Source organism: Agrobacterium cavarae, from assembly GCF_004310285.1.
Taxonomy (GTDB): Bacteria; Pseudomonadota; Alphaproteobacteria; order Rhizobiales; family Rhizobiaceae; genus Agrobacterium; species Agrobacterium cavarae.
Window position 1 is genome coordinate 77,890 of record NZ_SISF01000034.1, and the last position, 53,601, is coordinate 131,490.

Genomic DNA, 53,601 nt, shown 5'->3' on the forward strand with positions numbered 1-53,601 from the left:
ACCTGCCGAACGTCCGTCAGCGTCGCCCGCCCGAGCGCTTGGTCGCAAGCTTGCAACCGCCTTCAGCGGCAATGCAGCCGTCAAGCAGGACTGGGAAGAGTTCTAAGAACACCGAAACGACAAGTTGAAATGATGAAGCCGGGCGTCGAGAACGTCCGGCTTTTTTGTTTTGCCTTATGTTGTGAGCCTCAGAAAATGAATCCGAAAACGGCGCTAAACCAATGAAATGGAATCACAACATCGCCAGTGACGTCTTTCTGGTCGGCGGCGGAAAAGCAGCATCGAGCGATGCCCAGTCCTCATCGCTGATATCGAGATCGGTCGCGCCGCGATTTTCCTCGACCCGTTCCGGCTTGGCGCTTTTGGGGATGGCAAGCACGCCGTCACGTTCCAAAAGGAAGGCGAGTGCCACCTGTGCCGGCGTCGCCTGGTAGGCCTTGGCGATGCGGATCAGTTCATGATTGTTGAGAATGCGCCCCTGTTCGATGGGGGAATAGGCCATGAGTGGCACGCCCTTCTCCTGGCACCAGGGCAGGAGGTCATATTCCACGCCGCGCCTGGACAGGTTGTAAAGGACTTGGTTGACCGCGCAGTTGCGACCGTTCTCGACCTCGAACAACTCCTCCATGTCGTCCGTGTCGAAATTCGACACGCCCCAGTCCCGGATCTTGCCGGACTGCTTAAGCTTTTCAAATGCCGCGACCGTTTCCTCCAGTGGATGGGAGCCACGCCAGTGGAGAAGGTAGAGATCCAGGTGATCGACACCGAGACGTTTCAGGCTGCGTTCGCAAGCCTCGATCGTTCCCGTCGCGCTGGCGTTGAAGGGATAGACCTTGCTGACGAGGAACACCTCGTCGCGCAGATCCGCAATTGCCTTCCCAACGATCTCTTCCGATCGCCCGTCGGCATACATTTCCGCCGTATCGACAACCGTCATGCCGAGCTCGACCGCTTTGCGGATGCTTGCCACCTCCTGTGCCTCTTCGGCGTTGCTCTCGCCCATGTTCCAGGTGCCGATGCCGAGAGCGGGAATGTCTCTCCCCGAGGGTAGGGTCAGCGTTGGGATATCGTCATACATGAAGGCCTCCTCCTGTGTTTCTCTGACAATAAACCAGAAGCAATCCCTCTCGATCCATCAAAACTTGTGCGACATGCCATTCGTGCCGATTACTGGTTTTCGCCCTGGCCGGTGAATAGGATAGCGCTTCAAGGGGATATTCATGACGATCGAGACTTTCATCGCGCTTTTGGTGTTTGCGTTCACCACATCGATCACGCCAGGGCCGAACAATATGATGCTGTTTGCGTCCGGCGTGAATTTCGGCTTTCGCCGGACTATCCCGCACATGCTTGGTATTGGCGTGGGTTTCCTGTCGTTGCTGATCGGGGTGGGTCTTGGACTAGGCGCGCTGCTGCACTCGATCCCGGTGCTCTACATCGCCTTGAAATTTGCCGGCGGCGCCTATCTCGTCTGGATTGCCTGGAAGATTGGAACGTCTCGCAGCCTCGGTGACGGAAAGGTCGGTGCAAAACCCATGACATTTTTCGGTGCGGCTGCGTTTCAGTGGGTCAACCCAAAAGCGTGGGTGATGGCAGTCGCTGCCATGGCGACCTACACGGATGAGAGCCAGTATATGCTGACGGTCCTGCTTGTCGGTCTTGCCTTTGCGGCAGTGAACCTTCCGAGCGTTTCGACATGGGCAGGGTTCGGCTCTGTGCTGCGCGAATGGCTCTCCGTTCCGGCGCGGCTGAAATGGTTCAACATCACCATGGCGGTGCTGTTGGTGCTCAGCCTCTGGCCGATGTTGAAGTGAAGCTCAAGGGCCGGCTAAGCCTCTCGCTTTATCCAATTCCGAAAGGAAGATCGGGCTTCGTCAGCATCAGCCAAACGATCGCGATGACAGCGAAGAAGGCCGGGAAGCCGCAGGCAAACCAGATTCTGTACAGTTTGAACCACTGAGGCGGTAGAGCCGAACCGGCATCTGCCGAGGCCGTGGCAATATCGCGCAGCCTGATCTGAATCCAGACAACCGGAAGCCAGAAAAGGCCGACGAAGACGTAGAGTAGGAGCGAGAGCCAGATCCACCCTTGCGTCAGCGGCCAGCCTATCAGGCGTGCCAGAAGATAGCCGGTGATCGGTTGAAGGATGGCAGCCGTTGCCGTGAAGATCGTATCGGCAATCACCACCGTTTCTGCAACATGGGCAATCAGAGTCGGGTTCTCGCTCCGACGCGCCATGACCATGAAGAAGGCGATGCCCGCCCCGGTTCCGAGCAGCACCGTGGCGCCGATGACATGAGCGAGGCGGAGCATGTCTTCCAGCGTCATGCGGCTTACCGTTCTTCCAGCGTCGCCAGCGCCGTAAGAGTGAGAACCATCGATGGCAGCACCTTCACAAGTGGCCCGAGCGGATCGAGCCAGAGCGACGGCTCAAGGACCGTTGCACCAAGAAGATAGAATGCCGTCAGCAACAGCATTCCCTGCATGGCTCTTCTGGAAAAGCGCTTGATGAGGACGGCAACGCCCAGGCCGATGTCGAGTACACAGGTGGCAAGTGTGAGGGCGGTGGCTGCAGAGGGTGGCAGGAGGGTTAGGAAGTGGCTTGCAGCACCCTCGAGATTTGCCAGCGGAACGAGGCCGGACAGCAGCCAGAAGAGCGACAGGCAAAGAATGACGATCGGTTTCAGCAGATAGAGGCGAGCGAACCAGAGGTCCTGCACGGCGGATGGATGGCGGGCCAGCGTTTCGGCGGCCGTTGCGACGGAGAGCGTGTTCGTCTGCGCCTGGGTCGACACGCCTTCGGACATCACTGCCATGGCCGTGGATCGAAGCGGCGAGCGCCAGCCGAGATAACCTGCGAGATCCGCCAACATGCTGACAGGCCTAGCTATGGCGGGTGAGAGGGAGAGAAACTTTGCAGGTGGAAGGCCGAGCCACTGGCGATGGAGCGCAACGAGGTCTCTCAGTGTTACGGTCTCATCGGCTGCCAGATGCAGGTCGCTTCCCGGCGCAATGTGTCCGCTGACGGCGCGAGATACGGCCGAGGCGACATCGTTGACCGAAACCACGCGAACGGGGCTCTCCGCATGCGCGAGAGGAACGACGCGGGGCAGACCGGCGAGTGCCCGGATGAGTGCTGTGCCGCCATGGGCGTTGCGACCGATGACGAGGGCAGGGCGGAAGATGACGTGCGGCAAACCACTCGCGGCAAGGGCTTCGTCGGCGCCGCGTTTGGTCGCCAGGAACGGCAGGTTTGCAGCGGTGCCGGAGGTTTGCGCCGAAATTTGAACGATGAGCCTGCCGCGTGCCAGAATGCAGGCTTCATAGAGCGCCAGCATCGCGTCCAGCTGCGTGGCAGAGAGATTGTCTGCCAGACCATCTTGAAGTGCACCCGCGCAATTGACGATGACCTCATGGTCGGCCACCAGTTCTGTCCAACTGTCGGCACCCTTCATCCGCGCAAGATCACCATCGATCCAGTTGGCGAGAGGGAATTTCCGGCGGGCCGTGACGGTATTGCGCGCCAGACCGGTGACGACATGGCCGTCATTGTGCAACCTGCGAAGAATGTCCGAGCCGATGAAGCCGCTTGCACCAAGAATCAATATCTTCATGCATCTATCTAATCAAATGTGACGTGGGATGCCATTGCCAGCGTCCGCCAGTTGCGTCTTCCCGTCGCTTCCGGGCGGAACATTCTTCTTTCGTTCTTTTTCTGTTGCGCTTGCGGCTCGAATCCTGCGAAGAGGATGGATGCAATTTTCTCCGCAACAGGATGAAGCCCTCAAGGCTGTTTCGCGCTGGTTGAAGGAAGGCCGTTCGCCGGTGTTCCGTCTCTTCGGCTATGCCGGCACGGGCAAGACCACGCTCGCCAAGCACTTTGCCGAGCATGTCGATGGCGAGGTACTGTTTGCCGCGTTCACCGGCAAGGCCGCGCAGGTTCTGCGTTCGCGTGGCGCTTCCAATGCCCGCACCATCCACTCGCTGATCTACCGGCCGCGTGGTGAAGAAGCCGTCGAGGACGAGGAAACCGGCAAGACATCGATTGCGCCGATGTTCACCATCAATCGCCAAAGCCCGCTTGCCAAGGCCGCGCTCATCATCATCGATGAATGCTCGATGGTGGATGAACAGCTCGGCAAGGACCTGATGAGCTTCGGCACGCCTGTTCTGGTGCTGGGCGATCCCGGGCAGTTGCCGCCGGTTTCAGGCGGTGGTTATTTCACCGAGCAGGAGCCGGATTATCTGCTGTCGGAAATCCATCGTCAGGCGAAGGACAACCCGATTATCCAGCTTGCCATGGATGTGCGAGAGGGACGCGAGATCATGCGCGGCGACTACGGGACCGCGCAGGTGATTTCCAAGTCGGAGGTCACCCAGTCTCTGGTGCTGGACGCGGATCAGGTTCTGGTCGGGACAAACCGGACGCGCAAGCGCTACAATCAGCGGCTTCGCGAGTTGAAGGGCTTTTCGGCGGAATACCCGCAATCCGGCGACAAGTTAGTATGCCTGCGCAACGACCCGGCCAAGGGTCTGCTGAATGGGTCTCTCTGGCAGGTGATGAGTTCGTCTCGGGAGACCGTCAAGCCGGGCATCAATCTGATGATCAGGCCGGAAGACGACGATATGGATCGCGGTGCGGCGAAGATCAAACTGCTCAAAGCGGCCTTCGAGGAGACGGATACGGAAATTCCGTGGTCAACGCGCAAGCGCTATGACGAGTTCGACTACGGCTATGCGCTGACGGTGCACAAGGCGCAGGGTTCGCAGTGGAACAATGTCGTGCTCTTCGATGAGAGCTACGCGTTTCGCGACACGCGCGAACGCTGGCTTTACACCGCAGTGACCCGTGCGGCGGAGACACTGACCATCGTCCGGTAGGTTTCGTGGGGCTTATCAGTGCGTTTCAGTGCTCGATGATGCCCATCGTCAGCGCTTTTGCGACCACCTGAAAGCGGTTATTGACGCCGAACTTTCCAAGAAGGCCTTCTTCCAGTCCGCTCAGTTCATCTGCCGACATGCCGAGGGTGCGGCTGAGGCGGGTCGATGAATAGCCTTCCGCCATCAATTCGAGGCAGTACTTTTCCTTCTCCGTCAGATTGGAAACCGTGTCGTAGACAGGCTCGGGATAGGTCTCGTCAGACACGTCCATCAGGTTGCTGATCTGGTCGATCTGGCGATGAACGGTGGAGATCTCCAGCGTCAATTCGCGCTTGCGGGTTTCAAGCGCAGTCTGGAAAATGTCGTCTGCTGCTTCCTGGGAGGGGGCATGATCAAGCTTGCCCATGATCTCCTGAATGACCGCAACCGCGACGCCGATATCGCGCAGCAGGTTGATGACCGCCATACGGCGAACGTCCTGGTGCGAATAGATGCGCATCAGCCCCATGCGGCGGGAGGAGAGGATCTTCTTCTCTTCATAAAAATGCAGAGTTCTGTGCGTGACCCCGAACAGATTTGCCATGTCTGCGATGACGACGGGCTCGGGCGGGAGGGAAGATGGAACCTTGACGTCCGGTAGAAAGCCCTTTGAGATCTTCGATCCCGGCGCTGCGGTCGTCTCGGTTACCTTTTTCATGGATTTTCTGCTCCATGACCCGGTGGTGAGAACGACCGTATCGCGGCCATCCTGGCCCGGCATGGTCATATCCCGGACATCCAGCTCCGGCATGGCGGCTGCGCCCATATCAGTAGCGAAAGCGGCGTCTAAACTCAAATCGATATGAGAGTCTTCTAATGAAAATGATTGCGTCATGTCGGTCCCCGATCCTTAGGGGCGAAAATGCGCGCGCGCGAAGATGGTTCCACAAAAATCTCGATTTTTTTTGGTGGCTTGCAAAATGATGCGATAAGGGGAGAGATGACGTCCGATCGGGTCGTCATGCAGCGCCCTTCACCATGAACGCCGGGGAATGAAATGCCGACCAAACTGTCCGTTAATTTGAACGCGATTGCCATGCTGCGTAACCGGCGCGACTTGCCCTGGCCGGATGTGGCGTCATTCGGCCGTATCGCGCTGCAGGCGGGGGCCAGCGGACTGACGGTTCATCCACGACCGGACCAGCGCCACATCCGCTTCCTGGACCTGCCACTGCTTCGGGCGTTGATCGATGACGAGTTTCCGCAAGCCGAGTTCAATATGGAAGGCTATCCCACCGAGGATTTCCTTCTGCTCTGCGAAGAAAATGAGCCGGAGCAGGTGACGCTGGTACCCGACGATCCATCGCAGGCGACCTCCGATCATGGTTGGGATTTTCGCAAGCATGGTGATTTTCTAAAGCGTGTCACCTCGCGTCTGAAAGCAGGCGGCATGCGGGTTTCGCTCTTCGCCGATGGCGATGCAGACCGTTCCGTCATGGAACTGGCAGCGGCCACGGGCGCTGCGCGGATCGAGCTTTACACCGGTCCCTATGGCGGCTGTTACGACAACCCGGAAGCGGCTGAACGTTGGATTGAAAAACTCGGACAGACGGCTGATTTTGCGAAGGAATTCGGACTTGACGTCAATGCCGGACACGATCTTACCGTGGACAATCTTCCGGCGCTGGTGAAGCGCATTCCTCATCTCGCTGAGGTATCGATCGGCCACGGCCTGACTGCGGATGCTCTCGAATACGGCATGGCCGAAACGGTTCGGCGTTTTTGCCGGGCCTGCGGTCAGGCTATTTCATAACTCACGTCAATTTTTGCCCCTACAATGAAACCGCGTACAACCTGCGCGGTTTGATTTTCTGATTGTAATGAGGGCAAGTCTTATGCAGGAACATCATGTCGTCGTCGTTGGAGGAGGCTTCGGCGGGCTACAAACTGTCCACGGTCTGAAGGGTGTGCCGACACGGATCACCCTGATCGATCGCCGCAACCATCATCTTTTTCAGCCGCTTCTTTATCAGGTCGCAACGACGGCACTCTCGACATCGGAGATCGCATGGCCCATCCGCCATCTGTTTCGCGACAGGCCCGAAGTTTCGACCTTGCTTGCCGAGGTATCGGGCATTGACCGGACGAACCGCACCGTTCATCTCACCCATGGCGAGACGGTCTCCTTCGATACGCTGGTGCTCGCGACCGGTGCGCGCCACGCCTATTTCGGCAATGACGCCTGGGAAAAACATGCCCCTGGTCTGAAGACCTTGGAGGATGCGACAACCATCCGCAGGCGTCTGCTTCTTGCCTTCGAGCGTGCCGAGCTGGAGAAGACGGAGGAGGTCAAGCAGGCCTATCTTACCTTCGTCGTCATCGGCGCGGGTCCCACTGGCGTCGAAATGGCGGGCATGATCGCCGATTTAGCCAAGAAGGTTTTGCCGCCGGAGTTTCGCAATATCGATACGCGCAAGACGCGCATCATCCTCGTCGAGGCAGGCAAGCGCGTGCTGCCCGCCTTCACCGAAGAGCTATCAGAGTACAGCAAACGCGCGCTGGAAAAACTCGGCGTGGAAGTGATGCTCGGAACGCCCGTTTCTGATTGCACCGAGGAGGGCGTCAAGGTCGGCGATCATTTCATTCCGGCACGGACCATCATCTGGGGTGCTGGCGTACAGGCCTCTCCCGCCGCCCAGTGGCTCGGTGTCAAGGCGGACCGCGCCGGGCGCACCGAGGTCGGTCCTCATCTCCACATTCCAGAGGACCCGAACATCTTCGTCATCGGCGATACGGCATCCGTTCAGCAGGCAGACGGCAAGGCGGTGCCTGGCATCGCGCCTGCGGCCAAGCAACAGGGAGACCATGTCGCAAAGGTCATCAAGGCGCGACTGACGGGGAAGGCGGAGCCCGCGCCATTCAAATATGTGCATAAGGGGAACCTTGCCACCATCGGCAAGCGAGCTGCGGTCATCGATTTCGGCAAGATCAAGCTGAAGGGCGTCATCGCCTGGTGGATATGGGGCCTTGCCCATATCTACTTCCTCATCGGCACACGCTCGAGGCTCGCCGTCGCCTGGAGTTGGTTGTGGATCTACCTCAGCGGCCAGCACAGTGCGCGTTTGATTACCCAGCGTGACACGCTGAAGGATGAGGCGCAGCCTGTGGGAAAGACTCTCTAACGAAAAGAGGCGGGTCCTGATCAGGTCCCGCCTCGGCTTTGTCTACGTGTTGTGACGCTTGGATCAGGCGTCGAGTGTCGCCATGTCGATGACGAAGCGGTAGCGCACGTCGCTCTTCAGCACGCGCTCATAGGCTTCGTTGACGTCCTTGATGTCGATCTTCTCGATCTCGGAGACGATGTTGTGTTCACCGCAGAAATCCAGCATTTCCTGGGTTTCCTTGATCGAACCGATCATCGAGCCGGACAGGCTCTTGCGGCCTGGGATCAACGAGAAGGCGTGGACGGGGATCGCGTTTTCAGGCGCGCCGACCACCACCATGGAGCCATTGACCTTGAGCAGGCCGAGATAGGCGTTCCAGTCGATTTCTGCCGATACGGTGCAGATGATGAGATCGAAGGTGCCGGCAAGCTTTTCGAAGGTCGAGGCATCGCTCGTTGCGTAGTAGTCCTTCGCACCGAGCTTCATGCCGTCTTCCTTCTTGGAAAGCGACTGAGACAGCACAGTGACATCCGCGCCCATGGCAGCACCGATCTTCACGCCCATGTGGCCAAGACCACCCATGCCGACGATCGCGACCTTCTTGCCGGGACCGGCATTCCAGTGCTTGAGCGGCGAATAAAGTGTGATACCGGCGCAGAGAAGCGGCGCAGACGCGTCGAGCGGCAGGTTGTCCGGAATGGACAGGACATAGCCTTCCTTGACTACGATGTGGTCGGAGTAACCGCCCTGGGTCGCCGTCTTGCCATCGCGTTCGACCGAGTTGTAGGTCTGGACGAGGCCCGGCATGTATTGCTCGTTATCGACGTCGCGGCTGGCGCAGCCAACGCAGCTATCGACGAAGCAGCCGACGCCGACATGATCGCCAACCTTGAAGCGGGTCACCTTGGAGCCGACGGCCGTCACGACACCAGCAATCTCGTGGCCTGGGACGATCGGATAGACCGCATTCTTCCATTCGTTGCGAACGGTATGGATGTCCGAATGGCAGATGCCTGCATATTTGATGTCGATGACGACATCGTCCTCGTTCGGCTCGCGGCGTTCGAAGGTGAACGGCGTGAGCGGCTTGGATGCGTCTGTTGCAGCATAACCTCTTGCAGTGGCCATCTGAAGTTCCTTCAACTGTGGAATGGGATGGTCGATCATGCGCCCGGAACACGAAAGAGCGTTAGAGCGATCCTCCGAGCTTCTTGCATAATTCTACAAAATTGCGGTGCGCCCTCTTTGCGAAGAGGGGAAGGCATTTTAGATATGTCTCAACGGAACTGCCGTTTGCCCCAAGGTCTTCGCCCATGACGCTGCCTTTCAGCCCTTACCAGGAAATCGTCTCGATTGCCGCCCGCTACGCCAAGGCCGAGGGGGAAGTGACGACCGACATCGATGCCTTGCGGCTCAGCAAACGCTCAAGCCCGAGCGCGCCTTGCCACGGCAGCTATCATCCCTGTTTTGCCATGGTCATTCAGGGCGCCAAGAGCCTGCAACTCGGCACCGACACCATCAATTACGGGGCAGGGGATTACCTGCTGACCTCCTTCGATCTGCCGGTGGCGTGGCGTGTGGTAGAGGCAAGCCAGGAAGTGCCGCATTTTTGCATTTCGATTGCGATCAACAGTGAGAAGCTTCTCGACGTGATGAGCCGGGCGCAGATCGCCCGCCCGCCAACGGCCGTTCTCAGCCAGCGTGGCATCGTGGTGAATGCCGCAACGCCCGAGCTTCTGGATGCGACGACGCGGCTTTTGCGCTTGCTCGATCGTCCAGCCGATATTCCTGCCATGGCGCCTTTGATAGAGCAGGAGATTCTCTACCGCATTCTGACAGGCCCCGCAGGTGGACAGTTGATGAGCATTCTGGCGGCAGACAGCCATGGCAACCGGATTGCCCGTGCGATCGCGTGGCTTCGTGAGAATTACGCCCGCCCGATCCGTATCGAGGACGTGGCAGAACGGGTCGGCATGAGCGTCTCGTCCTTTCACCAGCATTTCAAGGCGGTGACGGCGATGACGCCTGTGCAGTATCAGAAGCAGTTGCGCCTCCACGAGGCGCGCCGCCTGATGCTGTTGGAACGGCTGGATGCGGGCACTGCCAGTCACCGGGTGGGTTACCAGAGCCCGTCGCAGTTCAGCCGGGAATATGCCCGCGTCTATGGACTGTCGCCAGCGCGCGATGTGGAAGCGTCGCGTGAGAGCATGAGCACTGCTGCAGAGTGACCCGGCTTCCCATACCCCGGCTCTGCGCCGGAGTATGAGTGGCTAAAAGGGTTAGCCGATCAGAGCGGCTTTGTGGGCCTTGAAGAACTCCGCGGAGGTCTGCGGCTTCTTGCTCGTCAGCGTTTCGTAGTCATTGGTCAGGATCTCGAAGTTGCCGGCTGCGATATTGGCATCCGCGGAGGCCAGCATTGCAGCGACAAAACCGGGAAGGCCGGCACCTTCGATGCCCTTCTTCAGATCGTCAGGCGAAACCTTGACCGCTGTCAGCGGCTTGCCGGTTGCCTCGGAGACGAGTGCGGCAATCTGGTCCGCATCGAGCAGTTCCGGTCCTGTCAGCGTGTAGGTCTTGTTTTCCGCCTTGCCCTTGGCGAGAGCAGCTGCGGCTGCGCGAGCGCAGTCATCCCGCGAGATATTGGAGACCTTGCCGTTGCCCGATGCGGTGAACCACTGACCACCTGCCAGATTATGCGGCATGCCGTGAAGGTAATTGTCGAGATACCAGGCGTTTCGGATGATCGTGTAGGGAAGGCCGCTTGCCTTGACAGCCTCTTCCGTTCCCAGATGGTCAGGGGCAAAGGTGACGAGCGATTTGTCCGGGTTCGGCATCGACGTGTAGGCAAGATGCTTGACGCCTGCCTTGGTCGCGGCGGCAACGGCTGCCTTGTGCTGCGTCAGGCGCTGGCCTGGAACGGCCAGAGCGTCGGTGGAAATGATGAGCAGCGTGTCGATCCCCTGGAATGCTTTCTCAAGCGAGGATGCATCGTCGAAATCGGCAGCGCGTGTCTCCACACCCTTTGCTGCGAGACCGGCGAGCTTGCTCGTATCGCGGCTGGCCGCAACGATGTTGGCAGCCGGAACCTCATAGGTTTCCAGGAGATGACGGATGATAGCCTGGCCGAGATGACCAGAGGCGCCGGTCACGAGAATCTTGCTCATAATATCTGTCCTTTGTTGGTCTCAAAAAGAGAGTAGCTCTAAAATAAGAATTGACCCGGTGCTGTAAAGGAGGCATTTCTGACACCCTACGTTACCAGAAGGGAACCACCGCCATGGGCGCGACAGTTTCACGGTTGAAGCCGACAGCAGCGAGTGCTTCCGCGCAGGTCTCAGCGCCTCTCCCAGATTTCGCCAATCTCGATTTCGACAATTGCCCCGTGCGCGATCTGCTCAATCATATCGGCGGTAAATGGTCGACGCTGCTGTTGCAGGCGCTGGCCGAGCGCCCCTATCGCTTCGGTGAGTTGCGCCGCATGGTGCCGGACATCTCGCAACGTATGCTGACCCAGACGCTGCGTGACCTGCAGCGGGATGGATATATTCACCGCGAGGTGTTTCCGACCAAGCCGCCCAGCGTGGAATATAGCATGACGCCGCTCGGGCGGTCGCTTTATCTGCCTTTGTCACAGGTCATCAATTGGGCGCTTGATCATCATGATGCGGTGAAGCAGGCGCGCATGACGTTCGACGCAACTGCGTAACCCTTTGTTCCATCTATAGATTTCAGCGGACCTTATATTGCGGCGCGTCAATTCGCACCATGGATTCAAAAATCCTCTTGACCCTGAGAAGCGCTCCGCTTAAATGTCGCTCGAACCGTACCGTACGGTACATAATCGAGAGTGGAGTGGACAAGGTGGGGACCGATCCGATCACAGCGCAGGAATTTTCGCCGCGACAGAACGCCGTTCTGGAGCAGGCATTGCGTCTTCTGGTCGAGGGTGGAGAAAAAGCGCTGACGACCTCCGGTCTGGCACGCGCTGCCAATTGCTCCAAGGAAAGCCTCTACAAGTGGTTTGGCGACCGCGATGGTCTTCTGGCGGCGATGATCAGCTTCCAGCAGAGCAAGGTCCGCACCTTTGAAAAGGCGGGCGATCGCGTCACCGCGCCGCAGCTTGTCGATCACCTCGAAGTCTTTGCCCATGATCTGCTCGACGTTCTGGCTGGCGACGTGTCGCTGGCGCTCAACCGTCTGGCCATCGGGCAGGCGAGCCGCGATGGCTCGAAGCTCGGCAATCTTCTGCTGGAGCGTGGCCGCCGTCAGATTGACAAGCGTGCCCGTGGTCTGATCGAAGCCGGTCGCCGTTGCGGCTACCTGCGCTTTGACGATCTGGAAGATGCCTATCGCAGTTTTTACGGCCTGATCGTTTCCGACCTGCATGTGCGCATGCTGCTCGGTGAGGCGCAGACCAAGGATTTTTCTGCCCGGGCACGGAAGGCGGTTGCCGCCTTCCTGACGCTTTACGGGACGGAAAAGGTACATTCGGAAAAGGGCGGGAAAACCGCCTGAGCTCCGGTTCAATCATCTGGTTTTGAATAGGGAAGGACCAAGAAATGCGCGTTTATTACGATCGTGATGCCGATCTCAATCTCATCAAGGCGAAGAATGTCGCCATCGTCGGTTACGGTTCGCAGGGCCGCGCGCATGCGCTGAACCTGAAGGACAGCGGCTCCAATAACGTCGTCATCGCTTTGAAGGCCGGTTCGCCGACCATCAAGAAGGCAGAAGCCGACGGCTTCAAGGTCATGACCGTTGCCGAAGCTGCCAAGTGGGCCGACCTGTTGATGATGGCAACGCCTGACGAACTGCAGGCCGACATCTACAAGGCCGAGATTGCCGGCAACATCCGCGATGGCGCTGCGATTGCGTTTGCCCACGGCCTCAACGTTCACTTCGGCCTCATCGAGCCTAAGGCTTCGGTAGACGTCGTCATGATCGCACCGAAGGGCCCAGGCCATACGGTTCGCGGCGAATACCAGAAGGGCGGCGGCGTTCCTTGCCTCGTTGCCGTTCACCAGAACGCGTCCGGCAACGCTCTTGAAGTTGCACTCTCCTACGCCTGTGGCGTTGGCGGCGGCCGCTCCGGCATCATCGAAACCAACTTCAAGGAAGAGTGCGAAACCGACCTCTTCGGCGAACAGGTCGTTCTGTGTGGCGGTCTCGTCGAGCTGATCCGCGCCGGTTTCGAAACGCTGGTTGAAGGCGGCTACGCGCCTGAAATGGCCTACTTCGAGTGCTTGCACGAAGTGAAGCTGATCGTCGACCTGATCTATGAAGGCGGTATCGCCAACATGAACTACTCGATCTCCAACACGGCCGAGTGGGGCGAATACGTCACCGGTCCGCGCATCATCACTGCCGAAACCAAGGCTGAAATGAAGCGCGTTCTGCACGACATCCAGACCGGCAAGTTCACCTCCGACTGGATGCAGGAATACCGTTCGGGTGCTGCCCGCTTCAAGGGTATCCGCCGCATGAACGACGTTCACCAGATCGAAGAAGTCGGCGCGAAGCTGCGCGGCATGATGCCCTGGATCGGCAAGAACAAGCTGGTCGACAAGGCTGTCAACTAAGACGGTCTGGAGCCTGCGCTGTCAGGCCAAGCACACGGAAAATGCGAGGGCGCGGAGGGAAACTTCCGCGCCCTTTTTCTTGCTGATATCAGAGAAAGCTGGTTCCATGTGCGGGAATTGGGAAGGGCGATATCATGCATGAACACGACGCATCATTCTCTGTGCCTGATCAGGATGGCACGCGAAAGCTGGAAGGGGGGACGCCTGTTGGCGTCAATCTGGACGACACATCCCACCTGTTGTCCAGTGAAGCCAATCGAAAAAGGCTGCGCGAGTCGATCGCGCAACTTGAGAACGGTGATCTGATTGAGCGAGAACTGCCCCAGGCCTAATGGTTCGCTAAGCCGGAATTTTCAGTTCACGCTGCGCTCGCGGTCAAATCATGCCGCTGGATAAATCACGCCCTTGGTCAGAATGAAGCAGCCGTAGAAGCGAAGCTCACCCGTGGTGATGACGCAATAGGCCTCCTTGGCCTTTTCGTAGAAAGCAAAGCGCTCAATGCCGTACATTGGTGCCGATTTGCCTTCGGCAGCGTCGATCTCAGCCTGGACTTCGCGTTGGACCGGCTCGATCTGATCCGGTGCGCCCATGACTTCCATACGGCCAACGGAGGGCTGCAGCGGTGTGTCGAGAGGGAAGACCGAGAGGATTGCCTTGATAGCGTGGGCGGAGGTGAGGTTTTCCATACGCAGCACCTGGCCGACGGCGGTGTGCTGGGCAATGCTGTCGGATGGGAAGTTGGTGTCGGTCACGACGAGCGTGTCGGCGTGGCCCATGGCGCGCAGCGCGTGCAGCACATCGGCGTTCAGCGCAGGGTGGATATTCTTGAGCATTTCGTCTCCTCCGGACAGCAAATCAATCGGTGCGCAATCCATCCTTAAATTTGCCGCCCGTCAATCCATTGCCGAGCAGATTGTGAAGTCGTTGAAGAGATTGTATGGGAAGTCCGCAACTTGGGAGAGGACGCAAAAAATCTCGAAAACCGTACCGAAAACTGATAAGTCAGTATTGCTGACCTATCGATGTTTTTGTACATGTTTGCGTCATAAAACGAAATATGAGGAAACAGACCCATGCTCGATTGGGAACAAATCTTCGCCACCCGCTCGTCGCGGATGAAAGCGTCCGAAATCCGGGAGCTTCTCAAGCTTCTGGACCAACCGGACATCATTTCCTTTGCGGGCGGTATTCCCGATCCGGCGCTGTTTCCCGATGCGGAATTCAAGGAAGCCTATGCGGACATCTTCTCCGGCCCCCAGGTCAATTCAGCGCTGCAGTATTCGGTGAGCGAAGGCTACAAGCCGCTGCGCGAATGGATCGTCAAGGACATGGCGAAGATCGGCATTGAATGCTCGGTCGATAACGTCTTCATCACGTCCGGTTCGCAGCAGGCGCTGGATTATCTCGGCAAGCTGTTCCTGTCGCCGAACGATACGGCACTTGTCACATGGCCGACCTATCTCGGCGCGCTGTCTGCCTTCAACGCCTATGAGCCGAACTACGACCAGCTCAACCCGGGCGGCAATCGCACGCCTGAGACCTATCGCGACAACGCGACCAAGGCGGGTGGTTCGGTCAAGTTCGCCTATCTATCTGCCGATTTCTCCAACCCGACGGGTGAGACGGTCGATCTGGCAGGTCGCAAGAAACTGCTGGAACTCGCCGATGAGCTCGATATCGCCGTCATCGAAGATGGTGCCTATCAGAACCTGCGTTTCGACGGTCAGCCTGTCACGCCGATCATGGCGCTGGACATCGAGCGCAATGGCGGTATCGAAAAGACCCGTACCATCTATTCCGGCAGCTTCTCCAAGACCTTGGCGCCTGGCCTTCGCGTCGGCTTCGTCGTCGCTGCCATGCCTGTCATCCGCAAGCTGGTTCTGATGAAGCAGGCTGCCGATCTGCATTCCTCCACCATCAACCAGATGGCGATCGAGCATGTCGCGTCCCGCGGTTTCGACGGTCAGGTCGCCAAGATCAAGGCTGCCTATAGCGCACGCCGCGATGCCATGCTGACGGCGCTCGACAAATACATGCCGAAGACGGCACGCTGGACGAAGCCGGAAGGCGGCATGTTCGTCTGGGTGACGCTGCCGGAAGGTCTCGATGGTGCGGAGCTTCTGGCGCAATCGCTCTCCAGTGAGCGCGTGGCCTTCGTTCCAGGCAAGGCCTTCTTTGCCGATGGTTCGGGCAGCAACACGCTGCGCATCAGCTTCTCCTGCGCCAATGAGCAGATGATCGATGAGGGGATCAAGCGCCTCGGCCGCCTGATCGCCAATGCCGAGACCACGACCAGAGCGACGATGCCGATCGTGTGAGGTCAGGGAAGGGCGCTGTCCCTTCTCACATGACAGACTGATGCTGGCCGACTTTGAGAGCGGCCAGTGTTCGAAGCGAGCCTTCGCTCCATCATCTAAAGGATCTTTGCGTTGGTGCCACGCATCATGCAACACGTCCGCTTTCCATTTGAAGGATATGCGCCATGGCCAGAACCTACCCCTTCCATCAGGTCGATGTCTTTTCCGCCAAGCCCCTGAAGGGCAATCCGCTTGCCGTGGTCTGCGATGCCGATGACTGGTCGGATGGGGAGATGGCGGCTTTTGCCAACTGGACCAATCTCAGCGAGACGACCTTTCTGATGAAGCCGACGGTTGAGGGTGCGGACTACCGTGTGCGGATTTTTACGCCGGTGGGCGAGTTGCCCTTTGCCGGTCATCCCACACTCGGCACCTGCCGTGTCTATCGCTCGCATTCCGGGCAGACCGGCAAAGACGAGATCGTGCAGCAATGCGAGGCAGGTCTGATCAAGATTAGGATCACCGGCGAAAGGCTTGCTTTTGCGGCTCCGCCGTTGCGGAAGTTCGGCGCGGTCGATCCAACATCTATTTCGCAGGTCGCAGCGGCACTGGGGCTCACGCCTGAGGTGATCCTGGATGCAAGCTGGACGGATAATGGTCCGGGTTGGGTGTCGCTGCTTCTCAGGAGTCGCGCCGATGTGCTTGCCATCAAGCCGAATTTCTCTGCAATCGGTGGCTTCAAAGTCGGTGTCGTCGCGCGCTGCAAAGCGGAAGACGGGATCGATGCGGACTTCGAAGTGCGAGCCTTCTTTGAAGGTGGCGAAGATCCGGTGACCGGTAGCCTCAATGCCGGCCTTGCGCAGTGGCTGATCGGCGCCGGTGTGGCGCCTGCTCGCTATATCGCCAGCCAAGGGACTGCTCTTGGTCGGGCAGGGCGCGTCAGCGTCGACAAGATCGGCGACGACATCTGGGTCGGCGGGCAGGTGACGACTTTGATCGAAGGAAAGGTTACGCTTTAACCGCGAATGTGACAGTCAAATCCTGTCTGTCACATACACGTTATGCAGGTGTGTTTTAGCGGTCCCAGCTTCAAACAGGGACCGCACTCATGAAAACGCTTCTTTCAGCCTTCACTGCCATCGTGTCGCTCGGTCTTCTCATGGGCAGCGCCAATGCTGCCGATCTGGTGCTCTATACCAGCCAGCCGAATGAGGATGCACAAGCGACCGTCGATGGCTTCAAGGCCGCCAATCCCGGTATCGATGTCGAGTGGGTGCGCGACGGAACGCCAAAGATCATGGCGAAGCTTATGGCCGAGATCGAGGCGGGCAATCCGGTTGCCGACGTTCTGCTGATCGCCGATACCGTGACGCTCGAGCGCATGAAGCAGGCCGGACAGCTGATGGCCTACAAGTCGCCTGAAGCCGTGCATTATGACGCCACGCTGTTCGATGCGGATGGCTATTATTACTCCACCAAGCTCATCACCACCGGCATCATGTATAACACGCAAGCCGCTATGAAGCCGACGAGCTGGAAGGATCTTGAGAAGCCGGAAGCCAAGGGCCTCGTGACCATGCCGAGCCCGCTGACCTCTGGTGCTGCCCTGATCCATGCACAGACGCTGGCGGCCGTGCCCGGCCTTGGCTGGGATTACTACAAGGCGCTGAAGGACAATGGCGCGATTGCTGCTGGTGGCAACGGCGCGGTTCTGAAATCCGTCGCTTCCGGCGAGAAGGCTTATGGCGTCGTCGTCGACTACATGCCGATCCGTGAAAAGGCCAAGGGCGCGCCGATCGAGTTCGTCTTTCCGAGCGAAGGCGTGTCTGCCGTGACCGAGCCGGTCGGCATCCTTGCCCACACCAAGCATGCGGATGCGGCCAAGACGTTCGTGGATTATGTGCTGTCGACCAAGGGACAGGAAGGCTTCGTCAAGCTCGGCTATATTCCTGCGCGCAACGATGTTGCCCTGCCAGCCGGCTTCCCCGCTCGCGACCAGATCAAGGTGCTGCCGCTGAACCCGGCAGAAGCGCTGAAGAATTCCGAAAAGGACCTCAAGACCTTCTCCGATATCTTCGGCGGCTCCAAGGGCTGATCCTTCTCTATGCCAGCCTTTTCAACTCATGGAAGCAGCCAGCCACGCTGGCTGTTTCCTTTTGTCGTCACAGTCGTCTTTATGCTCAGCGCCTTGCCGCTGGGGCGACTGGCCTATACCGGCATCATCTCGTCACTCAAAGGTGACATGTGGCCGTTGCTGAGCGATCCGGCTTTGTGGCAGGCCGTGGTCAACACGCTCTCCACCTCATTCTTTGGCATGCTGATCTCGCTTGCGATTGGTGGCGGTTTTGCGCTGGCGCTGACGCTTTGCAATATTCGCGGCAAGTCTCTGCTGAGCTTCCTCTTCATGCTGCCGATGATGATCCCGCCGCAGGTGACGGCGCTCTCCTGGATCGGCATGACCGGGCCTTCCAGCACGCTGTTGAAGGCAATCGGTCTGGCGCCGCCGCTCGGCTCTGCCCAGCCGCTCTATTCGATCTTCGGCATTTCGCTGCTGCTTGGCGTCCAGCACGCGCCGCTCGTCTATCTCTCGTTGCGGTCCGGATTGCTGGCGCTGCCGCAGGATGGGATCGAGGCGGCGAAGCTCTCGGGCGCTTCCTCCTGGCGGGTGCTCAAGGATATCATCCTGCCGCTCTCCATGCCGGGGCTGATTGCCGGTGCCGCGATCGCCTTTGTCTCGGGGGTAGGCAACTTCGGCATATCCGCCATTCTCGGCATACCGGCCTCGATCTTCACCCTGCCAACGCTGATCTACAGCCGCTTCTCCAGTTTCGGCAGCAGCACCTTTGGCGATATCGCCATGCTGTCCGGTATGATCGCGATCATCTCGGTTCTGGGCCTCGCGATCCAGGAACGGGCTATGAAGGGGCGCGATTATCGCATCATCGGGCTTTCCGGCAAGGCGGCCACCTTCCAGCTTGGGACATGGCGTCTGATCGTCGAGACGCTTCTGTGGCTCTCCATGCTCATCATCCTTGTCGCGCCTCTGACGGCGCTGGTCGCAAGTTCGCTCGCTCCGGCCTATGGTGTGCCGTTGACGCTGAAGACCGCGACGATCCATGCTTACGAGGAAATCCTGTTGCGGCAGGCCGTGACCCGCACGGCCTTCATCAATTCGCTGTTTCTGGCGACAGTCACCTCCCTGTGTCTCCTGCTGGTGACTGTGCTGACGGCCTATTTCCTTGTGCGTGGCCAAAGCCGGTTCATGTTCCTGCTGTCGGCGCTTGTGGATATTCCCTATGCGCTGCCGGGCGTGGTCATTTCCGTGTCCTACGTGCTGCTGTTCGCGGCCCCGATCCCACTTGTCGGCATCACGCTCTACGGCACGCTGTGGATCATTCTGCTGGCCTATTTCTCCTCCTTCTTCGCCGTGAGCCTGAAGCCGATGGTCAGCGCTTTCACCCAGTTCGACCCGGTGCTGGAGGAGGCGGCGAGGCTTTCGGGGGCCGGTTTCTGGAGACGGATGAAGGATATCATCCTGCCGCTCGTCGGCCCCGCCGCTGGCGCCTCCGTCATTCTGGTCTTTCTGATTGCCTGCAACGAATTGACCGTCTCCGCGCTGCTCTGGTCGGCGGGAACGCAGACCCTTGGTGTGGTGATCTATAATCTCGACGATAGCGGCAGTTTCGATCTCGCCTCGGCACTCTCCGTGCTGGTGGTGGCGATGGTGATTGTACTGATGCTGCTGCTCGAAGTGCTCGGCCGCAAGCTGCCGAAGGGAGTTGTGCCTTGGCGAAACTGATCCTCAACCGCCTGTCGAAAAGCTTTGGTGGTGGCAAGCCTGCGGTCAATGATGTGTCGATGACGATCCGCGAAGGCGGCTTTCTGGCGCTGCTTGGTCCTTCCGGCTGCGGCAAAACGACGGTGCTGCGGATGATTGCAGGCTTCGAGCAGCCGAGCGACGGGGCGATCCTTCTGGGTGAGCGGGTGCTGGCGGATGCCGGCAGCATGGTGCCGCCGGAGCGCCGCAACATGGCGATGGTCTTCCAGTCCTACGCATTATGGCCGCATATGACGGTGGCGGAAAATACCGGCTATCCGCTGAAGGTGCGTGGCATTTCCGGTGAGCGTTACCGCCGCAAGGTGATGGACGCGCTGGCAACCGTGCGGCTCGACGCTTACGCCGAGCGTCGCCCATCGGAGCTTTCGGGCGGGCAGCGTCAGCGCGTCGCGCTTGCGCGCTGCCTCGTCACGGAGCCGGATGTGGTGCTTCTGGACGAGCCGCTTGCCAATCTCGACCGGCATCTGCGCCAGGAGATGGAAGAAACGTTTCGTGAGTTCCACGCCACCTCCGGCGCGACGATGGTCTATGTGACGCATGATCAGGCCGAAGCCATGGCGCTTGCGACAGATGTCGCAGTGATGTCGGAAGGCAGGCTGTTGCAGATGGCGCCACCGGCGGAGCTCTATGCACGACCTGAGGGACGTCTCGTCGGCTCGCTGGTCGGGCAGGGCGCCATTGTCTCGCTTAAGCTCCCGGAAGCTGCGCCGCGGGCGCTGGATTGGGAGATGCTGAAAACAGTTATGCAGGCTGAAGAGGGAATATCTCCGCCAAGTGACATTCTAGTCCGCCCGCAGGATGTGCTCCAAGACGCCGAGGGTATCGCCTGCCGGGTGAGCAGCATTCTGTATGAGGGCGAGCGTTACGCGCTGCGCCTCACGTTACCGGATGGGCAGGCACTGCGTGCCTATTCCCGGGAGCCCGCGGCACTCGGGGCGATCTATCCCGTCGCCATCCGCTCGGCCTGGCGATTATAATCTGGGTCACTTGGCTTCCAGTCAGAAGCGACTAAGTTGGGCATTCATTCGGGAATGATTCATGTCGCTGCGGCTTGCCACCTTCAATATCGAGAACCTGATGACCCGGTTCGATTTCACCGGGTTTCGCAACCAGACCCGTCGGGATCGCGCCATGCAGCTCTTCGATGTGCGCGACGAGGCGACCTATAATGCGCTGGAAAGTGCGCGCATGCTGGCTTCTACCGATGACACGCGCCAGCTTTCGGCACTCGCCATTGCCGATGCCGACGCGGACATTCTTTGCCTGCAGGAAGTCGATAACATGGCGGCCTTGCAGGCCTTCGAATATGGCTATCTCTACCGCATGGTCGGCAATGGCTATCGCCACAAATATCTCGTGGAAGGCAATGACAGCCGTGGCATCGATGTAGCGGTGGTCATGCGTGACGAGACGCTGGATGGCGAGAAGATCGAGCTTGTCGATGTTCGCAGCCATGCAGCACTCACCTATCGCAATCTCGACCTGTTCAACGACGAACTGGCGCTGACCAATGCCATTGATGACAAGATCTTCAAGCGCGACTGCCTGGAGCTTGAGCTTAAGATCGGCGGCAAGCCTTTCTCTCTCTTCGTCACCCACCTGAAATCCATGAGCAATGCCCGCGAGTCCACCGATGCGCGGCTTGGCACCATGCCCATCCGCGAGGCGGAAGTGCGCGCCATCCGTCGCATCATCGAGAACCGTTTTGGTCTGGATCAGGTGCGCCACAGAGATTTCGCCATCTGCGGCGACATGAACGATTATCAGGAGCGGGTCGTCATCGCCGGCAACCGCCGGACAGGCTACAGCTTTACGCCGGTGACGGAAGAGCGCAGCGCGCTCGATCTCCTGACCATGGATGGCTTTGCCATCAACCCCATGCAGCGCCGCGATGTGATGGATCGCTGGACGCTGTATCACTCCAGAGGCCCGCAGGAGCAGCATCTTTGCCAGCTGGACTACATCCTGCTGTCGCAAGGCCTTGCCGAGCGCAATGCGGCACGCGTGCCGGAAATCATTCGCGGCGGGCAGCCTTACCGCACCGTCTTCCCACCAGGGCAGGAGGTGGAGCGCTATCCACGCACCGGCTGGGATCGGCCGAAGGCATCGGACCATTGCCCGGTGGTGATGACGCTGGATTTGGGGTGAGGCGATCCGCAGGCGTTCGCCTTTGGATATTCAGCGATCGGTAAAGGTCTAGTCGTCTGAAACACAATTGCCTGGGCCGAAGCCTAAGCGAGCCAGTTTCTCGCGAAGCGCATCGTCCGTTGCAGTTTCAAGAGACAACAGCCCTGTATAGGGATCGCCGGATTGTTTCATGGCCGACCAGAAAGCCGGCTCAGTCTTCATACCCTGTTGCCGAAAAAGCTTGATCGCATCTTTGAAACCCTGACCGCCGATGGCAAGAAGCCGCCTTTCGATCTCGAAGTGACGCCAGCCATTTTGGAGCGCAACCGGCTGAGGGCTTGCGAAGATCTCGAAGTCCCAGCCATGCGCATGAAAGGTTACGATGATTGGTCGGTCCTTGGATATCCACTGCCATATCCGCACGTCGCTCATCGTGCCGTATGCGTTCTGAACATCCGTCAAAAACGCGTTGGGGTCCGGCGCATGGCAGAGAATGTCGATATCGCTCTTCTCTGTCTCGACGCCAAGAGGCGGCGTCCCGGCGACCCTGGGGTCATAGGCTCTCAGGGCTTTCAGGACGCCAAGTTGCTGGACGGCGATTTCGAAATGAGGTCGCGTGATCTGCATCATCCCCGCATCGAACATAACGGCTTATGGATGTCCGGGCCGAAACCGATCATCGAGATCGTCGAGGTTTCAGCCCGAAAGGAGCGAGCCTAAGGCGCTTTACACGCCTTCGAACTTCACCGTCACGCCGCGCTGGCGGAAGTAGGCCTGCATCAACTTCCGCCCGGAGCGGTTGTTGTGCGAAAGCTTGGACGCGTCGAAGGTCGCTTCCTTCAAGCCCGCGTGCTTCAGCGCCGCCTTCAGGTTGGCGATGTGCAGATCGATATCGGCATTGTCTGCGCGCAGCGATTCGTAAATGCGATCTGTCGCGTCCGCTACCGTCAATTCGCTCATCGTCATGCTCCTGTTCGTTCCGGCTGATGCTCAGCCTCAGTGCGGTTGTCAGAGCCACACTTTTTCCAGCAGCGCAAGCTTTTTGCCTGGAGAACCGGTGGAGGCTGTCTGGGTGAAAAGGTTTGTCCGGCCCCATCAATCAAACAGAGCGCTTCCCTTTTTGACTGGACGAACAAATTTCTTCTTTACATAGAGGGGGAATCTGATAATTCGGCGGCACTGGTTTGCCCTTGTAGCTCAGTTGGTAGAGCACCTGATTTGTAATCAGGGGGTCGCGGGTTCGAACCCTGCCGGGGGCACCAGTAAAATCAACGGCTTGAAGCCGTTTCCTCCCTAAAACATGTCGCATTGTGTTGCAAAGCAGGTCTCTACGTTTGCGGGGCTTGTCCGTCTGCCCACGGCTGTCGCACGCAACATGGACTGCGACATGCAACACGAAAATGGATCACCCTGCATTCATTTGCTGTCGTGCGCGCTCGGCGTAGACACGCTGCAACGCCTTCATTACGGCACCAGTTAAGAGCAGCGCTTGCTTCGACGCTTCGACCTAGCTCACGCCCATCGCCCAGGCGAGGGATCCTTTCATTGTCTCTTCGTATGCCCTATCGTCACTCATCTCATGAGGGCTGAGTGATGGGCGAATTTCTGGTTTTTCTTGCGGGTTTGCCAAGCATTGCATTGAGCGCGATTTTCGGCGGCCTCTTTGGACTGGTTGGTGGTCTGCTCGGTGTCATTCTGAAGCGATGGGGGTTTACGAATGCGTGGAGGTACGCGGCTGGGATTGCGGTTGCGGTTTCTGTCCCCCTGACAAGCAATCTGATCAAACCCGCGATCCAGGACGCCGCTTTAAACGATGGCCTGCCGCGAAAGCTTGATGATTTCACCATCCACGAGGCGACGAAAATCATACCCAGTGGTGTCGAGTACCGCTTCAGATTGGTGGGTGCCATCCCGCCCGACTTCAAAGTTTCCGCGGTGAAGCAAAAGAACCTGCAAGGGCTTTGCCAGATTTGGAAGCCGGATTTAGACGCGGGTCGAGCAACCAAGATTATATATTCTTACACATGGGACGGTGGCGCCGATGCCTATTCCGTTGTGCCAGGGGATTGCAAATAAGCGACAGAACCCGAGCCAGAAAGCCATATCTGGCTGACTCGGCATTTTCTCGCAGTGGCGGTCTGGCGTGGTTTGTTTCCATGCTGCACGTCGTCATCGAGTTAACGCAAGAGACGCTGAACTCTGCAATATCTCGCACGCCTCTGGCCGGATGTTTCAATCGCAGGCATAGAATAGGCCTCGCTGTCGTCGCCTGGAGGAAGAGAATGTTCGAAGCCGCTTTCGTGATCGTTTGGGGGCTGATTTACCTGGCCTGCTGGCTGCTGCCTTTTCAGCTTTCAAAGCGTATCGCTATGCACCGCTATGCGGGATGGCTCCGTTTCCTCGTGATTCTCCTATGTTCGGTTCTGGCGATCGCCATTTGTTTTGTCAGCACCATCACCGTATTCGCGTACCATATTGCGCCCGCCGGGACCTTTATGGAAACGCTGTTCGTCGGGATCGGGCTTTCTATCTGGGCGACCATGCGAGGCAAAAAGCGCGTGCCTGTTGCTGTTTTCGAATGAGCGTCTGCAATTTGGTCCGTCAGACTTCGTCCTTGCGTTGCCGTTCCCATTGCTCCTGATTTCTTTATTGCCGGGCTTTCCACAATTTTGTCCCTCCTTCGCCTATCATGGTCACGCGCCGGACAAATTTGCGGGTGATGGGCTTCGGCGCGCCGTTTCAGTTGCTGCGCGCTCTTCCGTGGTTTGGCGTTTTACGTTCAAAACCGCAGGCGAGGGGTGCCGTGGCTGATGAAAATTGCGTATGATCCCGCCAGCCCTTGTGCGTGGTATCACCCGCAGAGGCGGATTTCGGTAATGCGAGTACAGGTGTTTCGGTGATCGATCCTTATGTTTTGCTGGGTGTTGAGCGCGAGGCCGATGAGGCTGCGATCAAGGCTGCCTATCGCAAGGCGGCGAAGAATGCCCATCCGGACAGCGGCGGGGATGCCGACCAGTTCGCCAAGCTGCAACTGGCCTATGATCTGTTGAAGGACCCGGTGCGCCGCAAGGTGTTCGACGATACCGGCTATGATCCGCAACTGGCCGATCCGAAGGATTTGAAGGGCCTGTTGATGCTGGAAACGCTGGTGAACGAGTTCATTCTCGATGAGCGCGAGCCGGGGAGTTTCGATCCTGTCGCCGCCATGCGGCGCAAGCTGACCGACGATATTCTCAAGAGCCGCTTTCATATTCTCGAGCTAGAACGCCATCGCACCCGCGTGCGCAAGCATATGGACCGGCTTGGCATGAAGCCGGAAACGGATGTGCTGGGCTCCATGCTGCGCGCGCGCAGCCAGTCACTTGCCGAAGCGATCCGCAATGCCGAGCATCAGATCGAGGTCATCGAACAGGCCTATACGATGCTGGAAGGCTATTCCTATGAACTGGAACGGGCAATCTTGGCCGAGCCTGTGCTGAAAGGCGAGGCGGCGGAGTAACGTCGTTCGCCCAAGCGCAGCGGTGCCATGCCCGGCCATGTGGATGCCTGCGGTCTGCGATTCATGTTCAGATTTGAACCACGACGGCCTCCGCCGGACGTTCCTCAGGGACCGTTGACCAGTGCGAGAATGAGCTGATGCACCGCACCGCCATTGGTGAGTTCGACCTTGTCGAAATCCCGCCCGCGCTGGCGCTGCTCGTCTGAAAGCTCCTTCAGCCGTTGCTGTAAGACGGCGCGCACCTTCTGACACTTCGGATCGTCTTCCGCCCGCAGGCCGACGCTATAGGCCTCGATCTTCTTCACCATGTCGAGAATATGCTCGCCATGCACGCGTTCGTGCTTTTCCACGCCGGCAATGAAGCGCTGCCAGCTGGCCGCAACATCCGCCGGAAGTTTCGCCGGCGCCTTCGGCCATGTGTAGATGATCGTCAGGTTGGGTCGCGCGGTCGCCAGGATGCAGGCGCCATCCGGTTGCGGGCGGTAATCGCGCCGCCAGGTCAGCTTGAAGGTGGTGTGGGCAACGGCCTGGACACCGGCCTGTGGCCCACGTTCGCCGATGGATCGATAGAGCTCGATGCCGGAACTGCCGGATATGGCATAGGTCTTGATCTGTTCGGAGGGTTGCCAGTTCGCGGTTTGGGCTTGCGCCGCCATGGGTATCAGAGATGCCAGGAAAAAGCCCGCAAGGGCGGCGAGGGGGCGGAAACTGGGCAAGCGGAAAGTCCTATTGATCATTCACGGGACGATAAGCGAAGTGATGGTCAGCGGGCAAGCGGCTTGCGGATGCGCTTGGTGCTAAAGTGCCGTGCGTCCTATTGGAGGCACAAAGAACGCGTTTCTTTTGAATCGACGCATCGTGCTTTCTGAAAATCGAGTCCGATTTTCGGGGCCGATGCTGTACGTGGTTTGCCCTCGCACACCGCATGTGGCTCTCGGGATGATCTCCCTCCACGGAAGCCCGAAACAACCGGTACGCCGCAATGCATGGGACGCGATCATGACTCCACACTCGAGGTCTCAATCGCGCATGAAAAAGGCCCCTGCGCGTAGAGCGCAGGGGCCGTTGATCGATCGCCCGAGGGCGCGTGCGATCAATCAATCGTCGAGCTTGTCGTAGTCCAGCTTCGGCGCGTTCTGCAGCGCTTCCTTGGTGGTGTCGACGTGAGCCTTCCACGTGCCATTGTCGTTGTTGATGGCAACGGAGGTCGGGTCAAGAACGACATAGCTCTCGTTGATGCCGAGGAAGCCGCCGACGCTGGCAACGATACCGATGACAGCCTTGCCATCGCCGATCACGACGTCTTCGATTTCGCCGATTTCTTCGTTCTGGGCATTGTAGATGTTCATGCCTTCAAGCTGATCAGCGGTCAGGTCGGTCTTCTGCACGTTGACAAACTTCAGCGGGCCAGCTGGCTTCGTACCCATGGTAAAGCCTGGACCAGACATCATCGCATCAGCGCCGGCAGCGGCTGGTGCAGTGGCAGCCGGAGCGGCAGGTGCAGCAGTCTGGGCGAAAGCGACGGAGGAGGTCAGAGCTGCAACGGCAGCGAGTGCGAAAACCTTGTTTTTCATGAATGTTTCTTCCCTTTTGTATGCTGAACATTTTGTTCGGGGGAAGAACGGGTGGGGGCGATTTTGGTTCCACACTGTAATGGACGATTAGATCGTCTTAAGGTAGCGTTGAACTGTATGAAGTTGTGCTGGTCGAGTCGGCTGTCGTGTTCGGCTCAGCCTGTGTTGGAAACGATATGAGGGTTTTATGGAGAAGAGGCGAACGAGGGCTAGCGTAGGTTTACCACTTACAGAGGAGCAGAAGGTCGTCTTTGACACCGCCAAAAAAGCTGGGCCACATGCCGTCTGTTTCTTCAACAACAAAGGTGGGGTTGGCAAAACGACTTTGGTCGCAAATCTGGGAGCCGAGCTTGCATTGAATTTCGGAGCGCGCGTTCTTCTTGTTGATTGTGATCCCCAATGTAATCTGACGCAGTACGCACTGGGAGATGAAGAATCCCTGAAGCTTTACTCAGATGCGGATCCCCAGTCGGTTTACAGCGTGATACGGCCTCTAGCGTTGGGGAAGGGCTACAGTTCCAATCTCCCGATCATAAAGCCCGAGAAGTTTGGATTCGATTTAGTTGTTGGTGATCCTAGGCTTGCTCTGCAAGAAGACCTTCTTGCTCAAGACTGGAGAGACGCCAAGGCCGGCGGAATGCGAGGTATTCAGACTACATTTGTTTTCTTTGACCTGCTTAAGAAGGCTAAAGACCTAAATTATGATTTCGTACTGTTTGATATGGGTCCCTCGTTGGGCGCTATTAATCGTTCTATACTGCTAGCTGTCGACTACTTTGTGGTTCCTATGGCGATCGATATTTTTTCGATATGGGCGATTAGGAATATTGGTCAGACCGTCTCAGTTTGGCGTCGTGAGCTACAGTCCGGCATCAGCATTGCGGAAGACCCCAGCGAGTTGCCAGAGTTTGAACGCGATCATAGTCTAAAATTCATCGGCTATGTCACTCAGCAGCACAAAGAGCGTGGTTTTACTAAGTCTGATGACGATAAAGATGGTGGTCAAACGAAGAGAATTGTTCAAGCTTATCAAGAGATCAACAAAAATATCCCTGCAGAGATCGAGAAAAGCCTTTCGCCATTCTATACTAAGGGAAATATAAATCCTCACTTAGGGGAAGTTCGCCACCTAGGTAGCCTTGCCCCTATGTCACAAAGTCAAAATACACCATTGCTTAACGTCGCCGCCGGTGGAGGGTATATACAGCTGAGAAAACAAGCTCGGGAAATATACCGAGATATCGCTGAGAAATTTCTGAGTAACATAGTGTCGGCGTGAACTCATGAACTTTAATAACGACCTCGTCGATGATCTTGCTAGACAAAAAGTTGTGCTGTTCTTGGGAGCGGGCGTATCCTCTAGCGCGCCCACCAATAGCGGCCAGAAGATGAGAGGTTGGCCTGCATTTCTAGAATTTGCATCTACTATGCTGGATGTTGATTCGTCTCAGGAGGTAAAAAACCTCGTAGCTGGGAAGGACTATCTTATTGCTTCTGAGATTCTTCAGGAGTCCTTGGGCGACAAATGGAACGAGCTGATTGTTGATGAATACGGTCAAAGCGCTAAACCCTCAAAACTACATGAGGGCCTTGTATTACTCGATCAAAGAATAATTATTACGACAAACTTCGATAAGTTGCTCGAAACTGCTTGGGACAATAAGTTTGGTGACTCAACACACTATCCTATTGTAATATCAGGGGTTCAAGATAAAGTATTCTCCATACTAAAGGAAAATTCTCGGCGCTATATAGTAAAGATACATGGTAGCATTGATGACTCGGATAATATTGTTTTTTCTCGGTCTCAGTATGTGAGGTCCGCTTTCGAGAATCCTGCGTATAATAATTTTATGGACTGTCTTCTTCTAAATTATACCTTTCTCTTTGTCGGCTTTTCCATGGACGATCCAGCCATAGTAGGTCTGATGGAAGGTTACGCGTTTCGATATCCAAAAGCACGGCCTCATTATATTTTTGCTGCTGAAGGTGGCTCGCAAAGAATAACGGATATCAACCAGAAACTAAGAAAATTAATATCGTTAAAATATGATGCGCGTGATGATCATTTACTGTTGCCTACTCACCTAAGAGAGTTGGCACAGCTGATGCACAAGCGACGCAATGAAATCTACACAGAAATGAAAAATCAGCTTTCTCGGGTGCAGAGCCAGTCCTGAGTAGTTCAAAAATAATCATCCACAAACTTCAAAGCATCGATAATCGACACCCTCCACAACGACCAAACATGGTCCCCATCGGTAATGCGCAATTCCGATTTGCGGTTGTCGGCCTGTAGGGTCTCGTGAAGGGCGACTGCGCCGCGCCAGAGGTAGAAGCCGTCGTCGTCTCCGACGGTCAGGTAGGTGGCCGGGAGGTCCTGGGATTCGGCGATGTGCTGGGCGACGAGGGTGAAGACGTTTTTTTCGTTGAAGAGCCTTGCATCGAAGGGCGTGCCGAAGGCGCCGGAGAAGTGGTCGCCGGTGGAGGGCAGCACGATGCCGCTGGTGATGGTGGCGCGATCGACGCGGTGGAAGAAGGCGCTGTCCTGGATGAGTTTCAACTCGGCGGGGGTCTTGTCGAGATCGGAGGCGGGGACGTTCTGCCAGATGGCCCCCGACAGGCTGGCGACGGCGGCGTAAAGATCTTCATGCGCATAGGCCAGATGCAGCGCGCCGAAGCCGCCCATGGAGAGGCCTGCAATGGCGCGGCCTTGCCTGTCCTTGCGCACCGGCAGCGTCTTTTCGACATGGACACGCAGATCGCCGGTGATGGCGGTCTCATAATCGCCGGGGCCATCGACGGCAGCGGAATTCACATACCAGCTGTTCTTCACGCCCGGCATGACGACGACCAGCGGGCGGATGGTACCAGCGGCGATCATGCCGTCCAGCGTCTTTTCGATATTGCCGAGGTCGCGCCAGCTGTTTTGGTCGCCATCATGGCCGTGCAGCAGATAGAGCACCGGCCAGCCATTTTCCGGCGGTTCGCCATCCGGGCGATAGATGTTCACCAGGAGATCGGCGTTCAGCGCGTTGCTGTGAAAGGTGGCGTCAGCCAGCGTGCCGGCGAAGGCAGGCGAGGCGAAGCAGGCGAAGGCCAGGGCCGAAAGAGCAAGGTGGTGCAGCCGCATGTCGCTTCTCCCCCCGTTTCATTGCGCGCAACGGGAATGCCGTCGCGCGCTTGAAAGTTCCCGCGTTCTGTCTGTGCGTGGGCTATTGCCCCGGTCTGCCTGTCTTGCCCTTGGTGCGGCCCTTGCGCTTTTGTTCGCCGGGGTCTTCATAGGAGCCGACGCCGACTTTGCCGCGCTTGAGCGGGCGTGGATCGTCCTTGTCGCCGGTGGCGCGTTCCGGCTGACCTTCCAGAAGCGGCGAAAAGCGCTTGCCGGATTCTATTGCTGGTTTTTCCGGTGTCGCGCCGCGGACGGGTTTTTCCGTGCGGCCGACGGTCATTTCATCCAGCGTGTTCTTGCGGAACAGCGGCTTCACCATGTCTGTGCCAGGGCCCATGTCGTCCAGCGAGGGTTTGGCGAAGAGGGATTTTTCCGGTGTACTCGGGCTACCCCCTTCTGTACTGCCGGACATCTGGCCCTCAACAGGGGAGATCGACCCGCGGCTGGCACTCGATCCAGTTTTTCTGGACCTGCTTCCGCCCTCTTGTGATCGTGCTTCGTCTTTCGCGATCGGATCATCCATGGCGGCGAGTTCGGCGGCTTTGAGGCGCTTGATTTCGTCGCGCAGGCGAGCGGCCTTCTCGAAGTCGAGATCGGCTGCGGCATCGCGCATCTGTTTTTCCATGGCGTTGAGATGCGCCTGGAGATTGTTGCCGACGAGGTGGCCGCCATCCGCAAAGCCCTTGCCGGAAACGCCGGAAATATCGGCCCTTACGTGGTCGCGTTCATAAACTGAATCAAGAATATCGGAGATCTTCGCCTTGACCGATTCCGGCGTGATGCCGTGTTCTTCATTATAGGCCATCTGCTTTTCACGGCGGCGGCTGGTTTCCTCCATCGCCCGCTTCATCGAACCGGTGATGTTGTCCGCATAGAGGATGACCTTGCCATCGACGTTACGCGCGGCGCGGCCGATTGTCTGAACAAGCGAGGTTTCGGAACGCAGGAAGCCTTCCTTGTCCGCATCCAGAATGGCAACGAAGGCGCATTCGGGAATGTCCAGACCTTCGCGCAGCAGGTTGATGCCCACCAGCACGTCGAAGGCGCCGAGACGCAGGTCGCGGATGATTTCGATACGCTCGAGCGTGTCGATGTCGGAGTGCATGTAGCGCACACGCACGCCCTGTTCGTGCAGATATTCGGTCAGGTCTTCCGCCATACGCTTGGTCAGCACGGTGCAGAGCGTGCGGTAGCCTTTGGCGGCGGTCTCGCGGATTTCGCCGAGAACGTCGTCCACCTGCGTGCGTGCGGAGCGCACTTCCACCGGCGGATCGATAAGACCCGTCGGGCGGATGACCTGTTCGGCAAAGACGCCGCCGGATTGCTCCAGCTCCCAGCCGCCGGGCGTGGCGGAGACGGAGACCGTCTGTGGGCGCATTGCGTCCCACTCCTCGAAGCGTAGCGGGCGGTTGTCCATGCAGGAGGGTAGGCGGAAGCCGTATTCGGCCAGCGTCGCCTTGCGGCGGAAGTCGCCCCGATACATGCCGCCGATCTGCGGAATGGTGACGTGGGATTCGTCGATGAAGATCAGGGCATTGTCCGGAATATATTCGAACAGGGTCGGCGGCGGCTCGCCGGGGGTGCGGCCCGTCAGGTAGCGCGAATAGTTTTCGATGCCGTTGCAGGAGCCGGTGGCTTCCAGCATTTCGATATCGTAGCGGGTGCGCTGTTCAAGGCGCTGCGCTTCCAGCAGACGGCCCGCCTTTTCCAACTCGGCCAGACGATGCTTCAACTCTTCCTTGATCGACTTTATTGCGCCGTTCAGCGTCGGACGCGGAGTCACATAGTGCGAGTTGGCGTAGATCTTGACCGATTGCAGATCGCCGGTCTTCTGGCCGGTCAGCGGATCGAATTCGGTGATGCTCTCGATTTCGTCTCCCCACATGGAAATGCGCCAGGCGGCATCTTCCAAGTGGGCGGGGAAAAGCTCGATCGTATCGCCGCGCACGCGGAAGGAGCCGCGCTGGAAATCCATGTCGCGCCGCTTGTATTGCTGCGCCACCAGGTCGGCCAATAGCTGGCGCTGGTCCAGCTTGTCGCCCACCTGCATCTGGAAGGTCATGGCGGTGTAGGTTTCCACCGAGCCGATACCGTAAATGCAGGAGACGGAGGCGACGATGATGCAGTCGTCTCGCTCCAGAATCGCGCGGGTGGCGGCGTGGCGCATCCGGTCGATCTGCTCGTTGATCGAGGATTCCTTCTCGATATAGGTGTCGGAGCGCGGCACATAGGCTTCCGGCTGGTAGTAATCGTAATAGGAAACGAAGTACTCCACCGCGTTGTTGGGGAAGAAGTTCTTGAATTCGGAATAGAGCTGGGCGGCCAGCGTCTTGTTTGGCGCCAGGATGACCGCCGGGCGCTGCGTCGCCTCGATGACCTTGGCCATGGTGAAGGTCTTGCCCGAGCCTGTGACGCCGAGCAGCACCTGGGAACGGTCGCCGGAATTGATGCCTTCCACCAGATCGGCAATCGCGGTGGGCTGGTCACCGGAGGGCTTGTACTCTGTGACCATTTCGATAGCGATGCCGCCTTCGGATTTCGGCGGGCGGACAGGACGGTGCGGCGTCCACAGCTTGCCGTCCTTGAACAGCGGGTTGCCACTTTCAATCAGCTTGGAGAGCGCATCCACGGTGGCCGTAACCGCACCGGGCGCCAGCGACTTGGCGTCTTCCAGCGAGACATCCATGCCGGCCACCGGGTTGAGGCCAGCGGCGGCGCGCGTCTTCGGATCGGACGAGCCACCGATGGAAACGCCGCGCGAGGTTTTGGACGCCGTCGGCGTCTTGCTTGCCTTGGCGGCAGCCTTTTCGGCTTCCTTGCGCGCTTCGATTTCGATCTTCTTGCGATGCTTGCCTGCCTTGGAGGCGACTTCGCGCTGGGTCTCCACGGAGGTCGCTTCGGCTTCCGCCTCAAGCTGCTTCACCCAGTCAGCAACAGAGCCGGAAAGGGGAGCGCCTTCGAAAGACGCCTGGGGCATCTCGTCAAAACCATTGGAGTGGGAGCTTTCGGAGGATTTTTTCGGTGATCTGGCCATGGGCAGAATATGGAGCGCTTAAACCCCAAAAGGAAGAGGTGCGAGTGAAAAAATGAGTACAAAGAGGCAACGTGTTGAGGTCGCTGGTTCTGCGCGATTGAAGGTGGCGAAGGGCTTCGTTCCCTGGCCGGTCAGCGCTGTTGCTGGTCTGCCTTAAGGATGCTTCAGATTGGTTGGTTCACATCCAAACTGCTTGCTCGCGGTCAGCACACCATTGCTCTTTTTGGCACTAGGTGCTTGAAAGACCTGTTGTGGGTGCTATTGTAAGCACTCTCAACAGGTTTGGAGATGTCGTATGGCACATGTTGTTTTGGCTGAAATGACGGCCAGCGTATCGGAGCTGAAAAAAAACCCTATGGGAACGGTCGCAGCTGGCGAGGGTGCCGCCGTCGCCATCTTGAACCGCAACGAGCCGGCTTTCTATTGCGTACCTGCCAAGGTCTACGAGGCCATGATGGAACGGCTTGACGACATTGAGCTCAATAGGCTCGCCGATGCCCGGACGGATGACAAGGTTATCAGGGTCAAGCTCAGTGAGCTATGAACTCGGCTTCGTAGAGGCCGCCTTGAAGGAATGGCAAAAGCTCGACAGCAATACGCGCGAGCATTTCAAGAAGAAGCTGGCCGAACGGTTGGAAAACCCGCGCGTCCCTTCCGCAAAGCTTTCAGGACATCAGGACCGTTACAAGATCAAACTGCGTGGTGCCGGATACAGGCTGGTCTATGAAGTGAGAGACAAAGAGGTTCTGGTTCTTGTCGTTGCTGTCGGGCGGCGGGATCGCGGTCAAGTCTATAAGCTTGCAGAAAAGAGGTAGTGCCATGATCACGCGTCCCGCAACGATAGATGATGCCGAGGGAATGGCGGCGGTGCAGAACGAGATTTTTGCGGCGGGGCTGCGCAAGACGCCGACGGATGTCGAGACTGTCACGAACACCTATATTTCGGACCCCGACCGGATTGCTTGCACTGTTGCGGTGGATGAGAACGGGCGCATTCTCGGCTTCCAGTCGTTGAAGCTCGCCACCGCCGCCGGCAATCCATACGGCGTTGCAGAAGGCTGGGGCATTATCGGCACGCATGTCAGCCCGTTTGCGGCACGAAAGGGTGCCGGTAAGGCGCTGTTCAGGGCAACACTCGAGGCTGCGGAGGCCTTCGGTCTGAAGGATATCGACGCCAGTATTGGCGCCGATAATGATATGGGGCAGGCCTATTACGAAGCCATCGGGTTTCGCACCTATCGCACGACGGACGATCGTGTCTGCAAGGCATATAGACTCGGGTGACGCTTATCTGTCGTCACTCGAGCCAGAATCGGTTCAGGATGTTGCGGCGGTTTTTCTTCGCTGTCCGAGTTTCTGCACCGCGAGATCCAGGAAAAGCATGACGATCAGGCTCGCGCCGACCAGCGGAAAGATGATCCCGCCCACTGCGAGCATAGCGGCAAGCCCGTAAAGCGTGCCTTTGCTTTGCGGCATGGGTGGAACACCGAGCGAGCCCTTCGGGCGGCGCTTCCACCACATGACGCCGCCGGACACGGCGAGCAGGATGATGGCGAGGCAGGCAAGCGCCAGCACGATCTGGTTCGCAAGGCCGAATTGTTGGCCCATATGCACATTGATGCCCCATTCCAGCCCGCGGCCAAGCGGCCCGTAATCGGCGTAGCGCATGTCGATGAGCGGCTTCCCGCTGTATTGATCCAGATGGATGACCCGCTGTTTGGAAAGGTCATCAGGGTAAACCGATCCGCTGTAGACGCCCTCCGGCTTTGTCGGGAGCGCCACTGCATAACCGGCTGCGAGGCCGAGTTCATCTAAGCGCGCGACGGCCTTGTCGATACCGATGGGGGTTGGCATCTGGTCGGCGTGATCGGGGGACATGCCTGTGTGGTCCATGGGCATGGCGGGCGAGGGCTCCATGTGCTGACCATGATCGTGACCTTCGGAGGTCGGTATCTTTGCCTGCTCCAGCGACCATGAGGTTTTCGACACATCGTTGAGCCTGTCGCCCGACATTGGCACATCGACACGCACGCCTGCCGGATAACCGAAATTGTTGCCATTGGCCCATTCATTGACCTTCGCGCCCCAGACGCCGGACCACGGCATGCCGGTGATGGCGAGGAAAACGATGAACGCGCCGACGAAGATGCCGGTAACGGCGTGCATATCCCGCCAGAAGACCCGCTTCTTCGGCGTGCCGCGAACCGACACCACGCCGCCGGTCTGGTTGCGCGGCCACCAGAGATAGATGCCGGTGGCGACCAGCAGGATCGACCAGCCAGCGGCGATCTCGATCAGGTAGCGGGCATAGGTGCCGAAATATTTGAGGCTGTGGAGGGTGCGGATCGTCCACATGACGGTGCCGCGATCCGGCAGGGAGCCGAGGACTTCTCCCGTATAGCCATTCACATAGACGGCGCGCTTGCCATCCGGCGTGCTGACGGTGACTTCCGTTGAGGCGCCGGGATCGGCGGGTTTGGTGAGTTTGACGGCGGTGCCAGTTACAGCCGCCACAGCGTTGGCGATGATGGTGGAGGGTAGGGCAGCGCTTGCGTTCTCCACCATGTCCACCCGCTTCAGGTTGGAGTGGATGGCATTATCCAGCTCATCCTTGAAGAGATAAAGCCCGCCGGTGATGGCGAGCGTGATCAGGAATGGCAGGACGAAGAGACCGGCGTAAAAATGCCAGCGCCAGACGGCGCGATAGAGATTGAGCGATGACGGCGCGCTCACGCGTTCACCCAGGGAGGTGCTGCTGATGGACATTATTGGCTCCGCAAACGGTGCAGGCAGTCGCATCTATCCTGTCGGCGACGTACCCGCTGGAGATTTCAACACAGAGGTCGGATCGCAAAAATCGCCGTGAGCATTTGAGGCAATTTCGGTGCGATACGCCCGTGGCCAGCAAGGAGGCTGATTGTGCTCCGCGCCTTCCCCTGTTCGGGAGAAGGGCGCCGGATCATGCGTGAGACAAAGATGGAGGGCCGCGTGGCTGCTGCTCGCGCGTTGGCGGCGTAGCGATCTTGTTCTCAGTCCAGCGCCACAAGGTGACGTGAACATGCGGAACGATGCGCCCGGCGATCTCTGTCGGGCTTGCGAGCAGGGCGGTAAAGGATGTGGAGGCAAGGCGGCAGAGGGTGCCGCAGCAGCTATTGGCGAGCTTCTCCGCAGGCGATTGCTTCTGCGTACCGGCATCCGGCATATGAGCGGCACAGATGATGTCATCGGCCGCAAGCGCCGTGGCCGCCATGCTGCCATGGGCAACGCCATTCGCAAGGCCCTGCAGCAGAAAAAGCAGCAGGGCCAGCACTGCGACAGCGCCAGCCGAACTGCGATCCTGCATGATCCTGCGAATAAGCTTCATGGCAAATCCAGTGGCACAGTTTCGCCACGATGTCACTGCGACAAAGGCGGCAGGGGAATGCGTGTGGCAGGGGAATACGTGTCTCAGGCCTGTGCGGGCGGGTTAATGTCGGCTGGCCACGCCAAATCCATCAGAAATCAAGCGCCCCTTGGCTTTCTTACGATTATATGTAGGGGCGGAAACATGACACAGGTTCAGTCTGAAGTTCGCGATCGATTGCGCTCGCATATCGATCAGGTGATGGAATGAGATCACTCCGTTTGACTGCTGCGACGCATCTTTGGGTATCACCATTCCGGCAGAGGCGGAGCAGATCACGAGATTTGCCTCTCTCTGACAGACGTTTGTAAGTGATCCGGCCGCTGGTTACATCGATGTAGATGGGATCGGGTTGTGCGGCGAACTCGCGCACTATTATGTCCAGGTTCATCTTAGCGCCGCGGTCGGCAGCGTAGATGGCTAGAACCAGCGCATGAGACTGTTTTTTGGCGGACCTGCCACTGCGTGGGTCGGGTCCAGGTGGATCCAAGAGCCCGATTAAGAACTCGCTTGAGAGTCTTTCTAGCGCGGCAGGGTCACCCTGCTTGGCCTTTCGCCAGGCGTCATTCCAAATCATACCACATGACTCTGCCAGTATTGCCCTATCGGTGCACCCAGCGAGCGGACCTAGCAATAATGGATAAAGAAAAGGGAGCGTGAGGAAAGCGGAACGTCCCCTTTTTGAGTCGTGCCGGACTTTCATTCTGCCACCGTTCCATTATTCGCCGCTTTGCGCCAGCGATGAGCGAGTTCGTAGGCCGCGTCGATATTTTCGCGCCATCGGGGTAGGTCTAAGAGGGAAAATTGCACAGTTAGGCCGAGGTTTTCCATACTCCACCACACGTGACCGAAACAGATAGGGTTTGGCACGCGCTCGGCCTTAGCGCACTGCAAGATTACCGACGGCTCGCTGCCGGAGAAAAAGTGATCAAATGGTGCTTCCTCTGATCCGTCATAGTAATTGAGGTCATATTTCGTGCCAGAGAACTCGGCACCGAGGTTCTTCTTGGTGTTTTCAAGGCGCTCCGCTGGGAGACGGTCTCTCAGTGGAGACGTGGAAAGAGGCAACCATGGGTTTTCGATTGAAGCAATGACGATGAAATCGCCATCCTCCGGCATCTTCCTTCCATTCTCGCAGAAGCGCGAGGACGCTATTGAGAGCGTGTCCCTTTCTGGCCAGCGCAATGTCGGCATCCAGAAGGCGTAGCTGATCCCTGTACCCATACGCTTTTCACTAGCACCCGGCGTTGCAGGCGTGATGTCCTCCAAAGGGGCACCATACCACGGGCTTAGGTGGCCCAGCGGCACTTTGAGCCAAGTTCCTGACGCGTTGAAGAAGTATTCTTTGGATAGCTCGCGACCCCGGTAATCCCTTTGATTGATCGGATTGCTCGGCTTGATTGATGGCGGGCAAGTAACGTTATCCGCGTAGGCGAGGGAAAAAAAAGTTAGTGTTGCCGCTAGGCACAAGAGACCGAACTTCACTGCCATCGCGTTGCGCTTCTTCGCCTTGTTGTTGATCGCGCTGTTTGGACCGCCCTTGCGCCCTCGCTTCAGCGATTCTCCACCTTCGCCGAAGTCTGGTCAAGCCGCATTCAACCTGTGAGCCTCACCCCTGAAACCGCTTCGAGTTCCAACGTCACCGTTGTCGATTCACTGCTCGGCGCAGGTGACAACAGTATCGGCGCGTGGTGTTTCGTCTGCGTAGACGGTGAGGGCAGGTCTCTCAGGCTAAATGCATCGCATTGGCGAGCAATCCTGCGCCAATGCTACTGCCTTGGCACGGATTACAAATTGTCCATGTCGGCAAAATGCCGCCATTCTGCACGTTTTTTGCCCGAATTGACGGGGATTCTGCTGCTCTCGATAGTTGGCAGGAGTGGCAGGCATGGCTCCGTTTTCTCCAACGATGGCGGCGATCCGCTATGGTTACGGTCTTGCGCCGGACCAGATACTCAGCCGAAACACGGACGATCTGCTGGTGCAGCTCGTGGATGCGCCTTTGAAGGAAAGCTTCTTTCCAATTGGCGGTGCTTTTGATGCGCGGCAAAGGGCAGACGACCTCGCCAAGGGGTTTGAGGCGCTGAAGATCGCCAAGAAAGACAATGATGCCGAGACTGATCGCGCGGCGCGCCAGCAATTGCAGCGCAAGGCGGAGCAGAGCTTTCAACGCGATAGTCTTGCCCGGGTGCTTCAGGCGGCCTTCTCATCCTATGGGTTTCACGAGAGGCTTTCGGCCTTCTGGTTCGACCACTTCTCCGTCAATGCGCACAAATCCTTCCCGATGCGGATGATCACGCCGCTCTATGAGGTCGAAGCCATTCGCCCACATCTTGCGGGATCGTTTCGCGATCTGTTGCAGGCATCGGTTCTGCATCCGGCCATGCTGATCTATCTCGATCAGGCGCAATCGACTGGCCCGCAATCGGCAGCGGCGACAAATCGAAAGAAGGGTCTGAATGAAAATCTCGGGCGCGAGTTGATCGAGCTGCACACGATGGGTGCGGGCAGCGGTTATACGCAAACCGATGTGCGCTCTGCGGCGCTGGTGCTGACGGGCATGACCGTGGACGATCATTACGAGATGATGTTTCGCCCCCGCATGGCAGAACCTGGAGAGATCAAGGTGCTCGGCGTCAACTACGGTGGCGACCCGCGATCGGCTGATGACTGTCTCGTCATGCTGGATGATCTGGCAAGCCGCCCGGAAACGGCGCAGCATATCTGCCGCAAACTCGTGGCCCACTTCATCGCCGACAATCCGCCGCCGGATGTGATTGCCGCGATGGTCAAAGAGTGGAAGGCGAGCGACGGCAATCTGGCGAAGGTCTATGCCGCCATGCTCAACCATCCGCGCGCCTGGCAGGAGCCCGGTGCCAAGATGAAGCTGCCTTTCGACTATGTCGTCTCCGGACTTCGCGCTTTTGGCATCACCAGGAAGAATTGGCGCGAGCGCATGTCTCCGGATGGTGATGATAGCTACACGCCCTTCGATACGCCTGTCGCGGCTGCGGCCAAGCAGGCATTGAAGAGCGCAAGCGATGACATGGCGCCCGCCATGCAAGGCGACGGCGCGCAGATGGCGATGGAGAAGCCGACTGCGGAAATGAAAGCAGCGATGCCCTCCGATCCGGCGCAACTGCCGAAGCCGAAGGCCAGTCTTGCCCGGACGTTGACGGTGGCAGCCCTTCGCCGCATGGGCCAGCCGGTGTGGCAGCCCCCGAGCCCCGCGGGCTTCGAGGAGGGCGTTGCCTCGTGGCTTTCGCCCAGCCAGATGAGCGAGCGCATTCTCTGGGCGCGGAAGGCATCCGGCGCGCTCGGCAAGGATATGGAGCCGAAAAAGCTTCTTGAAGTGTCGCTGGCCGATCAGGCGCGCGACGACACGATCCGTGTGGTTGGGCGCCGAACCGGGTCAGTGGTTTGACGCTGGCGCTGTCTTCCCCCGAATTTAACAGGAGATAGGACATGGCCTTCTCTCAGGATATGATGTTGAGCCGCCGCGGCTTCTTGATGACCGCTTGCTGTGCGGCCGCTGTGCCAGCTTTCTCTCCGGTCAGCTTTGCCGCAATGCCGGGCGAGAACCGCTTCGTGACGATCGTTCTGCGTGGTGCGATGGACGGGCTCGATCTGGTGCAGCCCTATGGCGATCCCGCCTTTGCCCAGTTTCGCCCCACATTGGCGCTGAAGCCCGATGACGGTCTGATCGATCTCGACGGGCATTTCGGCCTGAACCCTGCGGCAGAGGCGCTGATGCCGATGTGGCAGGCGAAGGAATTGGCCTTCGTCCATGCGGTCTCAACGCCCTATCGCGACCAGCGCAGCCATTTCGATGGACAGGACATGCTCGAAAGCGGCGCGGAGGCGGTGCATGGCGAACGCACCGGCTGGCTGAACCGGGCGCTGTCTGCCATCCCGCGATCTGAAGATCGCAAGGCAATCGATATCAACACATCGATGGAGCTCATTCTATCGGGGCCGAACGAGGCGGATGTCTGGGCTTCCAGTTCCAACATGACCATGGCGGCCGATGAAGTCGGTTTCTTCAAGCGGCTCTATGCCAATGACGCGGAGTTCAGCCGGGTGCTGGCCGAAGCGCTGCGCACCGATATGGCGGCGGAGCAATTGTTTCAGGATGAGAAGCGCGGGCAGGGCATTCGCGATATTGCCAAGCTTGCTGGCGGCATGCTGCGCGAGGACTATCGTATCGCCAGCTTTTCTGTCGATGGCTGGGACACGCATGCGGGACAGAAGGCGCAGTTTGCCCGCACCGTGAAGGATCTGACCATTGCGTTGACGACGCTGAAAGATGCGCTTGGGCCTGATGTGTGGAAGAAGACAACGATCCTCGCAATGACGGAATTTGGCCGCACCGCGAGGGAGAATGGTACTGGTGGAACCGACCACGGCACGGGCGGCGTCGCCATTCTTGCAGGCGGCGGCATTCAGGGTGGTCGTGTTCTGGGCAAATGGCCGGGCCTGGGTGACGGCAAGTTGCTGGACGATCGCGACCTGATGCCGACGGGCGACGTGCGCGAAGTTGCTGCCGCCATGCTCTATCGTCAATTCGATGTCGGTAGCGAAGCCCTGACCAATGGTATTTTTCCGGGACTGTCTTTCGACAGGTCGTCGGCCTACCTCAAGATATGAGCGGCGTTCGATCGGATCAGGGGTCTCTACTCTTTTTCGAGAAAGCGTTGGAACGCCTTCAGCGTCTTTTCGCTGACATGGTGCTCAATTCCTTCGGCATCGGCCCGTGCCGTGTCCGGATCGACGCCAAGCCGGCATAGGAACGCTTCGACGATCTCGTGGCGCCGTCTCGTCTGCTCGGCCAATTGCTGGCCATCTTCTGTGAGGAAGATGCCGCGATAGCGCCGCTGCGTGATCAGTCCTTCTTCAGCAAGGCGCTTCAGCATCTTGGCGGCGGTTGGCTGCTTGACGCCGAGACGTTGGGCAATATCGATCTGACGTGCCTCACCGGAATGCTCGATCAGGTCAGCGATCAGCTCGACATAGTCTTCCATGAGTTCGCTGCGACGTGCCTCCCGGCTTTTCTGAAAAGCTTCGGCATGCGTTTCCACCTCGGTGGAAGACAGTCGGCTTTCATGGGGGATGGGCTGCTTCATCGGTCGAGACTCTTCACGCTTCCGTTCTTTGTTTTGTCGCGTGTCGTTATCGCAAACCGGTGAGCACTTTTGCGCGACATGCTTTGAAGCGTGTCGCGATCCTTCAGATTCGCGCCTTACGCTTTCGTTCTTTGTTCTGTCGCATCTCGTCATCGCAAAACCGCTGCACACTTTTGCGCGAGATGCTTTATGATCATCTCATATAGCCTGTGAATTTCCAGAGTATTGATGAAATGCTCTCAGCCCAGGCCTGGGACCGGAACGCCGAAGGTCTGAAGCAGCAGCACTGCGTTGAGGCACAGGATGATGACGGTGCCTACGATCGCTGCGATGTCGAGCAACCGCTTGTTGGCGAAGCTGCCCATGATCGCGGGATTGCGGGTGAACATGACGAGCGCGATCATTGGAATCGGTAGGGCGAAGGACAGCACGACCTGGCTGTAGACCAGCGCATCGGTGGTGTTGACGCCCATCAGCACGACGACAAATGCCGGCAGCATGGTAACAAGGCGGCGCAGCCAGATCGGGATATGGAAACCGACGAAACCTTGCATGATCATCTGCCCCGCCATGGTGCCGACGGCGGAAGACGACATGCCCGAGGCCATCAGTGAAATGAGGAATACCATGGCCGCGGCTCCGCCCAGCAACGGCGTAAGCGTGTGATAGGCGGTTTCGATCTCGGCGACATCCGTATGGCCGGCATGGAAAGCCGCCGCCGCCATGATCACCATCGCCATGTTGACCATCCCTGCGACGGCAAGGGCGATGACGCATTCCCAGTTGGAAAAGCGCAGGAGTGTCTTTCGCTCGGCGTCGTTGCGGGCCGTGGCACGATGCTGTGTGAGGCCCGAATGGAGATAGAGCGCGTGGGGCATGACCGTCGCTCCGATAATGCCGACCGAGATCGTCAGCGCCGCTGCATCCGGCATGGAGGGGGTGATCACGCCAAGACCGGCTGCGGCCCAGTCAACCGGTGCGATGAACATCTCGATGACATAGCAAATGCCGATAACGGAGACCAAAGCCCCGATGATCAGCTCCATGGGGCGGAAACCGCGCCCATCGAAGAGAAGAATACCATAGGTGACGACGGCCGTGACCGCCATGCCGGCAAGCAGCGGCATGCCGAAGAGCAATGACAGACCGATCGCACCGCCAAGGAACTCCGCCAGATCGGTCGCCATGGCTGCGATTTCGCTGACGAGCCACATGACGATTCTGACGGGTGTCGAGAACTGGTCGTGGCACATCTCCGCGAGATTGCGACCCGTGACGATGCCGAGTTTCGCCGACAGGGCCTGGAACATCATGGCGATCAGATTCGCCATCAGCACGACCCATAGCAGCGAATAGCCATAGCCGGAGCCCGCCTGGATGTTCGTCGCGAAATTGCCAGGGTCCATATAGGCGATTGAGGCGACGACAGCCGGTCCAGCAAAGAGCAGCAGCGAGCCGACACCGCGCCGCTGTCCGGTCAGAACTTCTCGTATTTTTGTATCGGTTCGTTCCGACAGGGTCGGTCGCGTCACTGTGTCCGTCATCAGGCTCTCCACGTCGCTGCACTGCAACATAGCAAAGGCTAATTCTCTGTCAATGAGCTATGATTGGGAGATGAGGCGAATTGAAAACATCGTCCCTTCGGGCTCGATAGCGAGTCTCCGAAAGGACGATGCGAAGATCGGCAATGGGCTGATAAGGCGTGCCGGGAAGCGAGATCGAGCTATCCCGTGCCTATCCCAACATGGCCCGAGGGCGGCAGTGGGTCTCAGACCTCGATAGTTTCGACCGAATTCAGCGGCGGAAGCGGCGTTGGCGTGCCGTTTTCATCCATGGCAACCATGATAAAGGTGCCAGCCGTGACCTTCTCCAGCTTGTCGTAGCGTGAGCGCTGCGCCCATGCCTCGACGCAAAGGGTGATCGAGGTGCGCCCGGTGCGGGTAATATCGGTATAGATCGACAGCGTGTCACCGATCTTGACGGGAAGCTCAAAGGCCATTTCCTTTACCGCCGCCGTCACCACGCGACAGCGCGCCCGTTCGGCAGCACGAATGCCGCTTGCCAAGTCCATCTGAGACATGACCCAGCCCCCAAAAATATCCCCTGCCGGGTTGGCATCGGCAGGCATCGCCAGCGTGCGAAGTGTCAGTTCACCGGTGGGCTTGGGGGCTTGGTTCATCGGGTTGTCTCTCCATGGCTGTTCGAAGTCTTGCGATTCTAAGGTCGAAGGAGCTTACAACATGTCGCGTGAAAAGGAGCACCGCTTTTGTTGTATCGATAACTGTGCATGGAAGGGAGTCACGCTCTAAATCCAGACGTCGTTCTTTGCTGTTCTCTCATGCGTCTGCTCTCCGGTATTGAGGACGCCTCTCGGCTCGATCAGGAGCAGTTTGACTTCCTCTTCGGCAAAGGGTTTGTGCTCGACGCCCTTTTTCACCACGAACATCTCTCCGGCCTGCAGCGTGACCTCTCCGTCACGAAAATCAATGCGAAGTTTGCCTTCCAGAACAATGAAGGTCTCGTCGGTGTCGGCGTGGTGATGCCATATGAAGTCGCCCTGCAGACGCGCGATCTTGAACTGATAGTCGTTCATTTCCGCAACGACGCGGGGTTGCCAGCGTTCTGTCAACAGATCGAATTTTTCGGGGAAGCGAATGGGTGCGTAGGTCTTGGTCATGGTGGTCTTCCTTGTTGAAGGTCGACCCTAGCCACAGAGGCCCTGTACGTCTTGAACGATCTTGCAGCCCTACCGCGCCTCTCGTGTCAACGTGAGCCACCGTCCCGGCGAGACGCCGAAGGCCTTTGAGAACTGGCGCGTCATATGGCTCTGGTCGGCAAAGCCTGCCGAGAACGCGGCATCCGCCAGGCCGGACCCGTCACGCAACATTGTCTTCACGGCAGCCAGACGCCGCATCGTGAGGTAGCGATAGGGGCTCGTGCCGAAGAGAACGCGAAAGTCGCGCGACAGGCTCCACCGGTCTTGACCACAGATGGTTTCAAGTTGTTCGAGCGTCACGGCCTCCGGTCTTTCGGCAAGATATTGCCGGGCGATCTCTGCGGCGGCGTAGTTCACGAGCCTTCGCTGACGGAGGGAGACACGGTTGGCTGCAGCCTCAAGGGCGTTGGCCAGTTCGAAGAGAGCGTCTTCGTATTCGAACGGCTCGATCGGATCGTCTACGTCGCGCAGGATTCGGCTTGCCACTGAAAGCAGCCTGAGATCTGCCGATATGCCACCCTGGATGAAGGGAAGTGGACGTCCACCGAGCACGGCCTGGATCTCGGACGGTTCCACATAGGCGATGCGGTAATGAAATCCGTCATCCGTCCCCGCCTGCCCATCATGTGGCTCATCCGGGTGCAGCACAATCGTTCCGCCAGGAAGGCTGTTGCACACAGCGCCACGATACCGAAAGCTCTGGACGCCGGACAGCGTACAGCCAATCGCATATGTGTCGTGACGATGCATGTCATAGCCGCGCCCGGCAAAGAAGGCCTCGATCCGTTCGGGACCAGCCGCGTCAGTGGCGCGACTTATCCAGCCTTGGCGATCGCGTGTCCGGTGACGCAACAGCGATCCATGCCCACCATCTTTGCTCGCTCCGCTTGGCAGTCTCTCACGCCTTCGTCAAAAACTGCCGCGTTGCATAAAGCGCAATGGCGGCCGCATTCGAGACGTTGAGCGACTTGATTTCGCCGGGCATGTCGAGGCGCGCCAGATGCGTGACCGTTTCGCGCGTCTTCTGGCGCAGGCCTTTGCCTTCTGCACCGAGAACCAAGGCAATCTTGTCGCCGCTGAAGGTCTGCTCGATGGGCGCGGGGCCTTCGGAGTCGAGGCCGATGGAGGTGAAGCCGAGCTTGTGTAGTTCACCCAGCGCATCGGCGAGATTGGTGATCTGGATATAGGGGATCATTTCCAGCGCGCCGGAGGCGGATTTTGCCAGCACGCCGGATTCGGTCGGGCTGTGGCGCATGGTGGTGATCAGGGCCCCAGCGTTAAAGGCGACGGCCGAGCGCATGATGGCGCCGACATTGTGCGGATCGGTGACCTGATCGAGAACCAGGATCAGCGGGCTGTCCTTCAGGGCCGAAAGCTTGCGAACCGGCAGCGGCCGGGTTTCCAGCATCACGCCCTGGTGGATGGCATCAGGGCTAAGAACCTTATCGATGTCCTGCGGCGCAACCATCTCGACCGGGAAGGGCTGGGCGGCGGCCTCGCCGATTTCCAGTCGAGCGAAAGCGTTTTGCGTCACGGACAGCTTGATGATCTGCCGTTCCTTATTCGCAAGGGCGGCGCGAACCGTGTGCAGGCCATAAAGATAGACCTGATCGGCGCCAAGCTGCGGCGGCTTCCAGTCATCTGCGCCCTTGTTGCGGCGCTTTTGCTGCGGCGGCGTGGGGATTTCTCCGCGCTCACGCTTACCGTCGCGCACTGCGCGTCGGAGGTTGGCATAGTGCGTGTCGCGGGTGGATTTGTCTTTGGGATCGTCTTTGCTCATGTCGCCTTATATCGCTACCGGGTCATCCGCACCAGTCCCCACCGCCTGAGCTGGCGCCATCCACAGGGCTTTGACACTGCTCGAATTTTTTCCTGAATTTTCGACACGCATCGTGTTGACAGAACGATGAAGGGCCGTCATATACGCGGCCACAGACGACGAACGGCGCAGCGCCGAACGGACATCTGGACTAAGCTTGGTCGCTTGATCCTCGCAGAATACTGGAGGGATGCCCGAGTGGTTAAAGGGGACGGACTGTAAATCCGTTGGCTCAGCCTACGTTGGTTCAAATCCAACTCCCTCCACCATTCTGCACGGATCGAAATCACCGCCGCGGGTATAGCTCAATGGTAGAGCAGCAGCCTTCCAAGCTGAATACGCGGGTTCGATTCCCGCTACCCGCTCCAAACACGCTTCCCCTACATAGATTTTGTTCGATTGCAGATGACGTCGATGGTTTGCGTTGAGGCGTTCTGCGATTCGATTTTCTATCAGGAGACATCGTCTGCCTGATTCCCACAGCAGCACTGAACGGATGATCCCAACCCTTCGCAGCCTGTCGTCCATGCCTGACTTCGAAGAGGTCACGGTGGAGCGCCCCGAGTGGGGTCTATCCTCCTTGGAATTTCAAGGTCTGAGGCAATGTGAGGAGAGTGTGTGACTCGACGTCTCCTTAGCTACTCCGGCAGGTGTAGAGGCTTTCGGATTAGACGTGCTGCTCGAGATTCGCTGTTCGGGTGCAAGAACTGCGGCGCTGCCAGGATATAGAGGACTCTTTCGAGCGCTTGGACAAACGTACGTCTGGCTGGGATGGGCTGCGGTCTTGCCAAAGGCCGCAGCATTTTCTTCGGGGGTTTAGCTCGCGGTGTAGTAGACGAACTGCGCAACCAACGCGGCCAACAGCATGAAGGTGAGTGCTGCGCCAATCTTTAACTGTCGAGAGCGCCGTGTACGGCCGCCGGACCAGTCATAGGCCATGGGTTCAGACATCCTTTTGGTTATTCGTTATGTCTAAAGTAGTGGTCTTCTATGCTTGCGTGAAGCTGACGGCAATCACCAGAAGGGACAGGCGAGTTCTTTGGCTTGTTTTAGAGCCACTTTACGCGGCCGCGAAGAATCAACTTGGCGGATACAGTCCTGGTCTCCTTCGCTTTCGATGGAGATGAGAAGCCCGAGAGATTCGGTTTCGGGCTCCTTGTTATTATTGAGAGAGCGGTCCTGCTCGGTTAGCTGAAGTAGGGCTGGACGTAAGGCCAGACTTCGACAGCGCCATGATAGAGCATGTTGAGCGCGACGTAGACGATGACGGCGAGGCCGACATAGGAAATCCAGCGATAGCGGTGGAGCAGCTTGGCAACGAAGTTTGCGGCAAGGCCCATCAGCGCGATCGACACGACCAGACCGATGATGAGGACGGTGACATGGTCCTGTGCGGCACCGGCAACGGCCAGAACATTGTCCAGCGACATGGAGACGTCGGCAATGACGATCTGGGTGGCGGCTTGGAAGAACGTCTTGTGACCCTTGGTCAGATCGGCTTCCGCATCGGTGACCGTGTCTCCTGCAGACGCGTTTTGTTCGCGAAGTTCGCTCCACATCTTCCAGCACACCCAGACGAGCAGGAGCCCGCCGAAAAGCTGGAGGCCGACGATTGCAAGCAACTGAACTGTGAGCGCCGCAAAGGCGATGCGCAGCACGGTTGCGGCGATGATGCCGACGAGGATCGCCTTGCGGCGCAGATGAGCAGGAAGGCCTGCGGCGGCCAGACCGATGACGATGGCGTTATCACCTGCGAGAACCAGGTCGATCGCGATAACCTGTAGAAAGGCGGTGAAGCCAGCTGCTGTAAAGATTTCCATTCTATATCCCGAAGCGTAGGCAAGGGGCCGCGCGAAAAGCGACGCCGAAGTGATGTGTGAAGAGCGCTAGAGCCTGTTTCAATCGCCGTTTCCCCCTGGCGATTTCGGCTGGCAATATGACAGGAATTGGATCGAGGTAAAGAGTAACGGCCCTTCAGCCGCGTCACGGGCCCCTTAAAGTGGTTGATAACGCGGTGAAACATCCCCATATGCCGGCAATCGCGCTGCTTTTGGCTGCCGATTCCACGCGTCGACAATTAAGTCTTGCGCATTCGGTTACAAAGCCTTAAACGGCGACACCAAACCGGTTCGCCGGGAAAACTACTTCACGTTCACAGGAAGCAATTCACATGGCAAAGAGCAAGTTTGAGCGGAATAAGCCGCACGTCAACATCGGCACGATCGGTCACGTTGACCACGGCAAGACGTCTTTGACTGCCGCGATCACGAAGTACTTCGGCGAGTTCAAGGCGTATGACCAGATCGACGCGGCTCCTGAAGAGAAGGCTCGTGGTATCACGATTTCGACGGCGCACGTTGAGTATGAGACGCCGAACCGTCACTACGCTCACGTTGACTGCCCCGGCCACGCCGACTACGTGAAGAACATGATCACCGGTGCTGCGCAGATGGACGGCGCGATCCTGGTTTGCTCTGCTGCTGACGGCCCGATGCCGCAGACGCGCGAGCACATCCTGCTTGCTCGCCAGGTTGGCGTTCCGGCGATCGTCGTGTTCCTCAACAAGGTCGACCAGGTTGACGACGCAGAACTTCTGGAGCTCGTCGAGCTTGAAGTTCGCGAACTTCTGTCGTCCTACGACTTCCCAGGCGACGACATTCCGATCGTCAAGGGTTCGGCACTTGCTGCTCTTGAAGATTCCGACAAGAAGATCGGCGAAGACGCCATCCGCGAGCTGATGGCTCAGGTTGACGCCTACATCCCGACGCCTGAGCGTCCGATCGACCAGCCGTTCCTGATGCCGATCGAAGACGTGTTCTCGATCTCTGGTCGTGGTACGGTTGTGACCGGCCGCGTCGAGCGTGGTATCGTCAAGGTTGGTGAAGAAGTCGAAATCGTCGGCATTCGTGCGACGTCGAAGACGACTGTTACCGGCGTTGAAATGTTCCGCAAGCTGCTCGATCAGGGCCAGGCTGGCGACAACATCGGTGCACTGGTTCGTGGCGTACAGCGCGATGGCGTTGAGCGTGGTCAGATCCTTTGCAAGCCAGGTTCGGTCAAGCCGCACAAGAAGTTCATGGCAGAAGCCTACATCCTGACGAAGGAAGAAGGCGGCCGTCATACGCCGTTCTTCACGAACTACCGTCCGCAGTTCTACTTCCGTACGACTGACGTTACCGGTATCGTTTCGCTTCCAGAAGGCACGGAAATGGTTATGCCTGGCGACAACGTCACGGTTGAAGTCGAGCTGATCGTTCCGATCGCGATGGAAGAAAAGCTGCGCTTCGCTATCCGCGAAGGCGGCCGTACCGTCGGCGCCGGCATCGTTGCCTCGATCATCGAGTAATCTCGACGTTTGAAAGTTCTCTCTGACGGCGGTGTAAAACACCGCCGTCAGTTGTTTGATGAAAAAGCGTATCGGCGCTGCACTTTTAGTGCTTGAAAATTTCGGTGAAAGCGCGTAAACGCGCACTCACGTTCACCGCTGGATTCGCAATGCGTTGCGAAGCCGGGTGATTTCGCAATACAGACTACTGAAATGATTGGGGTGCGCTCTTCGCATTCCTCTCGATTTTTGAAAATCTGCGGCGCCACGATTAACTAGGTTCATGTATTTCCGCGTGCGGAAATCAATAATAAAGAACAAGGACAAGACGAATGAACGGCCAGAATATCCGTATCCGCCTCAAGGCGTTTGACCACCGGATCCTCGATGCCTCCACCCGTGAAATCGTGTCGACCGCCAAGCGCACCGGCGCCAGCGTTCGCGGCCCGGTTCCGCTGCCGACCCGCATTGAAAAATTTACTGTCAACCGCTCCCCCCACGTGGACAAGAAGAGCCGTGAGCAGTTCGAAATGCGGACGCACAAGCGTCTTCTCGACATCGTTGACCCCACCCCGCAGACTGTTGACGCGCTGATGAAGCTCGACCTCGCTGCTGGCGTTGACGTGGAAATCAAGCTCTAAGACCTCGGCCTGACCTTGCGAAAGTAAGGGCCGATATAACAAGGAAGGTACGTGGAGCAATCCAACGTCTTCCAATCCGGAGACCGGAAACATCGTGAGATGTCGAAGGGAACTCCCTAACAAAGGCCGAGCAAGGGTTTTCCCTTCAAGGCTCGCAAGAGGATTGAACCAATGCGTTCAGGTGTGATTGCACAGAAAGTGGGAATGACCCGCGTCTACAACGACGCTGGTGAGCATATTCCCGTAACGGTCCTGCGTATGGACAACGTACAAGTCGTTGCCCAGCGTACGGAAGACAAGAATGGCTATACCGCAGTTCAGCTCGGTGCCGGCCAGTCCAAGGTCAAGAACACGACAAAGGCGCTTCGCGGCCATTTTGCTGCTGCCAATGTCGAGCCGAAAGCAAAGCTCGTCGAATTCAAGGTCTCCAGCGAGAACCTGATCGACGTCGGTGCAACACTGACCGCAAATCATTTTCAAGCCGGCCAACTGGTCGACGTCACCGGAACAACGATCGGTAAGGGTTTTGCCGGTTCGATGAAGCGTCACAACTTCGGTGGTGGCCGCGCATCGCACGGTAACTCGATCTCTCACCGTGCGCACGGTTCGACGGGTTCCAACCAGGATCCTGGTCGCGTGTGGAAGGGTAAGCGCATGGCTGGTCATATGGGCCAGACCCGCGTCACCACCCAGAATCTGGAAGTGGTTTCGACCGATGAGGATCGCGGTTTGATCCTCGTGAAGGGCGCCGTTCCCGGTTCCAAGGGTTCCTGGATCATCGTCCGCGACGCCGTCAAGTCGGCTGCGAAGTAAGGGAGCCTTATCATGGAATTGAACGTCACAACCCTCGAGGGAAAAGACGCCGGCAAGGTAGCCCTGTCGGACGCAATCTTCGGCCTCGATCCACGCCAGGACATCCTGGCCCGCGTTGTGCGCTGGCAGCTTGCTAAGAAGCAGCAGGGCACGCACAAGACCAAGAACCGTTCGGAAGTTTCCCGCACGGGTGCAAAGATGTACAAGCAGAAGGGTACGGGCCGCGCTCGTCACCATTCGGCTCGCGCACCGCAGTTCCGCGGCGGCGGCAAGGCCCACGGCCCAGTCGTTCGCAGCCACGCTCACGACCTTCCCAAGAAGGTTCGCGCGCTCGGCCTGCGTCTCGCCCTGTCTGCAAAGGCAAAGGCTGAAGAACTGATCATCGTCGATCAGCTGATTGCATCGGACGCAAAGACAAAGGCTCTGCTGGGCAACTTCGCTTCGCTCGGCCTGACCAACGCTCTCGTTATCGGCGGCGCAGAACTTGATGGCAACTTCAAGCTCGCAGCTCAGAACATCCCGAATGTGGACGTTCTGCCGGTACAGGGCATCAATGTTTACGACATCCTGCGCCGTGGCAAGCTCGTGCTTTCCAAGGCTGCTGTAGAGGCTCTGGAGGAGCGGTTCAAATGACGGATCTTCGCCACTACGATGTGATCGTATCTCCCTCGATCACGGAAAAGTCGACGCTGGTATCCGAACAGAACCAGGTCGTATTCAACGTCGCCAAGGACGCTTCCAAGCCTGAAATCAAGGCTGCCGTGGAAGCTCTCTTCGGCGTCAAGGTCACGGGTGTGAACACGCTTATCCGCAAGGGTAAGACGCGCCGTTTCCGTGGATTCGCTGGCAAGCAGAAGGACGTCAAGAAGGCGATCGTGACACTTGCTGAAGGTCAATCCATCGACGTGTCCACCGGACTCTAAAGGTTAGGCCCAAGCGGGCAAAGACCCAAAAGGGAACAAATACAATGGCATTGAAAAGTTTCAATCCGACCACACCTAGCCAGCGTCAGCTGGTTATTGTGGACCGTGCTTCGCTCTACAAGGGCAAGCCGGTAAAGGCTCTTACACAGGGCCTCAGCTCGAAGGGTGGCCGTAACAACCAGGGCCGGATCACCGTTCGTTTCCAGGGCGGCGGTCACAAGCGGACCTACCGTCTGGTTGACTTCAAGCGTCGTAAGTTCGACGTTGAAGGTACGGTTGAACGTCTGGAATATGACCCTAACCGCACCGCATTCATCGCGCTCGTGACATACACGGACGGCGAACAGGCTTACATTCTCGCGCCACAGCGTCTTGCTGCCGGTGACAAGGTGATCGCCTCCGACAAGGCAGTGGACGTAAAGCCCGGCAACACCATGCCGCTGCAGTTCATTCCGGTCGGCTCGATCATCCATAACGTCGAGATGAAGCCGGGCAAGGGCGGTCAGATCGCTCGCTCCGCCGGTACCTATGCACAGCTCGTTGGCCGCGATGCCGGTATGGCGATCCTGCGTCTCAACTCCGGTGAACAGCGTCTGGTGCACGGCTCCTGCCTCGCATCGATCGGCGCTGTTTCCAACGCTGACCACGGCAACATCAACGACGGCAAGGCCGGTCGTTCGCGTTGGCGCGGCAAGCGTCCGCATGTTCGCGGCGTTGTCATGAACCCGGTCGACCACCCGCACGGTGGTGGTGAAGGTCGCACGTCCGGTGGTCGTCATCCTGTGACGCCATGGGGCAAGCCTACCAAGGGCAAGCGTACCCGCTCGAACAAGTCGACTGACAAGTTCATCATGCGTTCGCGCCATCAGCGCAAGAAGTAAGAGAGGAAGTCTCAAGTGGCTCGTTCAGTATGGAAAGGTCCGTTTGTTGACGGCTATCTTCTCGCTAAGGCTGAGAAGGTGCGCGCAGGCGGACGCAGTGAAGTAATCAAGATCTGGAGCCGTCGCTCCACGATCCTGCCGCAGTTCGTTGGTCTGACCTTCGGCGTTTACAACGGCAGCAAGCATGTGCCCGTCTCTGTCAACGAAGACATGGTCGGTCACAAGTTCGGTGAATTCTCTCCGACCCGGACCTATTACGGTCATGGCGCGGACAAGAAGGCAAAGAGGAAGTAATCATGGCGAAGGCTAAGACCGAACGCCGGCTGAAGGACAACGAGGCTCAGGCCGTTGCCCGTACGCTTCGCGTCAGCCCCCAGAAACTGAACCTGGTTGCCGCTCTTATCCGTGGCAAGAAGGTTGATCGCGCTCTCGCCGAGCTCGAGTTCTCGCGCAAGCGTATCGCTTCCACCGTCAAGAAGACGCTGGAATCGGCTATCGCGAACGCCGAAAACAACCATGACCTCGACGTCGACGCTCTCGTCGTCGCCGAGGCCTATGTTGGCAAGTCCATCACCATGAAGCGTTTCCACGCTCGTGGCCGTGGTCGTGCATCGCGCATCGAAAAGCCGTTCTCGCACCTCACGATCGTTGTTCGTGAAGCCGAGGAAAAAGGGGAGGCCGCATAATGGGTCAGAAAATCAATCCAATCGGCTTCCGCCTGGGCATCAACCGTACGTGGGACAGCCGTTGGTACGCTGACACTTCCGAGTACGGCAACCTCCTGCATGAAGACCTTGCTATCCGTGCCTACCT

Annotated in this window: 58 protein-coding genes and 3 tRNA genes (1 of these 61 only partly in view); 37 read left to right on the forward strand and 24 right to left on the reverse strand. The window is 58.2% G+C overall.

Annotation, left to right across the window (positions count from 1 at the left end; translation table 11 throughout):
* Positions 1-232: 232 nt before the first annotated feature.
* Entirely contained in the window at positions 233-1,078 is an 846-nt protein-coding gene (locus tag EYC79_RS21180) for an aldo/keto reductase (RefSeq protein ID WP_130979434.1), read from the reverse strand.
* Between the two features lie 142 nt (positions 1,079-1,220).
* On the opposite strand from EYC79_RS21180, the gene EYC79_RS21185 reads away from it, so the two are divergent.
* The gene (locus EYC79_RS21185; protein WP_130979435.1) at positions 1,221-1,814 is read left to right on the forward strand and encodes a LysE family translocator; all 594 of its coding nucleotides are present in this window, start codon (positions 1,221-1,223) and stop codon (positions 1,812-1,814) included.
* 28 nt (positions 1,815-1,842) lie between these two features.
* Here the strand turns inward: EYC79_RS21185 and EYC79_RS21190 are convergent, their stop codons facing one another.
* Positions 1,843-2,328 (reverse strand): DUF2269 family protein, encoded by a 486-nt coding sequence (locus EYC79_RS21190; protein WP_130979436.1) that lies wholly within the window; start codon positions 2,326-2,328, stop codon positions 1,843-1,845.
* 5 nt (positions 2,329-2,333) lie between these two features.
* Positions 2,334-3,614 (reverse strand): SDR family oxidoreductase, encoded by a 1,281-nt coding sequence (locus tag EYC79_RS21195; RefSeq protein ID WP_130979437.1) that lies wholly within the window; start codon positions 3,612-3,614, stop codon positions 2,334-2,336.
* A 139-nt stretch (positions 3,615-3,753) separates the two neighbouring features.
* Between EYC79_RS21195 and EYC79_RS21200 the strand changes: the two genes are divergently transcribed.
* Positions 3,754-4,881 (forward strand): ATP-dependent DNA helicase, encoded by a 1,128-nt coding sequence (locus tag EYC79_RS21200; protein WP_062426576.1) that lies wholly within the window; start codon positions 3,754-3,756, stop codon positions 4,879-4,881.
* Positions 4,882-4,906: 25 nt separating this feature from the next.
* Here the strand turns inward: EYC79_RS21200 and EYC79_RS21205 are convergent, their stop codons facing one another.
* On the reverse strand, positions 4,907-5,671 hold the full coding sequence (locus EYC79_RS21205) for a MerR family transcriptional regulator (RefSeq protein ID WP_245495335.1): 765 nt from the start codon (positions 5,669-5,671) through the stop codon (positions 4,907-4,909).
* A 246-nt stretch (positions 5,672-5,917) separates the two neighbouring features.
* On the opposite strand from EYC79_RS21205, the gene EYC79_RS21210 reads away from it, so the two are divergent.
* Positions 5,918-6,673, forward strand: a complete 756-nt coding sequence (locus EYC79_RS21210; RefSeq protein WP_130979438.1) for a pyridoxine 5'-phosphate synthase — start codon at positions 5,918-5,920, stop codon at positions 6,671-6,673.
* Positions 6,674-6,755: 82 nt separating this feature from the next.
* A complete protein-coding gene (locus tag EYC79_RS21215) occupies positions 6,756-8,042 on the forward strand; it encodes an NAD(P)/FAD-dependent oxidoreductase (RefSeq protein WP_130979439.1) in 1,287 nt (428 codons plus the stop codon).
* Positions 8,043-8,105: 63 nt separating this feature from the next.
* On the opposite strand, the gene EYC79_RS21220 is transcribed toward EYC79_RS21215, so the two are convergent.
* A complete protein-coding gene (locus tag EYC79_RS21220) occupies positions 8,106-9,152 on the reverse strand; it encodes an NAD(P)-dependent alcohol dehydrogenase (RefSeq protein ID WP_111846987.1) in 1,047 nt (348 codons plus the stop codon).
* Positions 9,153-9,337: 185 nt separating this feature from the next.
* Between EYC79_RS21220 and EYC79_RS21225 the strand changes: the two genes are divergently transcribed.
* Positions 9,338-10,252 carry an AraC family transcriptional regulator gene (locus EYC79_RS21225; RefSeq protein ID WP_113175813.1) on the forward strand — a complete coding sequence of 305 codons (915 nt, stop codon included), beginning with the start codon at positions 9,338-9,340 and terminating at the stop codon, positions 10,250-10,252.
* 51 nt (positions 10,253-10,303) lie between these two features.
* Here EYC79_RS21225 and EYC79_RS21230 read toward each other — a convergent pair whose 3' ends face one another.
* Entirely contained in the window at positions 10,304-11,191 is an 888-nt protein-coding gene (locus tag EYC79_RS21230) for an SDR family oxidoreductase (protein ID WP_130979440.1), read from the reverse strand.
* Positions 11,192-11,301: 110 nt separating this feature from the next.
* Between EYC79_RS21230 and EYC79_RS21235 the strand changes: the two genes are divergently transcribed.
* The 4 genes from EYC79_RS21235 (at position 11,302) to EYC79_RS21250 (ending at position 13,935) form a co-directional block, all read left to right on the forward strand.
* Positions 11,302-11,730: a winged helix-turn-helix transcriptional regulator gene (locus tag EYC79_RS21235; RefSeq protein ID WP_130979441.1), complete on the forward strand. Its 429-nt coding sequence runs from the start codon at positions 11,302-11,304 to the stop codon at positions 11,728-11,730.
* Between the two features lie 155 nt (positions 11,731-11,885).
* Positions 11,886-12,539, forward strand: coding sequence for a TetR/AcrR family transcriptional regulator (locus EYC79_RS21240; RefSeq protein ID WP_062441132.1), 654 nt, complete (start codon positions 11,886-11,888; stop codon positions 12,537-12,539).
* Positions 12,540-12,583: 44 nt separating this feature from the next.
* Positions 12,584-13,603: a ketol-acid reductoisomerase gene (gene ilvC, locus EYC79_RS21245; RefSeq protein WP_062440673.1), complete on the forward strand. Its 1,020-nt coding sequence runs from the start codon at positions 12,584-12,586 to the stop codon at positions 13,601-13,603.
* A gap of 134 nt (positions 13,604-13,737) precedes the next feature.
* Positions 13,738-13,935: a type II toxin-antitoxin system Phd/YefM family antitoxin gene (locus EYC79_RS21250; protein ID WP_112954276.1), complete on the forward strand. Its 198-nt coding sequence runs from the start codon at positions 13,738-13,740 to the stop codon at positions 13,933-13,935.
* 48 nt (positions 13,936-13,983) lie between these two features.
* On the opposite strand, the gene EYC79_RS21255 is transcribed toward EYC79_RS21250, so the two are convergent.
* Positions 13,984-14,436: an RbsD/FucU family protein gene (locus tag EYC79_RS21255; RefSeq protein ID WP_130979442.1), complete on the reverse strand. Its 453-nt coding sequence runs from the start codon at positions 14,434-14,436 to the stop codon at positions 13,984-13,986.
* 240 nt (positions 14,437-14,676) lie between these two features.
* Between EYC79_RS21255 and EYC79_RS21260 the strand changes: the two genes are divergently transcribed.
* The 6 genes from EYC79_RS21260 (at position 14,677) to EYC79_RS21285 (ending at position 21,886) form a co-directional block, all read left to right on the forward strand.
* Complete coding sequence (locus EYC79_RS21260) at positions 14,677-15,921, forward strand: aminotransferase-like domain-containing protein (RefSeq protein ID WP_062440695.1); 1,245 nt, start codon at positions 14,677-14,679, stop codon at positions 15,919-15,921.
* A 164-nt stretch (positions 15,922-16,085) separates the two neighbouring features.
* Complete coding sequence (locus EYC79_RS21265) at positions 16,086-16,919, forward strand: PhzF family phenazine biosynthesis protein (protein WP_130979443.1); 834 nt, start codon at positions 16,086-16,088, stop codon at positions 16,917-16,919.
* An 89-nt stretch (positions 16,920-17,008) separates the two neighbouring features.
* Positions 17,009-17,995, forward strand: a complete 987-nt coding sequence (locus EYC79_RS21270; protein ID WP_130979444.1) for an ABC transporter substrate-binding protein — start codon at positions 17,009-17,011, stop codon at positions 17,993-17,995.
* Between the two features lie 9 nt (positions 17,996-18,004).
* Complete coding sequence (locus EYC79_RS21275) at positions 18,005-19,699, forward strand: ABC transporter permease (RefSeq protein WP_130979445.1); 1,695 nt, start codon at positions 18,005-18,007, stop codon at positions 19,697-19,699.
* Positions 19,687-20,715: an ABC transporter ATP-binding protein gene (locus EYC79_RS21280; protein ID WP_130979446.1), complete on the forward strand. Its 1,029-nt coding sequence runs from the start codon at positions 19,687-19,689 to the stop codon at positions 20,713-20,715. Before EYC79_RS21275 ends, EYC79_RS21280 begins: the two co-directional genes overlap by 13 nt.
* A gap of 61 nt (positions 20,716-20,776) precedes the next feature.
* Complete coding sequence (locus tag EYC79_RS21285; protein WP_130979447.1) at positions 20,777-21,886, forward strand: endonuclease/exonuclease/phosphatase family protein; 1,110 nt, start codon at positions 20,777-20,779, stop codon at positions 21,884-21,886.
* 48 nt (positions 21,887-21,934) lie between these two features.
* Here EYC79_RS21285 and EYC79_RS21290 read toward each other — a convergent pair whose 3' ends face one another.
* The gene (locus EYC79_RS21290; protein ID WP_245495336.1) at positions 21,935-22,495 is read right to left on the reverse strand and encodes a DUF4269 domain-containing protein; all 561 of its coding nucleotides are present in this window, start codon (positions 22,493-22,495) and stop codon (positions 21,935-21,937) included.
* Between the two features lie 96 nt (positions 22,496-22,591).
* The gene (locus tag EYC79_RS21295; protein ID WP_130979448.1) at positions 22,592-22,825 is read right to left on the reverse strand and encodes a hypothetical protein; all 234 of its coding nucleotides are present in this window, start codon (positions 22,823-22,825) and stop codon (positions 22,592-22,594) included.
* 226 nt (positions 22,826-23,051) lie between these two features.
* On the opposite strand from EYC79_RS21295, the gene EYC79_RS21300 reads away from it, so the two are divergent.
* From EYC79_RS21300 to EYC79_RS21315, 4 genes are all read left to right on the forward strand, one after another.
* Positions 23,052-23,127 (forward strand) — tRNA-Thr (locus EYC79_RS21300).
* A 331-nt stretch (positions 23,128-23,458) separates the two neighbouring features.
* The gene (locus tag EYC79_RS21305; protein WP_130979449.1) at positions 23,459-23,941 is read left to right on the forward strand and encodes a hypothetical protein; all 483 of its coding nucleotides are present in this window, start codon (positions 23,459-23,461) and stop codon (positions 23,939-23,941) included.
* Between the two features lie 206 nt (positions 23,942-24,147).
* The gene (locus EYC79_RS21310; RefSeq protein WP_130979450.1) at positions 24,148-24,447 is read left to right on the forward strand and encodes a hypothetical protein; all 300 of its coding nucleotides are present in this window, start codon (positions 24,148-24,150) and stop codon (positions 24,445-24,447) included.
* 314 nt (positions 24,448-24,761) lie between these two features.
* The gene (locus EYC79_RS21315) at positions 24,762-25,364 is read left to right on the forward strand and encodes a J domain-containing protein (RefSeq protein WP_062426650.1); all 603 of its coding nucleotides are present in this window, start codon (positions 24,762-24,764) and stop codon (positions 25,362-25,364) included.
* A gap of 104 nt (positions 25,365-25,468) precedes the next feature.
* Here the strand turns inward: EYC79_RS21315 and EYC79_RS21320 are convergent, their stop codons facing one another.
* Both EYC79_RS21320 and EYC79_RS21325 read right to left on the reverse strand, forming a co-directional pair.
* Positions 25,469-26,020, reverse strand: coding sequence for a DUF922 domain-containing Zn-dependent protease (locus EYC79_RS21320; RefSeq protein WP_245495355.1), 552 nt, complete (start codon positions 26,018-26,020; stop codon positions 25,469-25,471).
* Positions 26,021-26,461: 441 nt separating this feature from the next.
* A complete protein-coding gene (locus EYC79_RS21325) occupies positions 26,462-26,938 on the reverse strand; it encodes a PRC-barrel domain-containing protein (RefSeq protein ID WP_062440716.1) in 477 nt (158 codons plus the stop codon).
* A 187-nt stretch (positions 26,939-27,125) separates the two neighbouring features.
* On the opposite strand from EYC79_RS21325, the gene EYC79_RS21330 reads away from it, so the two are divergent.
* Entirely contained in the window at positions 27,126-28,217 is a 1,092-nt protein-coding gene (locus tag EYC79_RS21330; protein WP_130979451.1) for a ParA family protein, read from the forward strand.
* Positions 28,218-28,221: 4 nt separating this feature from the next.
* Positions 28,222-29,118 (forward strand): SIR2 family protein, encoded by an 897-nt coding sequence (locus tag EYC79_RS21335; protein ID WP_130979452.1) that lies wholly within the window; start codon positions 28,222-28,224, stop codon positions 29,116-29,118.
* Positions 29,119-29,123: 5 nt separating this feature from the next.
* Here the strand turns inward: EYC79_RS21335 and EYC79_RS21340 are convergent, their stop codons facing one another.
* Both EYC79_RS21340 and uvrB read right to left on the reverse strand, forming a co-directional pair.
* Complete coding sequence (locus EYC79_RS21340) at positions 29,124-30,071, reverse strand: alpha/beta hydrolase (RefSeq protein WP_130979453.1); 948 nt, start codon at positions 30,069-30,071, stop codon at positions 29,124-29,126.
* An 82-nt stretch (positions 30,072-30,153) separates the two neighbouring features.
* Entirely contained in the window at positions 30,154-33,144 is a 2,991-nt protein-coding gene (gene uvrB, locus EYC79_RS21345) for an excinuclease ABC subunit UvrB (protein WP_130979454.1), read from the reverse strand.
* A gap of 295 nt (positions 33,145-33,439) precedes the next feature.
* Here uvrB and EYC79_RS21350 point away from each other — a divergent pair, with 295 nt between their 5' ends.
* Genes EYC79_RS21350 through EYC79_RS21360 form a run of 3 tightly spaced genes read left to right on the forward strand, consistent with a single transcriptional unit; the run spans position 33,440 to position 34,428 of the window.
* Positions 33,440-33,688, forward strand: coding sequence for a type II toxin-antitoxin system Phd/YefM family antitoxin (locus tag EYC79_RS21350; protein ID WP_112360163.1), 249 nt, complete (start codon positions 33,440-33,442; stop codon positions 33,686-33,688).
* Positions 33,678-33,959: a type II toxin-antitoxin system RelE family toxin gene (locus tag EYC79_RS21355; RefSeq protein WP_112360162.1), complete on the forward strand. Its 282-nt coding sequence runs from the start codon at positions 33,678-33,680 to the stop codon at positions 33,957-33,959. The genes EYC79_RS21350 and EYC79_RS21355 overlap by 11 nt, the downstream gene beginning before the upstream one ends.
* A gap of 4 nt (positions 33,960-33,963) precedes the next feature.
* Positions 33,964-34,428 (forward strand): GNAT family N-acetyltransferase, encoded by a 465-nt coding sequence (locus EYC79_RS21360; RefSeq protein WP_245495337.1) that lies wholly within the window; start codon positions 33,964-33,966, stop codon positions 34,426-34,428.
* A gap of 33 nt (positions 34,429-34,461) precedes the next feature.
* On the opposite strand, the gene EYC79_RS21365 is transcribed toward EYC79_RS21360, so the two are convergent.
* From EYC79_RS21365 to EYC79_RS21375, 3 genes are all read right to left on the reverse strand, one after another.
* A complete protein-coding gene (locus EYC79_RS21365) occupies positions 34,462-35,910 on the reverse strand; it encodes a PepSY-associated TM helix domain-containing protein (protein ID WP_112360161.1) in 1,449 nt (482 codons plus the stop codon).
* A 193-nt stretch (positions 35,911-36,103) separates the two neighbouring features.
* Positions 36,104-36,508: a DUF2946 domain-containing protein gene (locus EYC79_RS21370; RefSeq protein WP_112360160.1), complete on the reverse strand. Its 405-nt coding sequence runs from the start codon at positions 36,506-36,508 to the stop codon at positions 36,104-36,106.
* A gap of 738 nt (positions 36,509-37,246) precedes the next feature.
* Complete coding sequence (locus tag EYC79_RS21375) at positions 37,247-38,038, reverse strand: hypothetical protein (RefSeq protein WP_130979455.1); 792 nt, start codon at positions 38,036-38,038, stop codon at positions 37,247-37,249.
* A 397-nt stretch (positions 38,039-38,435) separates the two neighbouring features.
* Between EYC79_RS21375 and EYC79_RS21380 the strand changes: the two genes are divergently transcribed.
* Positions 38,436-39,971 (forward strand): DUF1800 domain-containing protein, encoded by a 1,536-nt coding sequence (locus EYC79_RS21380; protein WP_245495338.1) that lies wholly within the window; start codon positions 38,436-38,438, stop codon positions 39,969-39,971.
* 41 nt (positions 39,972-40,012) lie between these two features.
* Positions 40,013-41,194, forward strand: coding sequence for a DUF1501 domain-containing protein (locus EYC79_RS21385; protein ID WP_130979456.1), 1,182 nt, complete (start codon positions 40,013-40,015; stop codon positions 41,192-41,194).
* Positions 41,195-41,220: 26 nt separating this feature from the next.
* Here EYC79_RS21385 and mntR read toward each other — a convergent pair whose 3' ends face one another.
* From mntR to rlmB, 6 genes are all read right to left on the reverse strand, one after another.
* Complete coding sequence (gene mntR / locus EYC79_RS21390) at positions 41,221-41,670, reverse strand: manganese-binding transcriptional regulator MntR (RefSeq protein WP_062440736.1); 450 nt, start codon at positions 41,668-41,670, stop codon at positions 41,221-41,223.
* A 239-nt stretch (positions 41,671-41,909) separates the two neighbouring features.
* Complete coding sequence (locus EYC79_RS21395) at positions 41,910-43,214, reverse strand: Nramp family divalent metal transporter (protein WP_130979457.1); 1,305 nt, start codon at positions 43,212-43,214, stop codon at positions 41,910-41,912.
* Between the two features lie 224 nt (positions 43,215-43,438).
* Complete coding sequence (locus tag EYC79_RS21400) at positions 43,439-43,849, reverse strand: acyl-CoA thioesterase (protein WP_062598528.1); 411 nt, start codon at positions 43,847-43,849, stop codon at positions 43,439-43,441.
* Positions 43,850-43,975: 126 nt separating this feature from the next.
* Complete coding sequence (locus EYC79_RS21405; RefSeq protein WP_130979458.1) at positions 43,976-44,347, reverse strand: cupin domain-containing protein; 372 nt, start codon at positions 44,345-44,347, stop codon at positions 43,976-43,978.
* Between the two features lie 69 nt (positions 44,348-44,416).
* Positions 44,417-45,238, reverse strand: a complete 822-nt coding sequence (locus EYC79_RS21410; RefSeq protein ID WP_245495339.1) for an AraC family transcriptional regulator — start codon at positions 45,236-45,238, stop codon at positions 44,417-44,419.
* A gap of 46 nt (positions 45,239-45,284) precedes the next feature.
* On the reverse strand, positions 45,285-46,166 hold the full coding sequence (gene rlmB / locus EYC79_RS21415) for a 23S rRNA (guanosine(2251)-2'-O)-methyltransferase RlmB (protein ID WP_130979459.1): 882 nt from the start codon (positions 46,164-46,166) through the stop codon (positions 45,285-45,287).
* A gap of 223 nt (positions 46,167-46,389) precedes the next feature.
* On the opposite strand from rlmB, the gene EYC79_RS21420 reads away from it, so the two are divergent.
* Both EYC79_RS21420 and EYC79_RS21425 read left to right on the forward strand, forming a co-directional pair.
* A tRNA-Tyr gene (locus EYC79_RS21420) sits at positions 46,390-46,474 on the forward strand.
* Between the two features lie 25 nt (positions 46,475-46,499).
* Positions 46,500-46,573 (forward strand) — tRNA-Gly (locus tag EYC79_RS21425).
* A gap of 448 nt (positions 46,574-47,021) precedes the next feature.
* Here the strand turns inward: EYC79_RS21425 and EYC79_RS23945 are convergent.
* Positions 47,022-47,156 (reverse strand): hypothetical protein, encoded by a 135-nt coding sequence (locus tag EYC79_RS23945; protein WP_272865792.1) that lies wholly within the window; start codon positions 47,154-47,156, stop codon positions 47,022-47,024.
* Positions 47,157-47,392: 236 nt separating this feature from the next.
* Positions 47,393-48,025, reverse strand: coding sequence for a TerC family protein (locus EYC79_RS21430; protein WP_062426609.1), 633 nt, complete (start codon positions 48,023-48,025; stop codon positions 47,393-47,395).
* A 350-nt stretch (positions 48,026-48,375) separates the two neighbouring features.
* Between EYC79_RS21430 and tuf the strand changes: the two genes are divergently transcribed.
* The 9 genes from tuf to rpsC all read left to right on the forward strand — a co-directional run.
* Positions 48,376-49,551: an elongation factor Tu gene (gene tuf, locus EYC79_RS21435; protein ID WP_111851116.1), complete on the forward strand. Its 1,176-nt coding sequence runs from the start codon at positions 48,376-48,378 to the stop codon at positions 49,549-49,551.
* A 311-nt stretch (positions 49,552-49,862) separates the two neighbouring features.
* Positions 49,863-50,171 (forward strand): 30S ribosomal protein S10, encoded by a 309-nt coding sequence (rpsJ, locus tag EYC79_RS21440; protein WP_003507767.1) that lies wholly within the window; start codon positions 49,863-49,865, stop codon positions 50,169-50,171.
* Positions 50,172-50,342: 171 nt separating this feature from the next.
* Positions 50,343-50,984, forward strand: coding sequence for a 50S ribosomal protein L3 (gene rplC, locus EYC79_RS21445; protein WP_062427536.1), 642 nt, complete (start codon positions 50,343-50,345; stop codon positions 50,982-50,984).
* Positions 50,985-50,996: 12 nt separating this feature from the next.
* Positions 50,997-51,617 carry a 50S ribosomal protein L4 gene (gene rplD / locus EYC79_RS21450; protein WP_062427535.1) on the forward strand — a complete coding sequence of 207 codons (621 nt, stop codon included), beginning with the start codon at positions 50,997-50,999 and terminating at the stop codon, positions 51,615-51,617.
* Positions 51,614-51,907, forward strand: coding sequence for a 50S ribosomal protein L23 (locus tag EYC79_RS21455; protein WP_027677427.1), 294 nt, complete (start codon positions 51,614-51,616; stop codon positions 51,905-51,907). Before rplD ends, EYC79_RS21455 begins: the two co-directional genes overlap by 4 nt.
* 44 nt (positions 51,908-51,951) lie before the next feature.
* Positions 51,952-52,788: a 50S ribosomal protein L2 gene (gene rplB / locus EYC79_RS21460; protein ID WP_062427534.1), complete on the forward strand. Its 837-nt coding sequence runs from the start codon at positions 51,952-51,954 to the stop codon at positions 52,786-52,788.
* A 15-nt stretch (positions 52,789-52,803) separates the two neighbouring features.
* Positions 52,804-53,082, forward strand: a complete 279-nt coding sequence (gene rpsS, locus EYC79_RS21465; RefSeq protein WP_027677425.1) for a 30S ribosomal protein S19 — start codon at positions 52,804-52,806, stop codon at positions 53,080-53,082.
* A gap of 2 nt (positions 53,083-53,084) precedes the next feature.
* Positions 53,085-53,474, forward strand: a complete 390-nt coding sequence (rplV, locus tag EYC79_RS21470; protein WP_062427533.1) for a 50S ribosomal protein L22 — start codon at positions 53,085-53,087, stop codon at positions 53,472-53,474.
* On the forward strand, positions 53,474-53,601 hold the 5' portion of the coding sequence (gene rpsC / locus EYC79_RS21475) for a 30S ribosomal protein S3 (RefSeq protein WP_062427532.1). It continues 604 nt past the right edge of the window; only the first 128 of its 732 coding nucleotides appear in the window; its start codon is at positions 53,474-53,476; the stop codon falls past the right edge of the window. The genes rplV and rpsC overlap by 1 nt, the downstream gene beginning before the upstream one ends.

What these genes read in the sequence shown, in the direction of transcription:
- EYC79_RS21400 (WP_062598528.1), bottom strand. Translation starts at nt 43,849, where the DNA reads ATGAACCAAGCCCCCAAGCCCACCGGTGAACTGACACTTCGCACGCTG.
- tuf (WP_111851116.1), top strand. Translation starts at nt 48,376, where the DNA reads ATGGCAAAGAGCAAGTTTGAGCGGAATAAGCCGCACGTCAACATCGGC.
- EYC79_RS21190 (WP_130979436.1), bottom strand. Translation starts at nt 2,328, where the DNA reads ATGACGCTGGAAGACATGCTCCGCCTCGCTCATGTCATCGGCGCCACG.
- rlmB (WP_130979459.1), bottom strand. Translation starts at nt 46,166, where the DNA reads ATGAGCAAAGACGATCCCAAAGACAAATCCACCCGCGACACGCACTAT.
- EYC79_RS21405 (WP_130979458.1), bottom strand. Translation starts at nt 44,347, where the DNA reads ATGACCAAGACCTACGCACCCATTCGCTTCCCCGAAAAATTCGATCTG.
- EYC79_RS21180 (WP_130979434.1), bottom strand. Translation starts at nt 1,078, where the DNA reads ATGTATGACGATATCCCAACGCTGACCCTACCCTCGGGGAGAGACATT.
- ilvC (WP_062440673.1), top strand. Translation starts at nt 12,584, where the DNA reads ATGCGCGTTTATTACGATCGTGATGCCGATCTCAATCTCATCAAGGCG.
- EYC79_RS21325 (WP_062440716.1), bottom strand. Translation starts at nt 26,938, where the DNA reads ATGAAAAACAAGGTTTTCGCACTCGCTGCCGTTGCAGCTCTGACCTCC.
- EYC79_RS21225 (WP_113175813.1), top strand. Translation starts at nt 9,338, where the DNA reads ATGACGCTGCCTTTCAGCCCTTACCAGGAAATCGTCTCGATTGCCGCC.
- EYC79_RS21430 (WP_062426609.1), bottom strand. Translation starts at nt 48,025, where the DNA reads ATGGAAATCTTTACAGCAGCTGGCTTCACCGCCTTTCTACAGGTTATC.
- EYC79_RS21290 (WP_245495336.1), bottom strand. Translation starts at nt 22,495, where the DNA reads ATGATGCAGATCACGCGACCTCATTTCGAAATCGCCGTCCAGCAACTT.
- EYC79_RS21375 (WP_130979455.1), bottom strand. Translation starts at nt 38,038, where the DNA reads ATGGCAGTGAAGTTCGGTCTCTTGTGCCTAGCGGCAACACTAACTTTT.
- EYC79_RS21200 (WP_062426576.1), top strand. Translation starts at nt 3,754, where the DNA reads ATGCAATTTTCTCCGCAACAGGATGAAGCCCTCAAGGCTGTTTCGCGC.
- EYC79_RS21305 (WP_130979449.1), top strand. Translation starts at nt 23,459, where the DNA reads ATGGGCGAATTTCTGGTTTTTCTTGCGGGTTTGCCAAGCATTGCATTG.
- rplD (WP_062427535.1), top strand. Translation starts at nt 50,997, where the DNA reads ATGGAATTGAACGTCACAACCCTCGAGGGAAAAGACGCCGGCAAGGTA.
- EYC79_RS21185 (WP_130979435.1), top strand. Translation starts at nt 1,221, where the DNA reads ATGACGATCGAGACTTTCATCGCGCTTTTGGTGTTTGCGTTCACCACA.
- rplB (WP_062427534.1), top strand. Translation starts at nt 51,952, where the DNA reads ATGGCATTGAAAAGTTTCAATCCGACCACACCTAGCCAGCGTCAGCTG.
- EYC79_RS21365 (WP_112360161.1), bottom strand. Translation starts at nt 35,910, where the DNA reads ATGTCCATCAGCAGCACCTCCCTGGGTGAACGCGTGAGCGCGCCGTCA.
- EYC79_RS21205 (WP_245495335.1), bottom strand. Translation starts at nt 5,671, where the DNA reads ATGCCGGAGCTGGATGTCCGGGATATGACCATGCCGGGCCAGGATGGC.
- EYC79_RS21285 (WP_130979447.1), top strand. Translation starts at nt 20,777, where the DNA reads ATGTCGCTGCGGCTTGCCACCTTCAATATCGAGAACCTGATGACCCGG.
- EYC79_RS21360 (WP_245495337.1), top strand. Translation starts at nt 33,964, where the DNA reads ATGATCACGCGTCCCGCAACGATAGATGATGCCGAGGGAATGGCGGCG.
- EYC79_RS21320 (WP_245495355.1), bottom strand. Translation starts at nt 26,020, where the DNA reads ATGGCGGCGCAAGCCCAAACCGCGAACTGGCAACCCTCCGAACAGATC.
- EYC79_RS21220 (WP_111846987.1), bottom strand. Translation starts at nt 9,152, where the DNA reads ATGGCCACTGCAAGAGGTTATGCTGCAACAGACGCATCCAAGCCGCTC.
- EYC79_RS21215 (WP_130979439.1), top strand. Translation starts at nt 6,756, where the DNA reads ATGCAGGAACATCATGTCGTCGTCGTTGGAGGAGGCTTCGGCGGGCTA.
- EYC79_RS21330 (WP_130979451.1), top strand. Translation starts at nt 27,126, where the DNA reads ATGGAGAAGAGGCGAACGAGGGCTAGCGTAGGTTTACCACTTACAGAG.
- EYC79_RS21270 (WP_130979444.1), top strand. Translation starts at nt 17,009, where the DNA reads ATGAAAACGCTTCTTTCAGCCTTCACTGCCATCGTGTCGCTCGGTCTT.
- rplC (WP_062427536.1), top strand. Translation starts at nt 50,343, where the DNA reads ATGCGTTCAGGTGTGATTGCACAGAAAGTGGGAATGACCCGCGTCTAC.
- EYC79_RS21295 (WP_130979448.1), bottom strand. Translation starts at nt 22,825, where the DNA reads ATGAGCGAATTGACGGTAGCGGACGCGACAGATCGCATTTACGAATCG.
- EYC79_RS21385 (WP_130979456.1), top strand. Translation starts at nt 40,013, where the DNA reads ATGGCCTTCTCTCAGGATATGATGTTGAGCCGCCGCGGCTTCTTGATG.
- EYC79_RS21335 (WP_130979452.1), top strand. Translation starts at nt 28,222, where the DNA reads ATGAACTTTAATAACGACCTCGTCGATGATCTTGCTAGACAAAAAGTT.
- EYC79_RS21395 (WP_130979457.1), bottom strand. Translation starts at nt 43,214, where the DNA reads ATGACGGACACAGTGACGCGACCGACCCTGTCGGAACGAACCGATACA.
- EYC79_RS21265 (WP_130979443.1), top strand. Translation starts at nt 16,086, where the DNA reads ATGGCCAGAACCTACCCCTTCCATCAGGTCGATGTCTTTTCCGCCAAG.
- EYC79_RS21275 (WP_130979445.1), top strand. Translation starts at nt 18,005, where the DNA reads ATGCCAGCCTTTTCAACTCATGGAAGCAGCCAGCCACGCTGGCTGTTT.
- EYC79_RS21350 (WP_112360163.1), top strand. Translation starts at nt 33,440, where the DNA reads ATGGCACATGTTGTTTTGGCTGAAATGACGGCCAGCGTATCGGAGCTG.
- EYC79_RS21250 (WP_112954276.1), top strand. Translation starts at nt 13,738, where the DNA reads ATGCATGAACACGACGCATCATTCTCTGTGCCTGATCAGGATGGCACG.
- EYC79_RS21310 (WP_130979450.1), top strand. Translation starts at nt 24,148, where the DNA reads ATGTTCGAAGCCGCTTTCGTGATCGTTTGGGGGCTGATTTACCTGGCC.
- EYC79_RS21210 (WP_130979438.1), top strand. Translation starts at nt 5,918, where the DNA reads ATGCCGACCAAACTGTCCGTTAATTTGAACGCGATTGCCATGCTGCGT.
- EYC79_RS21260 (WP_062440695.1), top strand. Translation starts at nt 14,677, where the DNA reads ATGCTCGATTGGGAACAAATCTTCGCCACCCGCTCGTCGCGGATGAAA.
- EYC79_RS21370 (WP_112360160.1), bottom strand. Translation starts at nt 36,508, where the DNA reads ATGAAGCTTATTCGCAGGATCATGCAGGATCGCAGTTCGGCTGGCGCT.
- uvrB (WP_130979454.1), bottom strand. Translation starts at nt 33,144, where the DNA reads ATGGCCAGATCACCGAAAAAATCCTCCGAAAGCTCCCACTCCAATGGT.
- EYC79_RS21380 (WP_245495338.1), top strand. Translation starts at nt 38,436, where the DNA reads ATGGCTCCGTTTTCTCCAACGATGGCGGCGATCCGCTATGGTTACGGT.
- mntR (WP_062440736.1), bottom strand. Translation starts at nt 41,670, where the DNA reads ATGAAGCAGCCCATCCCCCATGAAAGCCGACTGTCTTCCACCGAGGTG.
- EYC79_RS21340 (WP_130979453.1), bottom strand. Translation starts at nt 30,071, where the DNA reads ATGCGGCTGCACCACCTTGCTCTTTCGGCCCTGGCCTTCGCCTGCTTC.
- rpsJ (WP_003507767.1), top strand. Translation starts at nt 49,863, where the DNA reads ATGAACGGCCAGAATATCCGTATCCGCCTCAAGGCGTTTGACCACCGG.
- EYC79_RS23945 (WP_272865792.1), bottom strand. Translation starts at nt 47,156, where the DNA reads ATGTCTGAACCCATGGCCTATGACTGGTCCGGCGGCCGTACACGGCGC.
- EYC79_RS21455 (WP_027677427.1), top strand. Translation starts at nt 51,614, where the DNA reads ATGACGGATCTTCGCCACTACGATGTGATCGTATCTCCCTCGATCACG.
- EYC79_RS21195 (WP_130979437.1), bottom strand. Translation starts at nt 3,614, where the DNA reads ATGAAGATATTGATTCTTGGTGCAAGCGGCTTCATCGGCTCGGACATT.
- EYC79_RS21255 (WP_130979442.1), bottom strand. Translation starts at nt 14,436, where the DNA reads ATGCTCAAGAATATCCACCCTGCGCTGAACGCCGATGTGCTGCACGCG.
- rplV (WP_062427533.1), top strand. Translation starts at nt 53,085, where the DNA reads ATGGCGAAGGCTAAGACCGAACGCCGGCTGAAGGACAACGAGGCTCAG.
- EYC79_RS21235 (WP_130979441.1), top strand. Translation starts at nt 11,302, where the DNA reads ATGGGCGCGACAGTTTCACGGTTGAAGCCGACAGCAGCGAGTGCTTCC.